This is a genomic window from Convivina praedatoris (assembly GCF_933208495.1).
GTDB lineage: Bacteria > Bacillota > Bacilli > Lactobacillales > Lactobacillaceae > Convivina > Convivina praedatoris.
This window is the reverse complement of the sequence record NZ_CAKOET010000001.1, coordinates 57672-115342: the sequence shown is the minus strand read 5'-3', so window position 1 is coordinate 115342 and position 57671 is coordinate 57672. Positions and strand designations below refer to the sequence as shown.

Here is a 57671-nt window from a genome sequence, read left to right as displayed (position 1 = left end):
TAAAACAAAGCGTCCAAAACCAAATCAAAATATTTTGTACTAGGGCTAATAAGAAAGTCGTCCAAAAAGAGCCATTGGTAATAATTTGAAACACCCGCTTAAATTTAACCGGTTCTTTAGGATGTTGGAATTGATCAACAATCGTCCACAGCGTCGACCAAGAAACTAACAAAATCAAACTGTGCTGAAGGATCATTGTCAGGTAATTGGGCTGCACATTATTCACCAAAGTCTGACTAGAATGAGTACTTAAATAAAACGCTAAAATAGTGCCCAGAATAATGGCCCAAACATTTATCATCATTTGAATAATCATAAAAATATTGATTTTAAAGACGGTGAAAAAATTATCGCTCAACTGCTTACGAGCAGTTAATTTAACGCGACGAATACTGATTTGTTCTTCTGTCATGCGTTCCTTTCTGTGTATCAATTATTGTTTTATCTGACATACTGGGCAAATTGTAGTGCCTCTTTGAGCAACTTTAAATTTAATCATTGGCGTACCACAACGATGACAAGGTTCGCCAACCCGACCATAGGCTTCTAGTTTATTTTGAAACTCACCAACTTTGCCGAAAACATTACTAAAGCTATGCACCGTGGTGCCATGCTCGGCAATCGCTCGTTTAATTTCAGCAATAATATTAGTCCGCAATTCAGCGATTTGTTCCTGGCTTAAATGATCGGTTAAACTTTCGGGATGAATCTTACTCTGCCACAAGACCTCATCAGTGTAGATATTGCCTAGTCCAGCAATTTTACTTTGATCTAACAAAAATGGCTTCACCATTCGATGTGATTTTTGGAAGATTTTAACCATATAATCCAACTTCAAGTATGCTGCCGTTGGCTCCGGTCCTAGCTTACCAAGCCCATCCACTGCCTGGCCTTCCTGACCGGTTTCCACTAGCTGCAAACGACCAAACCGCCGAGTATCGTTATACATTAGCGCGCGGTCATCAGTTAGCTTAAAAATAATTTCAGTATGCTTGTGCGGTGTAGCCTCAATGGGCTCAACTGAATACTGCCCTTCCATACGCAAATGAGAAACAATTGTATGGTGATTAGACAGACGGAATAATAGGTATTTTCCACGGCGATCAAAGCGTTCAAAGGTGCACCCTAACACCTGAGCCTTAAATTGTTCAACATCCCCAGTAATCACTTTGGGATAGGGAACCGTAACTCCTTGGATAGTTGCGCCCTGGACCAAAGCACTCAACCCGGCCCGTACCGTCTCCACTTCTGGTAACTCTGGCATATGACCTCCTAAATAGCTTTTTATCATTATGTTATGAAATTTTTAGTTTAATTAGCTAACCTTTCAGCTAACTTGATCAAGGACTAAACCTCATTAATTATTAATCATTATATCATTTACATTTGGATAAAATAAAAAGAACCCAAGTAGATTCCTTTAATTAAAGCCTTATTGTTTAGCCCATTTAGGCTTCCCTTTATCTTTATTACGCTTAGTTCTTTTCTTCTTTTTCATTGGCTTAATAGGCTGCTCACTGACAGCCTTTGCGGCCTTAACTGTCCGTTCAGGCTGTCGCTCTTTTTTTACCGGCTGTGGTTTATCTGAAAACACGGTTTCAGTGACAGCATCTTGATCATCATTCTCTTTTCCTTTGATCAAAAGAGAGGCATCGTAAGGTTGTAAATCAAAATCCGATCCTAATTCTCGCTTAAGATTTCGAACATCATGATCATTGCCTAAGTTTAAAATCAACCCGGTCTTACCAGCTCGACCCGTTCGACCCGTTCGATGAATATAGGTCTTTTTCCGAGTTGGAATCTGAGCATTAACGACTAGGGGCAAATCAACAATATCCAGACCACGAGCCGCTACATCAGTAGCCAAGAGCAAATCAAGTTCACCTTTTTTAAATAAACGAATCGCATCCGCTCGACGAATCTGGCTTTTTTCATTATTACCAACACTCATTACCCGGACATTGGCATGCCGTAAGGCCGACTGGGCAGCTACCAAAGCATTAATACTGTTAAAAAATACCAGCGCATGCTGACGATGTCGCCCTAACTGAATTAACATTTTCACCTTAGCCCGTTCATCAACATATTGATAACGGTGTTGAATCGTTGCCGGTGCGGTTTGGCCAACTGAGACTGGCAGAACCGCTTGCCCAAACAGTTCCGTAACCCATTTTAAGTCCACTCCATCCGTGGCCGAGAAGAGAGCAACTTGTAAATTTTCCGGCAAATATCCGGCTAACTTTTCTAAATCATCAGTCCGCTCTGATATTAAAATTTCATCGGCCTCATCAACAATCAATCCTTTTAAGTTGGTAACTTTTAAGGCACCACTAGCTAACATCGTTAAGGTGCGCCCCAAGGTACCAACCACCACTTGAGGATGATCCTTTTTTAATTTATCCGCCTGGCGACGGCCATTAGCACCCCCAATAAGACTCATAACCTTCAAATCCAAGTTCTTGGCCCACTCTCGAATAACTTGGCTTAGTTGCACAGCTAATTCTTGACTTGGTGCTAAAATCAGATACTGAACCTGTTTGTTGCCCTCAATATTGGTGAGCATTGGTAAAGTAAACGCTAAAGTTTTACCACTACCAGTTGGAGCTAAACCAAAAATTGATTTACCAGTAATCATCTGATCCCAAACTGCACTTTGAATCGGCGTTGCTTGATCAAATTCTTGATTAAAACGTTCACTTAAAATTGGATTAATTATCATAAACTCTCTCATCTGCTGGGAATTCAATTTGGGCCGATTGACGTAAATCAAATAGGGTCTGATTAATCAATTGGCTCAGTTGCAAGGCTTGTTGGTATTGCTGATAATATGCTTGTGGATTAGCTAACCAATGGGCAAAATTTTGAACTTCAGCTACCATTGGGTTCTCAGCTTGCGGTTTGGCAATAGCTGTTTGGGATTGCCCATCTTTCATAATATGAATGTGATTTAAATCAGCAATATGGTCAATCGATACAGTCTGACGTCCGGCATAAATCTCACTAGGTCGGTAAGCGTTGTAAGTCTTACTAAATTGCAAATTGACTTGATAACCCGGATAAATCAAGGTTGCTTGACCACTCCCATCGGTTTGATTATCTAGTAAAACCGGTAAGTATTGCACTGCTTGCGGTTGACCAAACAAAGCCAAAGCAGCCGACAAGGGATAAACCCCTAAATCATACAAGGCACCTGCTGAAAAATTTTTATTAAAAACATTCGGATTCTCTCCAGCTAGATAAGCGTCATATTTAGACGAATACTGGGCCATCACAAAATTCGCCCCATCAATTTGTGGTAATTGTGCAACTGCCTTTTGTAAGGCGATAAAATTGGGTTGGTATAGATGCCGGTTGGCTTCCATCAACATCAAGTCTGGATGTTGTCCTAACAATTCTTGAATCTGGGCAAATTCACGGGGATTACTAAAAGCTGGTTTTTCAACAATAACATGACACCCCGCCTTCAAAGCCGCCTCTGCCTGCTCAAAGTGCAAGGAGTTCGGCGAAGCAATGTAGACTAAATCACTGGCTTCAAATAGTTCAGTCAAACTATCCAAAGCTAACACTGATGAATTAACTGGCGTCAACTCAGCTAAAAATTCTTCGGCCCGATTTATTCGCCGAGAATAGACAGCTCCTAAATCAAAAGCCCCAGCTAAATGAATAGCCTCAATAAATTGTTTGACAATCCAACTAGTGCCAATTGTACCTAATCGCAACATTGTTTATCCCTTTCATGTATCAAAACACTGTAATAAGACAAAAAACTTGGCCTAAGCCAAGTTTTTTAAACGACCTTATTCGCTAAACTCAAACACGAAGTCGGAATTATTGATACGGACATCATCACCGTTCTTGGCACCGGCCTCTTTCAGACGTTCATCGACTCCCATATGACGCAACTTACGAGCGAATCGCATAATCGTTGCTTCACGTTGCATGTTGGTCATCGCAAATAGCTTTTCGACAGCTTGACCAGAAATTAGCCAAGTATTTTCATCAGCCACCCACTCGACCTTAAATTCAGGCTTTTCTTCCTTGAATTTATAAATCTTTTCGGCAGTTGTTTCTGGTTCCAGGTGATAACTTTCTGGTACTGCTGCAGTTTCTAATGTATTGGCCGTCAAAATCATTAATTGATTAACACCATTTTGCTGAATAGCCGAAATCGGCACAATTTCAGGTACCTCTGGCAAACCAGAATCAGCCTGCACTTGCTTTTTAAAGGTTGCTAATAATTCAGCGGCATCAGGCATGTCCATCTTAGTGGCCACCACAATTTGTGGTCGCTCTAACAAGGTTGGGTCGTACTCTTTTAACTCATTTAGAATCTTACGATACTGTTCGTAAGGGTCATTGCCCTCAATACCAGACATATCGACTAGGTGCAAAATTAAACGGGTCCGTTCTACATGGCGAAGAAATTCAAAGCCTAATCCGACTCCTTGAGAAGCTCCTTCGATTAATCCAGGTAAATCAGCCATAACAAAGTCACGGCCGTCTGCCAAACGAACTAAACCAATATTAGGATCAATCGTAGTAAAGTGATAAGCGCCAATTTTAGGTTTAGCATTAGAAACCACTGATAGCAGAGTTGATTTTCCAGCTGATGGGAAACCAACTAAACCAACATCGGCCAAAACTCGTAATTCCATGCGAATATTACGCACTTGGCCTGGCTCGCCGTTTTCAGATATTTCTGGGGCTGGATTAGCTGGGGTGGCAAAACGAATGTTACCACGACCACCACGGCCACCTTTAGCAACCACTAGAGTTTCACCATTTTCCAACAAATCTCCTAGCAATTCACCTGTATCAGCATCATAAACCAAAGTTCCTTCTGGCACTTTAATAATCCGATCTTCGGCCGAAGCCCCAGTCATCCCCTTGGTACCACCATTCCCACCTGCTTGGGCTTTAAAATGACGATTATAACGGAAGTCCATCAAGGTCCGTAAACCTTCATCAACTTTAAGGATAATTGAGCCGCCATGGCCACCATCCCCACCAAAAGGACCACCCATAGCAACAAATTTCTCATGTCGGAAGGAGACGATTCCATCGCCACCCTTTCCTGCTTTTAGTTCAACTTGTGCTTGATCGACAAATGCCATATATTTTTACCTACTAAGGGAAACCCCTCTTCTATTCCTATTAACTCAAAAGTTTAGTTTATCATAGCTATCACTATTTAGCTATGGTTCTGGGACAGTGACCAATGAATGACCCGGGCGAGTTTCTCATTAATCCCTAATGATTGTAACTCTTCAATACTAGCTGCTTCAATTTTAGGTAAGGAACCAAAATTACGCAATAATTTTTGCCGGGTTTTTGGTCCCACGCCTTGAATACTATCCAAACGTGAGGTTAACGAGTTTTTAGAGCGCAACTGCCGATGAAAAGTGATGGCAAAACGGTGTACTTCATCTTGAATTCGCTGCAACAAGTAAAAACCTTGCGACTGCCGAGCCAAAAAGACAACATCTCCAGTACGACCATCAATTAAATCAGCTGTTCGGTGCTTATCATTTTTAACCATTCCCGCAATGGGAATTGATAACCCTAGTTCATCTTCTAGCACTTCCTTGGCTGCATGGACCTGAATTTCACCACCATCCATGAGAATCAAGTCCGGGAAATCACCTTTTTCTTTTAAAAGACGACTGTAGCGACGCCGAATGACCTCTTGGGTTTCCTTCCATTCATCAGCGTGATTAACACTTTTAATTTTATACTTACGATACAGCTTACGTTCTGGAATGCCATCTTCAAACACAACCATGGCCGAAACAATCTCAACACCTTGCGTATGAGAATGGTCAAAGGCTTCAATCCGGTGACCAGCTGAAAGATGCAAAGCATCGGTAATTTCTTGCATAGCACCAGTCGTTTTTTGTTCATTTAACTCTAACAAACGGAACTTTTCTTCCAATACAATTTGAGCGTTTTTTTGGGCTAATTCTAATAAATCACGTTTTTCACCCCGTACCGGAACGCGCACCGGTACATCCAAAATGTCGGATAGAATTTGGAGATTCATCCCCTTGGGCACCAAAACTTCCCGAGGCTTTTGGATATTACGCTGGCTATAAAACTGCTGGATAAAGTTACTCAACTCAGTTGAGGCATCTTCCACGACAGCAAAAGTACGCTTATACTGCCGAATCAAACGAGCCTGTCGCAAGAAAAAGACGGTTACCGTCATCCATCCTTTGTCTAAATAGTAATTAAAGAGATCCCGCGGAGTTGTATCCTTAGATAAAACTCGTTGGCTTTCAACGGTTTCATCAATGTATTTTAATTGATCGCGAAGGTCAGCTGCTCGTTCAAATTCTAAGTTTTCGGCTGCCTGATTCATTTGATCAGCAATATGTTGCTTAACGTTCTTCGTATTCCCGTCCAAAAAATGTTTAATTTTTTCAATCTGTGCTTGATACTCAGCTTCCGGTACCGCATGCCAACAAGGTCCCAAGCACTGACCCATACTGTAATATAGGCAAGGTCGGCCCTGATAGCCATTACAACGCCGTAAGGGATAATTCTTTTCTAAAAAATGCAGGGTTTCCTGGGCAGCATAAACATTCGGATAGGGGCCAAAGTAAAAGCCCCCATCCCTACGAACTTCGTTAACCAAGGCCATTTTGGGATTGCGTTCCTTGGTAATTTTAATATAAGGATAACCGGTGCCGTATTTCAAACGAATATTGTAGTAAGGCTTATACTTTTTAATTAATTCATTTTCTAGTAAGAACGCTTCCTTATCGGAATTGGTTACAATAAAATCAAAATCAACGATTTTACTAACTAATTCCGCCGTTTTACCAGTATGATCCTGTTTAAAATAGGAACGAACACGATTTTTAAGATTCTTGGCCTTCCCCACATAAATAATCTTACCGTTGTCATCTTTCATTTGGTAAGAGCCTGGTTCATTAGGTAAAAGGGTTAATTTATCTTCGATATGTTGTGATGGATGTGCAAGCATGTCCCTATTATAACCCCCTTTATAAGATAGAAAAAAGCGTACCAGCAAGTACGCTTTTAAAAATTATTGACCGCTATAATTAATCGCCGCCGTAATGAAAGCATTGTACAAACCTTCGGGACGATTTGGTCGTGACAAGAATTCAGGATGGTATTGAGCAGCGATAAAGAAATCATTCTTAGGATACTCAATCACTTCCATCAAACGATTGTCCGGTGAAGTAGCCGAAAAGACCATACCAGCATCTTCAAACTCCTGACGATAATCAGTATTAAATTCATAACGATGACGGTGACGCTCTTGTACTTCAGCTTGATCACCATAGGCATGGGCCGTCTTAGTACCAGCCAAAAGACAAGTTGGATAGAAACCAAGGCGTTGCGTACCACCCAAGTCTTCCACGTCAGCCTGATCAGCCATCAAACCAATCACAGGATCTGGCGTTTGCGGATTTAACTCGGTTGAGTTAGCATCTTTATGTCCTAACACATCGCGGGCAAATTCAACCGAAGCCAATTGCATACCCAAACATACACCCAAGAAAGGAATATTGTGTTCTCGGGCATGTCGAATAGCCTGAATTTTACCTTCAGTTCCACGCGAACCAAAGCCACCCGGAATCATAATTCCATCAACACCCATAACCAAATCAGCCACATTATCAGCCGTTACAGTTTCAGAATTAATGTGTTTGATGATGACATCGGTTGACTGTGAATAACCAGCATGCTTCAAGGCTTCATTAACTGAAATATAGGCATCTGGCAGATCAGTATACTTACCAACCAATGCGATTTGAATCTTCTTTTTCGGATGCTTAATTGATTCAACCATTTCCTTCCACTGACTCATATCAGCTTCTGGAGCTTGAATATTCAGCTTTTCCAAGACCACGTCGTCCATATGCTGTGCTTGTAAATTCAAAGGAATTTCATACAAGGTTTCTACATCACGTGATTCAATCACGGCCTGTGTATTCACATCGGTAAAGGTTGAAATTTTAGACTTCAAGCCATCATCCAAAGGCTTTTCAGTCCGCAAAACAATCATATCAGGTTGAATACCTAGCGAACGTAACTGACTAACTGAGTGTTGGGTTGGCTTAGTTTTAGCCTCTCCGGCAGCTCGCAAGTAAACAATCAAACTCGTGTGAATGTAGAAGACATTTTCACTACCAAGGTCGGATTTCATCTGACGCAAGGCTTCAATAAAGGGCAAACTTTCAATGTCACCAACTGTGCCACCTACTTCAACAATGACAACGTCAGCGTCTTTAGATTCACCAGCTTTAATAATTTTATCTTTAATCGCATTAGTAACATGCGGAATTACTTGAACCGTGGCACCATTATAATCGCCACGTCGCTCCTTACTCAAAACTTCAGAATAAATTCGACCGGTCGTCACATTGGAATACATATTTGTATCAATGTCCATGAAACGTTCATAGTGACCCATGTCTAAATCAGTTTCCAAGCCATCGCCAGTCACGAAAGTTTCGCCGTGCTGGTAAGGAGACATGGTACCGGGATCAATATTGATATATGGATCAAGCTTTTGAATCGCTAACTTCAGTCCCCGGTTTTTAAGTAAGCGTCCTAATGAAGCCGCTACGATTCCTTTTCCTAACGAAGAGACGACCCCTCCGGTAACAAAAATATACTTAACCTGCTTATCTGCCATAATGCCTCCTAATTCTTCCAATCAACGTCTTTTGGGAACTTATCCGGCTAAAATAAAAAATAGAAAAGCCCCCAAGCCTGTGCTTGAGAGCTTTAAACGTTTTTCACACTAATTGTGAGCCCTTATATATACTACAAAGTCGACCTTATCTTGTCAACTTATTTTTTAGCTTGCTGCAGAATCAATAATCAAACCGTCATCGCTTGATCCACTAAGCTGGTCATAATAAGCTGACATAGTCATCTGATAGTAAGGTACTACCCAAATAGCAGCAATTCCAAAGGTAACACCAATTAACAAGAACCAACCGATAAAGCTTAATTGTAAGACAAAATATTCCGCCTTGTGACCATCCATCAACTTACGACTCTGGGTAATTGCCTCAGTATAGCCTAGCTTTTCACCCTTATCCAAAGCATCCCGGTAAATAAAGCCAGCCTGTGAATAAGCCAGTGACTTAATAATACCTGGCACAATCAATAGCAGGGTCCACAACAAAATCCAAACATACTGTAAAATACCGATTACCAAAGAACCTAGAAATAGACCTTTTTGTTGGTAAACATAAATGAATTGTAGAAATGGATGGGGCTTTTTTTCTTGATTACGGTAAAAGTCCAACAAAGCAAGGGCAACCCCGATTTCGACAAAAAAGCCGACAATGCTGAATAGGTCACTTGTAAAATCCAAATGGAACATGTTGACATAATCAACAACAGTTGCCGTATTGTTGGTGATACTATCGTAGTTAGCAGAATGTGATCCAGACCATCCCCCAGACAAAAAAGACACAATTAGGGCAGGTAAAGTAACTAAAATTACATAACCATAATTACCACTCAAACGTTCTTTGACTGAATGCTTTAATTCACTTCGATTCATAATTTCCCCCATATGATTTAGATTGACATTACCCAGTTTCCTAAGTAAGTTACCATTCTATCATATCAGAATTTTGCTGCCATTCGCAAAATCATCCCCGCTTCCGATGAGTCATTAGATAAACAAGGGACATAATCACTAGAAAACCTAATCCGATAAAGAGTGGAATACGCGTATCTTGATTAATGACCATAAAGACCAAAGTAATCACGAGGGAGAAAATGGCAAAATAATTGGTCCAAGGCGATAGCCATAACTTGAAAGGATGGTCAACCAACAGCCCCGGATTGGCCCGTCGAAAACGAATTTGACTAATTAAAATCACAAACCAAGGAACCATTCCAGGCAAGGTACTGGCACTATATACCAAAACAAAGACACTGGAACTGCCATGCCAAAATAGTGGCAAAATCGCGTTAATGATAATGCCTAACAGAATGCCACCCGAAATAGCTAGTACGGAAATTTCAGGTACACGACGCTTAGATAATTTTAAAAATCTCGGTGAAATTTCCTTACTTAAGGCCAGCGTATAAAGCATCCGACTCGAAGAAAAGATACCGGAATTCAAGGCCGACATAGCCGCTGTTAGCATGACAAAGTTAATAATACCGGCCGCAGCGGTAATTCCCACTCGAGCAAAGGTTTCCACAAAGGGTGAGCCAACTTGATCAAGTTGATTCCAAGGATAAATCGTAATAATCACAAAAATTGACCCAATATAGAAAATCAAAATTCGAGCAACAATCGACTTAATCGATTTTACGATTGCTTCTTGCGGGTTAGCAGCTTCTCCAGCAGTAATCCCAATAATTTCAATTGCCTGATAAGAAGTCATGACAATTGACAGCGCAAACATAAAGCCTTTAAAACCACCAGCAAAAAACTGACCGTGCGTCCAGAGGTTTGAAAATCCGAGCGGATGACCGTGATTACCAATACCAAATAAAATCACTAAGAATCCCAAGATAATCATAAAGACAATCGTTACGACCTTGATCAAAGAGAACCAACTCTCCATCCGGCCGTAGGCTTTAACAGTAAATAAGTTAGCAGCCGTTAGGGTCGCCAGGACAACTATCGCACTAACCCAACTGGGAATGCCCGGCCACCAATAATCCAAATAGACCCCAACGGCAATCGTTTCACTAATACCAACCGTTAGCCACTGAAAAACGTTGGCCCAGACAGTCAAATAGCCTGCCAAAGGATGAATATAGCGACTAGCATAATTAGCAAAAGAACCAACTGCCGAATCAACATATAACATCTCTCCTAAGGCCCGCATGACAATATAAAGGACCAAACCAGCTAACATATACGCCAATAAAACTGATGGACCTGTCCATTTAATTGTTGCGGCTGAACCCATAAAGAGTCCAACCCCGATTGTTCCTCCCAGAGCAATCATTTCCATTTGAAAAGAGGATAAATCTCGACTCAATTCTTTTCCCTGTTTTGCCATCTGCAAACTCCTAACTTTTCTACGCATGACATAAAAAAGCGTCCCCAGAAATCTAGGGACGCTGTTGCGTGGTACCACCCAAGTTCCGCCACATAGGCGACACTTAATCGACCGGGATAACGGCTGGTTAAGCCGGTCATAGTTTCACGCTTAGCTACTAGTATGTCAAAAGTAAGGTAGTCTTCACATAAAATCCTCGCCATTCTCACCAACCATGACGTCGCTAAATAGGAACGTTAAGCTACTCATCCTCACTACGTTAGGACAATTATAGCCAATCCAAAAATGATTTGCAAGAAAATAAAAAGCAACTTTCTTCGGAAAGTTGCTTTTTTGGAATTTCCCAAGGTCTCCTGATTAACTCAGTGCTCCCGCTCGGATTCGAACCGAGGACCTTGGGATTAAAAATCCCCTACTCTAACCAACTGAGTTACAGGAGCATAATCTTGCGCCGTAGCACAGTTATATATATTACATTCTCAGTGGTAAAAAATCAACACTTTTTTTAAATTATTTTTCTTCGTCGCCGTCGCTCAAATCATCAAGATCATCACTTCCAGCTAGCTCAGTTAGATTATCATCAATTGACTCTTCAGCCACTGAATCATCATCGTCACTATCGGAACTATCATCGTCATTATCAGACTTATCATCTGCGGCAACATCGTCAAAGTCATCGTCTTCAGGATCATCATCGTTATAGTCAATGACATCGTCATCAGCGGCGTTATCAGCAAAGACATTAACCTTCTTCTTTGCTTTTTTACGCTTTGGCTTTTCTTCGTCATCATCAATTTCATGAATTGACTCATCAATGGCATCAACTGGATACCATGCACGCAAGGCCCACTCATTATTTCCAAGGGAAATGAAGGAACCATCTGTGTTTAAGTCCGTATAAAATTGTGATAGTCGAGGTCGAAAACTCTCGGCATCAACCCCTAAAAAGTCTTGAATTTCCTCTAATAGGCTACTAAAGGGCATTGAATCACCATGCTTTGACAAGATGGCGGTTGCAATCTCAACTAAGGCCATTTCCTCTTTAAGATTGCCATCTGCTTGTATCGACATATCATACGTCCTTTCACATTTCTAACTAATTAAATATACTCAATTATGGCTTGAATTGCAAATCAACTCGATAACGACCAACAACTTGCCCTTGACTGGATAAAACATATTCCAATAAAAGTTGACCAGTCCCCTTTTCTTGATTTAACTGCAAGTTTAAACCAGTTGTATAAGTATTGAGTACCATTGGACCAGCTGCGGTTTGATAAACCGTTTCTTGATCTTGTTGTGCTTTAAAACTTAAATACGTCGTATTTTCATTGCTACGGGTTAAACCAACTTGCTGTGGCTTTAGTTTAAAACGAACCTCCGTGTCACTTTGGTCAGGTAATGTTTCGGTGTAGCTAAGATATGCGGTTCCATTTCGTATAATCAATTGTCCCGGAAGATGGAAATCAAACTTCTCATCACCGCCGTCTTGCCAAATTTTAGTAGTTAAGTCCACCTGAACCATAAATGTTTGTGACAAAATATTCCTCCAGAAATGACAGTTGTAAGTCTTTACATTATAATATAAACAAGCAAAAAGGAAAAAGGTTAAACCGTGTCAGAACAACTAGTTCAAGAAAAAGTTTTAAGAGATCCGATTCATAATTTTATTCATGTCCAAGATCAGATTATTTTGGACCTCATCAACGCGCCAGAATTTCAGCGTTTGCGCCGAGTGCAGCAATTAGGAATTACCAGCAGTGTTTTCCATGGTGCTGAACATTCACGATTTGGGCATTCGGTAGGTGCTTACGAGTTGGCTCGGCGTGTAACTGAATATTTTAATCAGTACTATAGTAAAAATAATGGTCACAATGGCTGCTGGGATCCAGCTGAGAGTTTGCTGACCATGGTGGCGGCTTTACTCCACGATGTCGGCCACGGTGCCTTCTCACATACTTTTGAACATCTCTTTCAGACCGATCACGAAGCAATGACTCAAGCCATCATTACTGGCGATACCGAAATCAATCGCATTTTGCTGCAACAGGGACCTGATTTTCCCAATAGGGTTGCCAGTGTTATTGCTAAAACTTACCCTAATCAGCAGGTGGTTCAACTAATTTCTAGTCAATTAGATGTTGATCGAATGGATTATTTACTCCGTGATGCCTATTATACAGGTACCAAATACGGAGAATTCGATATTGACCGAATCATGCGAACTATGCGGCCCACTGCTCAGGGTATTGGTTTTGATATCCGAGGCATGCATGCAGTCGAAGATTACATTGTCAGTCGCTATCAGATGTATCAGCAAGTTTATTTCCATCCGGTTTCACGGGGGATGGAAGTTATTCTAGAACATCTATTGCATCGTGTTAAAGAATTAGAGCAAAACCAAAATGTTATCGAAGAAGACTTTGTTGGTCCATTATTGCGACCACTTTTTAACGACCAACCGCTCTCGGTTGATGATTATTTACGTTTAGATGACCATGTCTTTATGACCTATATTAATATTTGGCAGGATCATCCTGATCAAATCCTTTCTGATTTGGCCCAACGTTTCCTACAGCGCCGGCCCTTAAAATCCATTCAAATCAATGAAAAGACTGCGCCTTATTTAGATAACCTCGAAAAAATTGTCCAAAAGGCGGGCTACAATCCCGACTACTACACCGCCCGAAATGATGCCTATGACCTACCTTATGACGATTACAAGCCTAGTGATAAAAAGCCCCGCACTCAGATTGACTTCATTTTAGAGGATGGTACCCATCAGGAACTATCAGCTCTTTCCCCACTGGTCGCTGCCATTAAAGGACGAGCGTCAGTTGATCAACGTTTCTTCTTCCCTAAAGAGATGCTGAATACTGGACCAGATGAACTCTTTGCCCAAATTCATCACAATTTTAGAAGTTTTATAAAAAATGATACCTTGACCCCACCGGGGTTGGACAATAAAAATGACGTCAACTAAGATTGACGTCATTTTTTAATCAGTAATTTCACGCTCAGATAGATTCATCACCCGCCAAATGGTTAAAGCCAACGTCCATACCACTACGAAGATAACCACTAAAATAATGCCTAGTTGGTTAAAATCTAAGTTACTGGCCCAATTTGTCAAACCATTATTCCAACTAAAAATAGCTGAAAAGGATTGAGTAAAATCAACAAAACTGATAAAACCTGCGGCCAAAACCGAAATGCTAGTTAAAATCAAGTTATAGTAAACCTTCCGATAAGAGGATGAAATAATCCAATTATAGGTAGTACTCATGAAAAAACCATCCATGGTATCCATCAAGCACATCCCTGCTGTAAACAGTAAGGGAAAGGCTAAGGTTGTGTACCAGGCAATACCGGCACTAGTAGCAGTAGCCGAAGTTGCTAGTACCGCAATTTGCGTGGCTGTATCAAAACCTAAACCAAACAAGAAACCAACAATACCAACTTGCCAATTATGTTGAATCATCTGTAACATTTTGGTAAACCAGGTATAGATTTTCGAATCCGGTACAAATTCCTCAGCCGCTTGACCATTTTGAGCCTGCTGATTAATCTTCTTAAAATTACGCCAGATACTAAACAAAATGAAGGTATTAACAACGGTTAAAAAAAACAACATAATTCCAGCAATCATGGTACCAAAGGCCCCGCCAATATTTTCAAAAATTGGCATAGAATTCTTGGCCCATTCAACAAAAACCACCGTGGCAACCGCCATCAAAACCACAACCAGCGAGTGACCAAAGGAAAAGCTAAAACCGACTCCTCGGGTATTCTTGCCATCATTTAACATTTTACGGGTCATGTTATCGATGGCAGCAATATGATCAACATCAAAAGCATGTCGCAAGCCAAAGGTAAAGGATAATACCGCCATTCCAATAATTTCAGGATATTGACCAATACCAGAACCCAACAGAATAATTCCTGCTACGAGAATCAAAAGGATAAAAGTTCCGTATTTTATGACGTCATTTTTAAAAGTATTTGCTTTTGTCATCGCATTATCTCCTTTGTTTGCGAAGGTGGCTAGTTAACCAGCCAATTAGTAGTAGAAGCCGTGGCGATAATTCCACGAGTTAAAGATTTCACTCATATTTTTCATAATTTTATCGACATCAAGACCTTTACGAATAACGATTGGCGCCGGTTGCACCCCAACCTGTCCGTTTTGTTGAGGAATCAAATGTCCCTGTTCGTCTACCATGGATACCATTACTCCCTGTTCATAACGGGTTTCAACGGTTTCATTGGGTTGAATTGAGGCAACATAGTCATTTGCTTCAATAATTAAATCCGCAGCTTGTTCAATTTGATCACCAATACCCGTAACCAAACCACGGTTTCCCTGACCAGACGGATTAGCCGAACTTGCAAAGGAGAACTTGCCATATTCTTCCCACATATGCTTGGAAATATTTTCGCTAGGTCTACCAAATTTAATAACAAAACAACTAGTACCCCGGCCATCCATCATTAGTTCCTGACTGCCATCAGCTGGAATCATTTTCTTAGCCTCTTGCTTCCAAGGCAAAATACAACCTAACAAGATATCTTGATTCCAGTGGCGTTGATACATTTCTTCAATTTCAGGTGTCATTTGAGCCAATTCCTTGACCTGCTCTACCGAACCACACAAAACGACACCAGGCTTATTCCGCTTGCGATTTTTAGCGGTAAATTTTCGCTCTAAACCAGCCTTATCAGAAGTCATGATAATGTAACCAACCTTAGTCGGACTAACAATCATGCCGCCCTCTTCTTTTAAAATTTCAATTGCTTCGGGTTGAATAGCACCATTCCAGCTAATATGTTTATTTGACATTGTTATATTCTCCTTTAGTTAATTGTGCGTTGTTTAGTTTCTGGCCCCATCACTGCAACCACAATGGCAGCAATAATGGCAACCGTCGCCATGAAGTAAAAAATTAAGCTAGCGTTAACTCGGGTTAGGACCCAAGCAACTAAGTAGGGCGTTAAAACTGTTAAAATTTTAGCCACCGCATTGGCATAACCAGCTCCGCGGAAGCGGAAATAAGTTGGAAATAGTTCCGACATATAAACGCTGACGATTGAGGCCATCAAAATATAAATAGTCGTAACCAAACAAAAACCAACGATTAAGACCCAAGCAATTTGGCGCTGTTGGGCATATAGCAGCCCTAAAATGGCCGTCATGATAAAGGCCGGTACAATGACTGCCTTTCGGCCGATGTGATCGACTAAGATTGCACCAATTAAGGCTCCCAAAGGTGCTCCAGCCATCATTACTGCCGAAAATCCTAAGGAATGGACGACATTTAGACCCTGTTTTACTAACAAGGTAGGCATCCAGGAGGTGAAGGTATATTGCACCAAATTGACCGCTGAAATCGCCACAGTGGCAACGATCAAACCTCGCACGATGCTAATACGAACCGGCTTCTGCTCATTATCATCTTGTTGGGGCTGATAAGAGCCATTCACCTCTAATTTTTGAATGATTACTTCCGCTTCTTGATAACGACCTTTGCTGATCAACCACCGCGGCGATTCTGGAAAATTATGCCGAATAATCCATAAAATCATGGCCGCCACACCGATAATGATAAAAGTTGACCGCCAACTATAACGTGGAATAACCACAGCTGCCAAAACCAAGGTCAGGGGGGCAGCCATATTGGCAATCACTGAGACAGAAGCTGACCAACGACCCCGAGTAGCTACCGGGGCAAATTCATTAATTAGGGCAAATCCAGTGACAATTTCGGCTCCCAAGCCTATTGCTGCGATAAAACGAAGGATAATTAAAGCCCAAATGTTCGGGGCAAAGGCACCCATTACTGTGAAAAAGCCAAATAGCAATAAATTGATTTGATAAGCCTGCCGACGACCAAAATAATCCCCAATCAAGCCAGCCCAAAGTGATCCAAAGAACAAACCTAGAAAACCGGCTGATAAAAACATTGATCCCTGACTAATTGTGGCAAAATGATTGGCAATAATAGCACTATTAACTGCACTAGCCAGATAGACATCAGCTCCATCTAAAATCATCCCGGCTGCTACCATGGCAAAAACCTTATAAAAAAGTGGCGTTGCCCGACTAATATTCATTCGATTTTTTAATTCTATTGCTGGATCCATCCTGCCTCCTAGCCAAAGTTGGGACGTTTTTGTTCAAAAGCTGTAATTTGATTAGCAAATTGCAGCGTATGATCAATATCGTCCTCGCCTTTAATAAACTTTTCTTTCCATTGTGGGTTAATATCAAAGTGAAAAGCCTGGGTATTATAAATGACTTCTTGCTGTGGTAAATTAATCGTAATCAACTCATCGGCCTTCACCTGTCGTAAGATTGCCCGATCAGCTTCAGGTAGTACAATTGGCAAAAGGCCATTTTTAGTGGCATTCATATAAAAAATATCGGAAAAACCACCAGCAATTACAGCCTTAAACCCATAATCAGTCAAGGCCCAAACGGCATGCTCTCTTGAAGAACCAGAGCCAAAATCTGTTCCTGTAATTAAAATGGTGGCGCCTTTATGTTCTGGCTTATTTAACTCAAAATCAGGATTTAAAGAGCCATCTTCCAAGTAACGCCAATCAAAAAATAAATCTTTACCAAACCCAGTTTTTAAAATATTTTTCAAAAACTGCTTAGGCAAAATAATATCGGTATTGATACTGTCATTAGGAATCACAACGGCCCGTCCGATTTCTTCCGTAAAAGCTTTCATTTTGACTCCCCCTCTTCAGTATCTAATAGCGTGATATCAACAAAATGTCCGGCAATACCTGCTGCCGCTACCATGGCTGGTGAGGCCAAATGCGTCCGTGAACCAGCTCCTTGACGGCCAATAAAATTCCGATTGGATGTGGATGCAGCATGCATACCGGCCGGAATTTTATCCGGATTCATCGCCAAACAAGCCGAACATCCTGGTTCCCGCCACTCACAACCAGCATCCTCAAAAATTTTAGCAATACCAGTCTTAATCGCCTTATTTCGAATAGCCCGACTACCAGGAACAATCCAAGCCGTAATGTTGGGCGCTAAGTGCTTGCCTTTCATCATTTGCGCGGCAATTTCTAAATCCTCATATCGACTATTAGTACAAGAACCGATAAACAGGTAATCTAGTGGGATTTCCTCAGCCTTCATACCGGGATGCAAGCCAATATAGTCATAAGCTGCCTGATCATTAGCATCTTTAACGGCTGGTGTAAGCTGGTTTACCGCCATGGCCATCCCCGGATTAGTTCCCCAGGTAATCATCGGTTTCAAATCACTGACATCAAAGGTCAGATTTTCATCAAACGCACTTTCATCGTCCGTATAAAAACTTTCCCAATATTTTTGTGCCGCCGCAAAATCCTTAGGGGCAAATTCACGGCCTTTAATATAATCAAAAGTAGTTTGATCAGGTCGAACCATCCCGGTTTTTGAACCAGCTTCAATTGACATATTACACATGGTTAAACGGGCTTCCATTGATAAGTTTTCAACTGCTTCACCGTAAAATTCAATCGCATAACCAGTTCCAAAAGAAACTCCATACTGAGCAATTATGCCCATAATGATATCCTTGGCATATGTATTAGCTGGCAACTTCCCCGTAATTTTAATGCCCATTGTTTTTGGCTTTACCTGCCAAATTGTTTGTGTGGCCATCACGTGTTCAACTTCTGAGGTACCAATTCCAAAAGCAATCGTACCAAAGGCCCCGTGCGTTGCCGTATGCGAATCCCCACAAACGATGACTTTAGCTGGCTGAGTTAACCCCCGTTCTGGTCCTACCACGTGCACGATTCCCTGCTGGTCATCCCCGATGGAAGCTAAAGGTACATCAAATTCTTTACAATTACGTTCGAGCGTTTCCATCTGTAACCTTGACATTTCGTCTTGAACATTAAAAATGTCCTTGGTTGGCACATTGTGGTCCATAGTTGCAAAAGTTAAATCCGGTCGACGCAAACGGCGATGCATTGACCGTAACCCATCAAAAGGTTGTGGAGAAGTGACTTCATGAATCAAGTGAAGATCAACATAGAGTAATTGCGGTTCACCCACCTGTCCAGCAATCACATGGGTATCCCAAATTTTGTCAAATAATGTCTTACTCATCGACTTAATTCTCCTCTCTAATAAAGTCAACTAAAGCTTTAGTTACACTAGCCGTAGTCTGATCACCACCCATATCCGGTGTCACGATTTTATGAGCAATTACATAGTCAACAGCAGCTTGAATCTTGGTAGTAATCTGATTCTCATTAAAACTTTGCGTCATCATCATCGCCACGGTATTAACCATTGAAAGTGGATTAGCAATTCCTTTTCCGGCAATATCGGGCGCCGATCCGTGAATTGGTTCATATAAATTAGGACCATTCGCCCCGATTGACATCGATTGGATTTGCCCGATTGAGCCAGTAATTTGGGCAGCTTCATCGCTTAAAATATCACCAAACAAATTTGGCGTAATTACTACATCAAACTGAGCCGGTTGGGCAATGATAGCCATTGACATTGCATCAACATAACGATAGTCAACTTGAACATCAGGATAACGTTCACTAAATTCCTTCCCAATCTGTCGCCATAATTTAGAAGTAGCTAAAACGTTAGATTTATCCACCACGGTGACATGTTGCTTTCTTTTTTGTGCCATCTGAAAACCAACTGACATAACGCGCTCAATTTCAGTGCGACTATAATACATCGTATCAACAGCCTCATCGTGATCAAGTCGCCGAGGCTTCCCAAAGTAAGCCCCCGAAGTTAGTTCACGAACAATCACAAAATCGGTCCCAGTTATATTTTCAGCCTTTAAAGGCGAGCGCTCAATCTGAGCCGATGATACTTGCGTAGGGCGAATATTAGCAAACAAATTCAAAGCCGAACGAATGCTTAATAAACCGGCTTCTGGTCGAATCGGGGCCTGATCCCACTTAGGCCCGCCAATTGCACTCAGTAAAATTGCATCGGCCTGTTGAGCCGTTCGGATAGTTTCTTCTGGTAAAGGCTGCCCAACCTGGTCAATTCCAGCCCCACCAAAGCGACATTCAATTAGTTCATATTTAAAGTCGGTTCCCTGGGTAGCGGCTGCTAAAACAGCCAAACCGGCCGCCATAATTTCCGGTCCGATATAATCACCGGGTAGGACAACAATTTTTTTCTTGCTAGTCATTTAGCCATTCACCACCCTTTTTTCATATATACTCGCCATCATACTCTCCAATTGGCCTTCATCGACGATGTCAACTTCTTCAGCCACTGCTTTAAAGTGAGGAAAGATGATTTGCATATCCTCTTTACCAATTTCATAACCCATCTCGTTTAACTTTGACATTACCGCATGGGATCCCGATAACTTTCCTAACGGTAAACTAGCTTTAGCACCGACCATTGCCGGATTCAAAATTTCATAGGTCTCAGGATTCTTTAAGTAGCCATCTTGATGTATACCAGATTCATGGGCAAAGGCATTGCGGCCCATAATCGGCTTATTTGGTGCAATAGCAATCTTAGACATCCGAGCAACTTGATTAGAAATTTTTTTTGATTGGACTAAGTCGATATTGGTCGATACTTGGAATTTATTCTGTCGAACCTGCAACGCTACCGCTGTTTCGATCAAATCAACATTACCGGCCCGTTCGCCAATCCCGTTAATCGTTCCCTGTACTTCAGTAGCTCCATGCTCGATTCCCGCCAAGGCATTGGCATTGGCCAAACCCAAATCATTGTGAGTGTGGGTAGACCAACCAATTTCATTAAATTCTTTGATTTGATTGCTAAAGTTTTCAAAAATTTGTCCAAATTCATCCGGTGTGGCATACCCAACCGTATCTGGAATATTAATCATTTTGGCTCCGGCATCAATTGCCCTTTGCACCGCTTGAATCAAAAACTCTGGTTCCGTCCGAGTTGCATCCTCTGGTGAAAAAATAATGTCATCCATGTAGTTTTTAACATAGGTAATATCAGCGGTAATCTTGTCTAAAATTTCTTTCTTACTCATATGTAGCTTTGATTCTCGATGTACCGGCGACGTTGCAATGAAGATATGAATAGCTGGATGGACGGCTCCCCGGGTCGCCTCAATGACTGCATCAATATCCTTTCGAACCATCCGAGCTAAACCAACTACTTTACTATGTTGAATAGTTTTAGCAATGGCTTGCACTGCTCTAAAATCTTTCTCAGAGGCTGCAGGGAAACCGGTTTCAATTGCATCAACACCATAGGCCTCCAAAGCCTCGGCGATGCTTACCTTTTCTTGGTTGGAAAAATTAACCCCAATTGTTTGCTCACCATCACGTAAAGTTGTATCGTAAAATGTTATTTTTCTCATTTTCTTCTCTCCTTTAAACTAAAAAACGGACTAGTCTGATAGACTAGTCCGTTAAAAACACGAGTTGCACCCCTGCGACTAGTCATTGGTTTATACCTAACAACTAGCCTTAAAAGCCCAGCTTGCTAGGAATACCTGAGCAAGCTGAGGAGAGCTGATGATTGATTATTAATAATATTCATCTGAGCTGTTTGCATTTCGTGTTCCTCCTAATTATTTTATGAGCTAATTCTAATTTTATTATCATTTAATGTCAAGAAATATTTTATATATTTTTCACAATTCAACCTAATCCAAAACTATCATACGCACAAAAAGAGACATTTTTTGAATTAACCAACTTGGCTCCCAAACACATTCAATCTGTACTTCAACAACTTCTAGTAACGTGGCCAAGGCCTCTTTGACCATAGTCTCAACCGGTGCCAATAACCGGACACCCTATAGTGAATAAGGCCATTGCAACCACCAATAATCCAAGTTTATTAAAATTAATTTTATTAACTAAACACAAATTAACGACATCAATTCGTAATTTTGAATCTAGCACTGTCTTTAAAAATGGTTATTATATGTTGGTCTTCATCCATAGATTTACCCCACCGAACCAATCATTTCAAACTTCATTAATCGATTTAATTCTACCGCATATTCCATCGGTAGTTCCTTAGTAAATGGTTCAATAAAGCCCATAACAATCATCTCCGTTGCCTTTTCTGCAGAAATACCCCGGGTCATCAAATAATACAATTGCTCCTCAGAAACCCGCGAAACTTTGGCTTCGTGTTCCATCGAGACATTCCCATTTAAGATTGTGTTATAGGGAATCGTATCAGCTGAAGATTGGTCATCCACTAAAATCGTGTCACACTCAACGTGAGCAAATGAACCATCAGACTCTCTGCCAAATTTAACCGTGCCCCGATAGTCCGTAGCACCACCATCATGGGCAATTGATTTAGACACAATTGACGATGAGGTGTTGGGTGCATTATGAATCATCTTGGCACCCGAATCCAAATTCACGCCCTTGCCAGCCACCGCAATTGATAGCATCGTCCCTCGAGCCCCTTCACCTTCCAAGTAAACCGAAGGATACTTCATTGTGGTTTTAGAACCAAAATTACCATCAACCCACTCCATTGTGGCATTTTCATAAGCGGCTGCTCGCTTTGTCTCCAAAGAATAAACATTATTAGACCAATTCTGAATGGTGGTATAACGGCAATAAGCATCTCGCTTGACAATCACTTCTACCACGGCAGCGTGCAAGGCATCTCCGGAATACATTGGGGCTGAACACCCTTCCACATAATCAACATGAGCGCCTTCATCAACAATAATCAAGGTCCGCTCAAATTGTCCTTCATTTTCAGTATTAATCCGAAAATAAGATTGAATTGGGGTGGTCACATGAACCCCTTTTGGTACATAAATAAAAGTTCCACCCGACCAGGCCGCTGAATTCAAAGCGGCTAATTTGTTATTAGTCGGCTTAACTAGAGAACCAAAGTATTCTTTAACCAGTTCCGGATATTCCTGAACGGCTGCATCAGTATCTGTAAATACAATCCCAGTCTTCGCAAATTCTTCTTTCATCCGATGGTAAACGACTTCTGATTCATACTGAGCTGAAGAGCCGGCCAGCCATTTCCGCTCGGCTTCTGGAACCCCTAATCGTTCAAAAGTTTCTTTTAATTCGATTGGGACATCCTCCCAATCGCGATACTTTTCTTCAGTCGGCTTGTTGTAATAATAAATATCATCAAAATTAATGCCACTTAAATCCGGTCCCCATTCATGCATGGGCATGTCTAAATAGGTCTGGTAAGCCTGCAAACGGTAATCAAGCATCCACTTAGGCTCATTTTTTTTAGCAGAAATTTTACGAATAATATCTTCACTAATTCCTTTACCAGTTGAATAAACCGCTTGGTAATCATCCTGGAAACCCTGCTCGTATTCCTTGTCAGCCCCAATTGCTGCTCGTGTTTTCTCTAAGGCCTCACGCCGATCAATCTCCATGGTTTCTCCCATAAATACTCCTTTCAGGACTCAATTTTGAATTAATAGTTCATCTAAAGCATGCCAGGATAAAGTCGCACATTTAATTCGGGTTGGAAACTTACGAACCCCAATTAAACTACAAGCATCTCCTAAAGCTGCACTGGTTTGTCCATCGGTCATCATCGCTGAAAATTGTTGACTTAGTCTTTGAACTTCTTCAATTGATTTATGATTAATCAAATCAGTCATCATCGAAGCCGAAGCTTTAAAAATAGCACAGCCATCACCATCAAAACTCAGGTCCTGGACCCTACCGTTTTCAATTACTAAAGTTAACTTAATTAAATCCCCACAAGTTGGATTGTATTTAGTCACAGCTTGACCGGTATCAGCACTGAGGCTTTGAAAGTGATGCGGATGTTTGGCATAGGTCATAATGACCTGACGATATAATTGATCCAAATTATGTAAAGTCATCAACAAAATACTCCTTAATCGCTACTAAGGACGCCACTAATCGATCAATTTCAGCTGCTGTATTATACAAATACAAACTTACTCGTACAGTGGCCGTCACCCCCAAATAACGCATCAACGGTTGGGCACAGTGATGACCTGCTCGAACTTCAATTCCTTCTTGATCTAGGGCAGTGGCGACATCATGGGGATGAATATCTGCTAAATTAAAAGTAATCACCCCAGTTCGATTCTGTCCATTGGTTGGCCCATAAATTTGCAATCCCTCAATGGCTCCTAGTTTTTTTAAGGCATAGGTAGTTAATTGTGCCTCATTTGCTGCAATCTGTGCCATGCCAATTGACCTTAAGTATTCAATAGCTGCGCCTAACCCGATTGCACCAGCAATATTGGGGGTCCCAGCCTCAAAGCGCCAGGGTAACGGCTGAAAAGTAGCTTCATCCAAACCAACATATTCAATCATTTCACCACCATACTGAACTGGCGGAATTTCTTCTAACAACGCTTTTTTACCATATAACACCCCGATACCAGTTGGGCCCATCAATTTATGACCCGAAAAAGCATAAAAATCAGCGTCCAATGCTTGAACGTCAACTGGTAAATGCGGTGCTGCTTGGGCCCCATCAACCACTACAACAGCACCAACTTGATGGGCCCAGCTAGTAATTTGAGCAATTGGATTAATCACACCGGTTACATTGGAAACATGGGTCAAGGCAACAATTTTTGTGGATGGATTTAGTTTGTGGCGCAAATCGACTAAATCTAAGCGGCCGGCTTCATCCAATTCTACGTAACGTAATTTAGCACCAGTTTGCTGTGCCAGCACTTGCCAAGGAACTAAATTAGAGTGGTGTTCTAAATAGCTCACTAAAATTTCATCGCCAGCCTGTAAATGCTGCTGTCCATAAGCCGTCGAAACCCAATTAATCGACTCAGTAGTCCCACGAGTAAAGAGCACCTCAGTCCAATCAGCCGCATTAATAAAAGCTTGGACTTGATTGCGAGCCCCTTCATATAAATCGGTTGCTGCTTGCGAAAGCGTATAAACGCCCCGATGTACATTGGCATTTTGATGCTGATAGTAGTCTTGTACCTTGGCTAATACCTTGGCTGGTTTTTGGGCCGTCGCCGCACTATCAAGATAAATCAATGGTTGCCCATTAATTTTTTCATTTAAAATTGGAAAATCAGCTCTACACTCTTTCATACTGTAACTTTCTCTCGATTGCATCAATTAAGTCCTGCTGGGCTCGGTTCGTTGGCATTTGCGATAATATTTCCCCGATAAAACCTCGAATAACAAGTTTTCGCGCCACTTTTTCCGGTAAACCGCGACTCATTAAGTAATAAAGTTGTTGTTCGTCTACTCGACCAACCGAAGCCGCATGACCAGCTGTGACATCATTCTCATCAATCAATAGCAAGGGATTAGCTTCCCCCCGTCCACGGCGAGAAAGCATCAATACGCGTGATTCTTGTTGAGCATCAGAGCCCTTAGCACCTTTAATAATTCGCCCAATGCCGTTAAAAACTAAGGCTGAGGAATTTAAAATAACGCCCCGTTGGAAAATATGCCCGAGACTGTGTCGCCCAGTATTTTGAATTTCCGTAATGAAACCTTGTACTTGTTTTCGATTAGAAAAGGTTGCTACTTTGGCATGACTAACTGATCCTTCTCCGTCAACATGACTGGCAAGACGCGTAATCGTATTGCCATCATTAAAAGAAGCATTGATCCAATCCACCTTAGCATTAGCCAATATATCCGCTTGGCGGTTAATATAGGCACTAGTATGGGGCCCAAAGCCATCAATATTAGCATAAGTTAGCCGACTCCCACGCTGGGCTAAAACTTCGACAACGACTGAAGCTTTACTTGCATGATTTCCTACGGTTCGCATGCGCTGCAACAATTTAACCTGGCTATTTTCTCCGACATAAACCAAAACACGAGCGATGAAATCCCCCTGCCCATCGGCAATTTGATTTAAAGTTACTTGCATAACGGGTTCAATCTGAACATTAGCCGGAATATATAAAAAAAATCCGGTATTAAACTGATCATAATTATTGGCTGCCAAGCGTTCGGACTGTCGTTCAATCACTTTACCAACCAAATTTTTAACTAATTCTGGATAATCTTGGTACGCCTGTTTGATGTTCATTAACAAAACACCAGCTTCTACTAAATCGGCGCTAAGTTGATGATGAGTGGTCGTGGAACCGATTACTTTTAATCCTAAAAAGTTTTCTTGAAGATCCTTACTTTCATCAACTGATTGACTGGGACTCATGTTTTCTAACCGCCAGGGGCCATAACGAACCTTTTCAAAAACTGGCATGGGTAAATTTTCATTTGCTTGCTTAACCATCTTAATCTCCCATTACGTATTCATTGACATCTTCATCTGTCAGGCTAACATTCAAGCCCAATTCATCACGTAGACTAGCATAACCCTCAGCTTCTAGTTTTTTAGCCATTTCGGCGCCACCAGTTTTAACAATTTTACCGCCCATCATTACATGAACATAGTCTGGTACGATATAGTCTAATAAACGTTGATAATGAGTAATCATCAGCGTTCCAAATTCTGGAGAACGCATACTGTTTACCCCGCGTGATACCACCTTTAAGGCATCAATATCTAATCCTGAATCAATTTCATCTAAAATAGCAATTTTAGGTTTAACCATCATCATCTGTAAAATTTCATTTCGCTTCTTTTCCCCACCAGAAAATCCTTCATTTAGATAACGATCGGCCATTTCTTCACTCATCGAAAGAAATTCTCGTTTTTCATCCAACTGGGTAATAAAATCCATAATCCCAATTTGATCATCTTCAGGCCGTCGAGCATTAATGGCCGCCCGCATAAATTCAGCATTAGTAACACCCTGAATTTCAGATGGGTATTGCATGGCTAAAAATAAACCTGCTCGAGCTCGCTCATCAACGCCCTGTTCTAATAAATCTTCCCCATCCAAGTAAATGTGACCGGCAGTCACTTCATAGGCCGGATGCCCCATAATTGTCTGTGATAACGTCGACTTCCCAGTACCGTTGGGGCCCATAATGGCATGCATTTCGCCAGTATTAACTGCCAAGTTCACCCCTTTTAAAATTTCTTTTCCCGCGACATTAACGTGTAAGTTTTCAATTTTTAATGTTGTCATAGGTTTCGCCTTTCAAAAATAACAATATTCTAACGATATCCTAATGAAACTAATTTTAAAACCTTTATTTTACAAACAAAAAATGAATTGCTTAAATTATAGCAATTCATTTTCTAATAATTTTATTATTAACGAACCAAGGCCCGTAAAGTCATAACAACTTGATCAGCTTGTTGCTTTATTACAGCTGCTCGACTAGCAATAATATCAATGTCCATTTGAATTTCACGGCTCAAACCAGGCTGATTGATTTTAGGTGTAAAGAAGGTCTTAAATTCAGTTAAACGTTCCTGTGTATGGAAAATACGACTAATCACCGTAACATAGCTGGAGAATTCCATATCACCACCAAGGCGTTCTTCCAACCATGACCACTGGGTTTCCAACCAATTCCAAGCAGCGGACTGACCGGCTGAGTTAGCTAGAACACCAGCAAACCAACCACGCAAATCTTGTGGCTTAATCACTGCTGCATTTTGGAAATTATCAACCAAACTTTGTAATTCTGAACTATCCCGACTGCTAGTTAAAGCTGTCCGCAAATCAGCCTTCAAGCTTGCATTAGCACTCTTTTGGTAAAGAGCCAAGAAGTCAGCAAAATTGCTAGTTCCTTGATTATTTTTAATTTCACTGACCAAGACGGCACTGCGGCTATCGGCTGGTAATTGCGCTACTTGACGATTAACTGCCTCAAATTGTGCATGTGCCTGAGCCAAAACAGCAGCATCCTCGCCGTAAACACCAGCTGCCAAAACAGTTGGCCGAATTAGCAAATCTTCGTTGCTGTCGGTATCTTTTTGTTGCCAACCCAAACGGGCAATTTGATTAGCGCTTAATTGCGCCACAAACTCTTTCAAAAGCTGTTCTTCTTCGCTACCCGGCGTCACAAAGTCCTTAATTTGACTGACAATTCGATAAACCAAATCAATCACCAAACTCGAAGAACTGTCGGCTAGATTAGGCAATAGCCAAAGTAAGTCGGCATAGCCAGTCCGGCCACCCTCAGCGAGCAGTAAATTATCTTGCAAGAACTGCGCCTGAGTAATTGGGTCGAAATTCTCAAAGTCCTCTAGCAAATCGGCCAACAAACGCTCATCATATTGGATAACATAGTGGGCTGCATTGCCAACATTCAAACGGAAAACACCGTTCGTACGAGCCAAAATATCAGCATAACTACCCAAATCTAAATCAGCTGTATCCATCAACTTTGGTGCCTTAGGGTCAGTTGAATTAAGCGGAATTTGCCACAAACGGTCAGTATCAGCCTGTTTACCAATATTAAACTGCTCTTGATGCAAGACAACATGACCCTCAACCAATTTTGCTGAGACAACTGGGTATCCTGGTTGTTCCAACCAAGTCTTCATGACTTCCCCAATATTTTGACCAGAGGCTTGGCCTAAGGCTTCCCACAAATCAGCACCACTGGCGTTACCATAGGCCATCTTGGCAAAATAGGCTTTCAATCCTTGACGCAGGGCATCATCCCCAATCAAAGACCGCATCATTACCAACAAACGGGCACCCTTGGCATAAACAATAGCTGGGTCAAAGAGGGCATCAATTTCTGCAGGATGGTTTACGGCTACGTGTACCGGTTGGACCCCATCTGTAGCATCACGCTTTAGGGCTGCCTGGACATCATTGGCGTTAAAGCTTTCCCAAATGTGCCAATTTGGCTCCAAGGCATCAATGGCGACGAATTCCATCATATTGGCAAAACTTTCGTTTAACCACAACTCATCCCACCACTTCATTGTTACTAGGTCGCCAAACCACTGGTGGGCCAATTCGTGGGCAATCACCGTGGCAACGACCTGCTTAACTGACAAGGCAGTATTAGCTGAATCAACTAATAGATAGGCTTCACGATAGGTAACAATTCCCCAGTTTTCCATCGCTCCAGCTGAAAAATCAGGCAAAGCGACCTGCCAAGAATGAGGCAAAGGATAAGGTGTTTGGTAATAATCTTCATAAAATTCAATCGAACGCTTGGCAATATCTAGGGCGAAATCCAAGTCAGCAATTGGGTGGGCCTTAGTACTAAAGACACCCACTTCGACACCGCTTTTAGTCTGAGTTTTCTTACTTTGTAAATCACCCAAAACAAAGGCCACCAAATACGTTGACATTTTAACTGTCTTTTGGAAGTAGTGAACGCCATCGGTTTCATGGTCTTCGGGCATGTTGGCAATCACTGTTTCACCAGGTTGCTCATCAAAACGAATGGCCGTACTAAAGGTAGCCTTAGCTTCCGGCTCATCAATGCTAGGAAAAGCTTGACGGGCAAAGTAAGTTTCAAATTGGGTCCCAACCAGCTGTTTACTTTCGCCATTCACTTCATAATAAGAGGGATAAATCCCATTCATATTATCAGTTAATGGTGCTGAGTAAGTCACTTCGATGGTTACTTGACCGGCCTGAACAACATTAAAGAAAATAGCATCTTGATCATTATCAACCTGAAAATCAACCACCTGGCCATCGACCTTTAATTCTTGGATTGTTAAATCATGCTGATGTAGGGCGATATCAGATTGCACCGCTGTTCCAGTAATCTTAGTTTGTCCCTTAATAATCTTGTTGGCTCGACTAATATCAAAATACAAATCATAATGCTCGGGTTTAAAAGTTTCATAAAAACGCTGAATCGCTGTCATATTTTACCTACCTATCGTCTTAGTTACTTCAATTATAAACATATTCAGATTAAATTAAAATTATTTTCATAATTATGTACTAACTGCCTATTTGTCAGGAACATCCAATCCCTCTATAATAAGAGTTGCTAATTTCTTTAAAACAAATAAACAAATTGAGGAGCAATACTTTTCATGACCAATCTTTATTTGATTGCCTTTATTTTGGTCGGTGTCATTACCGCCAATATCGTCAAACCCTTTTTTCCAAAAATTCCAGAGTCCTTTGTCCTAATTGCCATTGGTGCGCTTTTTTCTTTTATCCCGATTTTTAATGAGTTCACTCTGGAACCTGAATTCTTTATGTTACTAATCATTGCCCCACTGATGTTTATGGATGGTAAGGAGCAATCAATTCGGACCATTCGGACTAACTTTCGTTTAATCATTGAGCTTTCAGTGACCTTAGCCATTTTCACGGCGCTAATTGTCGGCATTTTGACTGATCGACTCGAAGCTCACTGGTCCTTTCCCTTGTCAATTGCCTTAGCAGCCATCGTTGTCCCGACCGATGCCGTTGCCGTCAAATCAATTACGAGTGGCTTATCCATGCCTAAAGGCGTTAATCGCGCTTTGAACTTGGAATCCCTCTTCAATGATGCGACTGGTTTGGTTATGTTAAACCTTGCTCTTTCTGTTTTACAACAGGGGCATTTTTCCCTAGTACATGGGATTAACCAATTCTTAATTGTCGCTGGTGGTGGGGTCTTAGTTGGTATCTTAGCTTCATTCATCATCATTAAAATCCGAACCTACTTGACCACCCATGCCGTTAATGCAGCCGCCACCATCATCCCGATTAGCATCTTGACGCCTTTTGCTATTTACCTCTTAGCTGAGCACTGGGGGGTTTCTGGTATTTTAGCCGTAGTAGCCAGTGGAATTGTCCACAATTGGGACAGTAGCCGTTTACGTCTAAACTCGACCGAAGTACAACTAACAACAAGTACTATTTGGAAAACTTTAACCACGATTTTAAACGAAGTCGTCTTCTTACTGTTAGGCCTATCTTTACCTGCTGTCATTAATGAAATGATTCAAATTGGTTTTGACTACAGCTTTGAATTAATTGGCCTAAGTCTGGCCATCTACACAGTCATGTTTATCGGTCGTTTTGTTTGGGTCCGGGTTGAAAAAAGCCAACGACTCCAACCTTTCTTTGGCCATCAAGATCAACCGGATCGCTTTAAAAGTGCCCGCTTGTTTGGAATTAGTGGCGTACATGGCACGATTACCTTAGCGATGGCCTTCTCTCTACCAACTACGATTAATGGCCAGCCTTTCCCCTTTCGAACCGAATTAATCATCATTGCTACCTTACTAATTTTAATTAGTATGCTAGTTGCTTCTTTAATGCTTCCTCGCCTATTACCACGAGAACAAACCGACTATACACCAGAAGAAATCAATCAAATTCGGGACCAAATGATTGACTATGCCATGCTACGTAGTCAGGAACAAATTAGTGATCGTGATATACGCGAAGCTATTTCGGCCCAGCTTAACTCCCAAAAAACTAACCTTCGCAATTTCGATCAAGTCCGCTATTCAGAAGAATATCTAAACGAATTAAATGAGATTGCCGACTTCGTCAGTGCTTATACTCACGGGGATTATGTCAATGCCACTTATAGTGATGATGTCATTGATATGTACAACAAGATTTTACAAAAAACTTTGTTAAACCCCAATCGTCGTCGCCATCCAATTCGCTCTTTGGAACACCAATTCCGACGAGTTTTTCATGAAATGCGCTTTCATATTAGTACAGGAACAATCACAAAAAAACAACGCAAATCCTTTTATAAAAAGCGTTTAAATACCGACAAAAAATTTGCTGAAAAAGTTAAAACTTGGAAAGCAAATCAAGAAGTCCTCTTACAGTTAAACAACGATGTTATGCAGGCCGTCGATACTCATTTAGATGACATTCTAAGAGAAAATCTACAAAGTAAGACCAACAGTAATGAGCTTTATCTAGCTCGGAAAACCATGGATCGCTTCTTTACCATGATTCAGCACGATTTCCATCAAAAGCAAATCAACATCAACAGTGACACTTTTGTCCAAGTTTTCCGCTATGAATATGATTATGTACAAAAGGGCGTTCAGGATGAATCAATTAAACCAGCGATTGCTAATATTTTATTCAATGAAATCAACCAAGCCCAGGCTTTGCAATTAATGAAAAATAAGGAAGAAACTTTAGCCATTGAATAAAGTTAAAAGGCCATTCGACTTGATTGTCGAATGGCCTTTTAATTAACGTAATTTTTGATATAAGGGCAATAAGGTTTTTAAAGCTGCTAACAAATCAGCTTCTAACTGCGCGTTTCCCAAACGGACATCTCCCTGATTAATCTTAATGCCAATCAAGATTTCACTAGCCTTGACCTGCTGGTAACGCTCAACTAGCTTCTCATATGCTGCCAAGGGCTGGTTTTCATTGACCATGTGATTTTGACTTAAAACAAAATCATCAGAAAGTTGCGCCACTAAATCGGTAATTTCTCTTAACTTAGGCGCAATTGTAGCCAACTGATCAGGTTTCATGTTTTCTTCCACCGCTAAGTATAAGTACAAGTTATCAGCCCACATTCCCAGCTCAAAATGGGGCATCATTTTATACCCACGTTTATTAGGGGCAAAAGCCACCCAGGTATTATCTGGGGCATTGGTTTTACGCATCCGATGTTTTGCAACATGGGCATACCATTCTTGCCCATCAGCCTTTAAAATTGGCAAAGCCTTGGTGGCAAACGCTTCAAACTTTGGATCGATGATGGTCCGGATTTTTTCCATCCGCCCCTCTAAATCTGGTGCCAAGAATACATCAAAATCACTATTCGTAAACATTCTTACCCCTCTTCTATCTCTTTATTATCAAATGATGATAGCCACATGATCAGAACATAACCTAAGACTAAAATAGTAGCAATTAAATTCAGCCAAATCAAAAATACCACAATCGAACTAATCGATTCATAGAAACCATAGCGGCCAACTTGTAAATTAGCGTACCAAGAGAAAAATCGATTTGATAAATTCAAGAAAAATAGCTCTACTACCGAACCAAAGGCCACATACCGCCAACGAGGGCGGGCTTCTCTAGTCGGTAAAAAGAAATTCAACATTGTTAAAACAAACCAAATACCAAAGATTAAGGCCCAATGGGTTTGATGATTTAAAAAACCGGTCCAGGGACTAATCGGCAAACTATGGACAACAATTGTTAAAATATTAACCGCAAAAATTAAGGAGACAAACGATATTAAGGCCAAAAACAGCCAAATAAAGGACCAGGCTCGCGTTAAGATGTTACTTCCCTTATCTTCTACCCCAGCAATATTATTAAAAGTCCGGCGTAGAACGGCCACCACTTGGGAAACCGACCAAATAATAAATACAACTGAAAAAGACAAATAAGACTTACTCTTAGTAGTCATAACTGATTCCAAAACCGGATGAATAATCTGATCAATACTATCAGGGAGAATTCGGCTCAAAATGTGCATCACCGCTTCCGAATCAGCATTAATTAAAGATAAAATGACCACGAGCGCAATCATAATTGGAAAAATAGTCAAAAGTGAATAATAAGCAAAAGTTGGACCAACTAAGCCGACTTCGGAGCGTGAAAAATATTCCACCAACAAACCTAGGTTAAAGCGTTGATCCAGCTTTTTCCAAAAAAATACCAATTTTTTATTCATAATATCTCTATTATGCCAAAAAATCGGTATCCGCATTCATTTATTTATGTCCAATGGAAAAATCAAACACTAGGTGTCTCACCCAAAGCTACTTGAGCAGCTAAGTTGACCAATGACCATTGACGGTCAAATCCAGGTTGGAAGAAAAAGTCAGCTTCAGCTAAATCTTCCAAAGTCATGTGGGCTTTAATGGCCAAAGCAATGGTATTAGCGTGGGCCGTTACATCTGCTTCAGAAAGGAATTGACCGCCCATAATAATGTGGCTTTCAGGATTAAAAGTCAACTTTACCGTAACTGCAGGATTACCATCCTTAACAAACTTTGGACGTAGAGTTGCTTCATAAACGCTAGTAGCAACATTCAAATTAAGCATAGCCGCATTATGAGCATTAACACCAGTAGTAGCCAACTTGTACTCAAAGACAGTCAAGGCTGAAGATCCATTAACACCAGGAAATGCCCGGCTGGGCTGTTCCATAGTGATGTTTTCTACTAAGTAACGAGCCTCGCGACGAGCAGTTGAAGCCAAAGCGATTGGGGCGGGTTGACCGGCTGGCGTAAAGAGTGGCAAGATTGCATCTCCAATAGCAAAAACATCTTTAGCTGAAGTACGCAAGTAAGAATCAGTCTTGATGAAACCACGCTTATCCAAAGCTACCGTGTTTTCCAACCACTTGGTATTAGGCTTAACCCCAGCGGCAACGATTACTAAGTCAGCTGGAATTGCTTGTCCATCATCACTCTTGACTGATGATACTTGTCCTTGACCTTCAAAAGCTTGTACTGAGTGACCTAGCTTTAAGTCAACACCGTGCTTAATTAAAGTAGCAGTAACTTTATCTGCCAATTCATCATCAAGGTAGTTACCCAAAGGACGGTTAATCATATCGATAATCGTAACCTTCTTACCTGCCTTGTTAAAAACTTCAGCGGCTTCGACCCCGATGTAACCAGCACCGACAACAACAACGTTCTTTACTTGTTCATCATGAGCTTTGGCATAAATCTTTGTTGCCCAGTCACGACCACGCATCAAGTAAACATTGTTCAAATCTGATCCAGCAACTGGCAAAGTAGCTGGGGTTACTCCTGATGAAAGGATTAGCTTGTCATAGCAGTCTTCCTTAACCTCACCCGTTGTTGTATCTTTCACAGTTACTTTGTGAGCATTTACATCAATAGCAGTCACCTTATGATTAGTCAAAACCTTGCCGCCCAAGCTTTCTACTTGCTCAGGACTAAAGTTACGAACCTCATCACGATCAGTTACCTGATCCTCTAAGTATAACTGCATACCACAGGACATGAAGGAGATAAAATCACCTTCTTCATAAACCGTAACATCATTACCTTCATAACGGCTCAAGAGCTCAACTGCTGACTCATGACCCCCATGTGACGCACCAACGATGACAACTTTCATTGTAAATCCTCCATTCTTATTTATAAAGTTCACAAATTCAGTATAATTTATTCACTTGAGAATTGCACGCATTTTTATAAAATTTGAAATATACCAAATTAGAATAACTTACCAATCCCAAAATGAATTACGATTGTAATCAAACCAATAATGATATTTCGGACGATAGCTCGCACAACCATTCCATTGGAAAGTTTAGCACTCATCAATCCAGTAATCGCCACGGCAATCACCGTAGCTAAAATGGTAGCTGGGAATTGATAGGCTATTGGGGTAATAACTAGCGCTAAGAGAGGCAAACTCCCACCCAAAGCAGCACTAAACAATGATGCCCAAGCCGCCTGCCAAGGGTTCATGTAGTGACCCAAAGTCATATCATATTTAATACTCAAAATTGATTCCAAAGGTTTTTTGGTCATCAACTCCTTAGCAATCGCTTGTGAAGTACTGTGGGTAACCCCACGTTCAACATAGTGATTAACAATGACATCAAATTGTTTTTGAAAATCAGTCTTTAACAATTCTTGTTCTTTAACTACGACGACCTTTTCACTATCAGACTGGGCCGAGACCGAGGCATATTCCCCAGAAGCCATCGACAAGGCACAAGCTAATAAATCTGCCAAAGCCGCAATCATAATAGTAAAGCGGTTCGTGGTTGCAGCGGCCACCGAGAACACTACCCCAACCACAGTTAAAATACCATCATTAGAACCTAAGACACCTGCTCGAATCGCATTCAACCGCTCATCAATGCTCATAGGATCTTTATTTTTCTTATTCTTTTTAAACATTTTGTCCCTCCCTTAACGGAATAGCGAACCGATGGCAAAGGTTACAATCATGGTGAAGATTCCAGCCACAATATTACGGATAGCAGCATGCTTACGATTGGCACCATTTAGAGAAGCTGCCGAGTAACCTGTCAAAGCCAGAGCAAATAAAACGGCTAAAAAGGTCACAATCTCACGATAAGTGGTTGGTGTTAACCACATGGCTAGCATTGGCAAGGTCGCGCCCAAAGGAAAGGAAATAAAGGAAGCTAAAGCGGCACTTCCAGCATTCAATACACTGTTTGGTGAAAAACCATACCGCTCACGAACTGTTGTTACTAAGGCGTCCTTATCCATCATTTCCTTAGTTGCCTGTTGAGCTAATTCCTTAGAAATACCGATTTCTTGGTATTTCTTTTCCACAAAATCAAATTCTTTTTGATAATCAGTGGCCAAGGCTGCAGTTTGAATCTTTGTCACTTTGGCTTGCGCATCGTGCTGGGAACTGACCGAAACGTACTCTCCCATCGCCATGGAAACCATCCCCGCTAAGGTACCTGCAAAACCGGCCAGCAGGATAGTGCCCACATTGGTAGTGGCTCCAGCCACCCCTAAAATAATCCCTGAGATAGATAAAATTCCATCATTACCGCCCATAACGCCGGCACGAATGACATTATTTCGCTCCATCAAATTATTGTCTTTTGCCATATGCATCTCCTGTTAGAATGATTCTAAATAAGTTATACCAAGAATTAGAACTTTGGTCAAGTTGTTTGGAATAATTCTAATTAAATGCTATACTTCTATTACTTATATCATTAGGAGGATTTTACATGGCAATTGATATACCAGCATTACTCCAAAAACACAGCCTAAAGGTAACACAGCAACGACTCGCGCTATTGGGATATCTAGTAACACACGAAACTCATCCAACCGCAGAGATGATTCATGCCGAATTGCCTGAAATTTCCTTAGCCACAATTTACAATACCCTCGATAAGTTAGTGGAGGTTGGTTTAGTCGTGATTATCGAAGGGACTGCCGATGGCAAACGTCATTACGATTTCTACGGTGAACCGCACTATCACATCATTAATACTAAAACCCAGGAAATATTTGACGCGAATAATTTTGACGTCCAGCCCCTCTTACAAGCAGGACGGGAAGCCACCGGTCTTGATATTACCGACTATCATATTGAGCTTTATGGGGTTGACCCTGATGATGCTAAATAAAAGCAAGCCCTTGGAGTAAAATTCAAGGGCTTGTTTTTATTTAGAAAAGATGTAAATCACGCCCAGTATAACATTCAAATTCATAAATCTTTAGTCTCTTTATTTCGCTAACATGTTGTTAAAATGAAACCACCGTTAGGAAAAAAGGAGGAATTATCGATGTCATCAGCTGATAAATTGAAAACCAGTCCCTTCCACACAACTAAAACTGAGTATAAGTTCGTCTATACACTAGTTCTAGTTGGCTTAGCTAGTTTAGCCTTAGCAACTTTCTTTGATCCCCTGGTTAGTCAAACTGTTATGAATCAAAATTCGATTTTTGGCAATATTTTCCAAAATTACGCTGATCAAGGTGCCAACATTGTCTTAATTGTTGCTTTTGAGGTACTGGCCTGGTTAGCCTGGCAGCAGATGTCTGATACTTTTCCCCGCTATTTATCAACTGGTGCTTTACTAAGCATGGCTTTTAATCAAATTTTAGCCGCTCTCCAGGATATGCTCAGTTATACTTTTTCCATGATTCACAATCTTCAACATGGGATTCCCATGGGGGTTGCCAACAATACCGCAGCCGTTCAAAACTATCCCGAACCCCTACGATGGGGTCTGGCCGTAGTGATGCTAGTGATTTTATCCTTTGTATTTCAACGTTGGATTAGTCATCGTAGCTTCCAAAAAAAAAACTATTTAACCCTAGCCGCTTTGGTCGGCATTGCCACCGTGTTTGTTGCGACCTCAACGGTGGGCGAAATGAAACTGCTCTGGGGACGCTACCGCCCCTATGAAATGACCGATATTTTACATGGTTCTTTGGGCCATTTTACCCCTTGGTACCATCTAAATGGTAATACTCACCATAATTCTTTCCCTTCCGGACATACCATGTCAGGCTGGCTCTTCTTATATCTAACTTTTTTTGTACCGCGTAGCAACTACCCATGGCAAAAGCGACTGACCATTTTTGGCGTAACCATGGGCCTCTTAACTGCAATCAGTCGTGTCCGCATTGGTGCCCATTGGCTCAGTGATGTGACCGTCTCTAGTCTATTAGTTGGTCTAATGGTTTTTATTGCTAGTCGCATTCTACAAGCTCATTTTGTTGAAAATCAACCGATAAATAATCACTAAGCAAAAAAAGACCTTAACAGGTCTTTTTTAGATTTCATCCATCTCATCCATGTTCATCACTCGGCGATAAAAGATGGTATATGGTTCTTGAATTAAGGATTGCAAGCTTTCAAAAGTTTTACCAGTGACAAAGTCATTGACCGCTTTTTGGCTATCCCAGAAAGTCCAAATCACACCACTGGCCTTACCCTTAATATCACCGGCCATAACTGCATTATCCCCTAGCAATTTTTGAATCGTTTGGTCATTATCATGACTGTATTTAAAGTCAATTTGATAGACAAAGGTACCCGTTAAATCACTACCCAACTGTAAAGTCTGATATTGCAAGGGACTGCTAAAATTAGCGGTTGCTTGGGCGCCAGGTAATAGTAAAACATTCATACCGTCCGCTTTTTTCAGAAGGAAGAAGTGCTTTGGATCAGCAGCTTGCCAATCTAATAATTGCTTTACGGGTTCGCTGGGTGAAAGAACGTAATTAATGGTCATAGAAAGGGCTCCTTTAATTTTTGAATGAGTAGCTGTGGTAAATAGGACTGAAAATCGGTAATAAAATGCTGTAGTTTCGAAAAAGAATTCAATTCAAGGGTGACATATTGATCAGAATATTGACTAATTTTTTGGGCAAAATCAATGTCTGCAACTGTAATAAAATCACTTCCATGATCCTCTTCCACTAAAATCCGCGCCCAATCATGTTCTAAAATCGCTTGGGCGCGGCGATAACGCTGGTCGCGCTTACTAATACTACGTAAATCATTTGGATTCAACACATTTGGCATTCTTAGGCCTCCATTTGAATTACTTTTCCAATTACTGGATTAATACTGAGTTTTCCGCCCGCTGTTAAGACCCAGTATACGCGGTTAAAATGATAAGAATCAAGCTGCTTTTCACCGGCACCATCCGTAAAAATTACGACTACGGTCTCTTTTGGTTGACAGTGTTGCACTAGTAACCAGTCAAAAATCGCTTGAAAAGCAGTTCCTCCGCCAGCTTGTCGTTGCCAAGTTTTAATGTTGTCGATGGGCTGTACTTGGGCATCAAAGCGACAACAGTGAACCTGTCCATTCAATTGTTTTTGGATTTGCTGGGCATAAGCTAAAAATGAGGCCACCTCGGTACTTGATACTGAAGCAGAATTATCAATAAAAATCCAAAGTTGCGCACTTTGGCGGCTAATGTGACCAGGCAAGTCCATGCGATACGGTTGGCGTCGATTAAAGCGCGTATGAGTGTCCTTTAAAGTCAATGGTTCCTGGCTGAGGGCCAGAGACAGAATCCGGCGCCAAGAACGTCTTACCGGGCGTAATGATTGAACCTGCATTAAAACATCACTGGGAACCTCACCACGACCGGCACGTTTAGTATCTTCTTGAGCCTGACGTATAATATTGGTGAAATCTGTTTGCGCTTGAGCTAGCTGCCCATCCGCTTCCTGCCATCCTTGATGACTTTCGCCATGTTTTGAATCTGATTTGCTATCATTATCTAATAGATCGTTTAAAACTTGAATATAAACCTGCGAATCAGCCCGTGCTGGTAACATTTGTTTAAAGTTTTCAAAAACCGTTTGCAGGGTAATTGCACCAGGAAGTTCCCCTAAACTATTGGGCAAATACTGATTAACAGCAATATCGGTGCCCCAATCAACAGCAGTTTGGCTTTGGCTAGCATGGCTATAACGAATCGGATGCTGCCAAATCAAGTGCAAAGCCTGATGAGCCAAGGCTTGAGCCATTTGGTCAGGCGTTTGATATTGCTTAAAATATTTAGGATTATAATTCAAAATCCAGTGTTGCCCATTCCATCCCAGAGCAAAGGCCACTGTTAATTCAGGGCTAATTTGTCGGGGTAAGTGAATAATAATGCTGCCATATAAAGGCGCTACATCTAAGAGGTTTTTAATTGCTGTTATCAATAATTTATCAGTTGAACTTTTCATTAGCGAGTCGCAATATCCATAATTTGTTGGTATAAAACATTGGCATAATGATCAGCCGAATGGTACAAATCATCTAACACGGGATCATTAACCAATTGTTGCACCACGGCGTATTGACTGTCAGGTGCCAACAATTCTAATAAAGCGCCATAGCGACCAGCATGGTCGTTTGTCGTAAGATCAGCCGTAGCCAAGATGGACTTCATGGCAGTTATTTTTTGAATTTCAGTCATCTTTTGAAAACGCTGGCGAATTGCTTTGGGTAAACGTGGGCCCGCTGGCTGTCCACCAAAAACCTCTTGCGCAGTTAACAAGACCGCATTTTCCTGGAGAAAGCTAACCAACTGACTAGCAACTACTAAGCCAAGATCCCCAGCAAACAAATCAAAGGCCAAATCTTCCACCGTAGCAGATCCCAGCGCCTTTAGCTGTCCATAATTATCAGAAACTCGCTGCCAAGCCCTGGGCGTTGGATCTAAATCACCACTCCGATTTTTGGGGTAAAGTAACTCAGTATTCCCAGCAATAAAGCGACAAATCAGCGGATCAATATTGCCTTGCTGCGCCCACTGTAGCCAATCTTTAACGGAAACATCCATTACCAACCTCGTAGTTCGATCCTTTAAGGCCGCATCAGCTGCTTGGACTGTGTATTGATCATCTTCAAATCCTTCCATTGTGTCGTCAGGATTTTCTGCTAAAACCAAATGGGTATTTTTAGGTAATTTAATATCATTAATTCGTCGCTGTAGTACCAGGTTCATCAATTCTGCTTGAACAGCACTATTGCCCCGATTAAATTCATCTAAAAACCAGATAATCGATTGCTGAGGATGCCTTTCGGCTTGCTCAATAATTTGAATCAGGGTGTGTGTATAGCCGAATTTAACATCCGCCAATTGACCATAATGCTTAGTTTGAATCATATCTCCCTGATTCAAAGGTGGAATTGGCAAGGCTAAATCACCCTTTTCGGATAGTGAAACTACCGTGGTAAATAACTTAGCCTCCATTTTATGGGCTAAATCAGCTACTAATGCTGATTTCCCAATTCCGGCCTCACCAACGATGGTTGGCACGTGACCGGCCTTTAACACCACTGGCACAGCTGATAATAATTGTTGATAATTCAGGGACATAAACTCCTCCTCGCCTAATTTTACCGCTCTTTCATCCACAAAAAAATGACCCAATTAAAAATCTAATAATCGGGTCATTTTCTATTTTAAGATGGCTTTTGCATGACTGTGTCCCAGAAAGCATTGATAATTTCTGATGCAACACGGCCATTGGTTCCATCTAGGTAGCTATCCATGCCTGGAATTGCCATGGCCATGGCAAATGGCTGACCTGGTACATAGACGACAATCGACTCTGTAAAGGTTGAATTACCGTTGGTTGTCGTTTCCGCCGTTCCAGTCTTAGCATAAACCCGTGGCTGCAAATTATGCACCCCACCACCAGTGTTATTGGGGTCAGTTCCATTGGCAACGCGCTCCATCCCCTTATGAATGACATTCCACTGGTCGGCAGTTAACTGGACTTGACCTTGCAACTGGGGTGTTGCCGCCCAAACTTCTTTTTGGTGTTTGTTGCTAATATCATTTTGGAGGACTGATCCGACCAAGTGCGGCCGAACCAGATAACCACCATTAGCAATCGTGGAAACATAGCGAGCCAACTGGAGAGTTGTATAGGAATCATACTGTCCAAAGGACTCATATAGATACTTACCTTGAGCCTCGCCAGTGGTAGGTCCTCGATAACCGGCAGTTTCACCTTCGATATCAATACCAGTTTTTGTCCCCAAACCAAATTGAGCTAACCCATTTCGAAGGGTTTGGAAAGCATCACTATCCAATGCCAAATGCTCACCAGGCACGTAGGTTTGACCACCAATTTTCATTCCCAACTGAACAAAGTAAGTGTTAGAAGAACGCTCTAAGGCAGTCAAAGCATCAATGGCCGTTGGCGTACCAGCCTTGTTCCAGTAAGAAGTAATCACTGGGGTTCCGGCAATTTTAATCGCCTGATCATACATTGTATTATTGCTGGCAGTGATAATACCCTTTTGGAAGCCAGTGGCTAGGATAGCTGGCTTAACCACCGATCCCATAACAATCCCCTGATTAATATTTCCCAGCGGATTAGCCGTTTTCTTACCTGTCGACGAATCCCGATTAACCCCAGCCATGGCATAAATCCCACCAGTATATGGATTAATTACGGTTGTATAAATTCCTTGCACATTACCACCAGGGATATTACTATCTAAAATTTGCTGAACTTTCTTCTGGAATTCAGAATTAATCGTTAGCTTCAAGCTATCACCGGCCTGTCCTTCGTACTTAACTTTACTGGTCTTAAGGCCGTTGGCATTACTAGTAATTAAGGTTTGCGAAGGAGAACCCTTCAAAATACTTTCATACTGTTTTTCTAAGGCATTGCTACCAACCGGTTCATTTTGCGAATAACCTTGAGCTAGTAAGGTGTGTAAACGATCAGCCGGCAAACCAGTCGCTTCATCCGTCACCGTTCCTACCAAAGGCTGGAAATCATCACCTTGCGGGTAATCACGAGTCCAACTGGAACCAATCTTCACTCCTGGGAAATCTCCGAGATGTTCACCAATTTCAGCTTGAGACTGATCACTAACGCCTGATTCTTGAATGAAGGTTGTTGACAAAGCGTAGGCCCCACTCATACGCTGAAAAATCATGGCCTGGTTGGCATCAACCTCTTTATCTAAGCCTTGTTGCTGAACATATTTAGACATGGCAGTATTCAATTGAGTCGTTGTCCAACTCTTGGAGGCTTTGGGATATTCTTTTTCAATAATTGCTTGGATCTTAGTAGCCTGCTTAGGATGGATCGTTAGATAATAATCAGCTTTAGAACGATCACTCAAGCGCTTAGTATCAATAGTTAAATACTTAGAAAGACCTGCCGCAATTTTGGCAATTTGAGTCGACGTTGTTGCCTTTCCACGAGTGTAAGTCACAGCCGTTTGGGGTTTATTACCAGTAATCACACGGCCGGTTGTATCGTAAATAAGACCACGCGGGGAATTCCCCTTTTCAACAGTCTCATCACTACGCTTTACCTCGGCTTGAAAATCTGGCCCTTGTTTAATCGTTAAAAAAGCCAATTGCACCACTAAGAGTGCCATTAGCGCTAAAACAACCCCTAATAAGATTTTTAATCGGTTCGGTAAGTTAGCCCGTGCATCGTTTTTATTTCGGTTTTCTAAATAGGGATTAGGTTTCATGATTCCTCACCAAAAATTCGTGATAATAGTCCTATTTACTTTACCATAAATCCAATTTTTGTCGCTAAAAAAAGGTAGTTTTTGGTATCCTAAACTCATGCAAAAAATTAGTAAATTTACTCAAAAATACTTACTTTCCCCTTTAGCCATTTCTTTTTGGCTCCCAATCATTTTTATGACGGGCTATTTTGCCAATCGCGGAATGGCGCCCTTTGGCACTAGCACTATTTTAACCGTCGATCTCGGCCAGCAATATATTGATCAATTTGCTGCTTTCAAAGCCGCCTTAGTAAATCATCCCAGTAGTTTTCTCTACTCCTTTAGTAGTGCCCTAGGTGGGGATATGTTGGGTGAATGGGCCTATTACCTAATGAGTCCATTTAATATTATCTTCTTGTTTGTTAGCGATTTACAGTTACCTAGTGCAATTTTATGGGTAACCGTTTTTAAATTTGGTTTCGCCGGATTGAGCATGGCCTATCTCATTCAGCGACTAAAACTCCAACATAGCTACTATATTAGTCTTTTTGCCATCTCCTACCCCCTTAGCGGTTGGTTTATTGCCAATGATCTAAATTTACTATGGTTGGATACTGCAATCTTACTACCATTGTTAATTTTAGCCTTAGAGGCTCTCTTACGGGGTAAAAAGAGCTGGCCTTACAGTCTCCTCTTATTCCTAACCATCACTAGCAACTACTACATCGCCTTTATGGTGGTGATTTTCATCGTCTTATATACCCTCTGGCGCTTTCCTCAATTAGCCTACAAAAAAATAAAAATTCCTTTACTTTTCATTGGTCAAAGCGCCTTGGGTGGAGCCCTGTCAGCTTGGCTAATTTTACCAGCTTACTTTCAGCTCCAACAGGGAAAAATTGGTCATAATTCCGCTTGGAGCTTGGCTTTTGAAAATAATCCCTTACATCTACTGACTAAACTAATTCCCGGCAGCTTTGATTTTGAGCAAATGCAAAATGGACAGGCTAATATTTTTATCTCCGCCTTTGTTTTGGTAGCCTTGGGGGCTTTTGTTACCAATCGAACCATTTCTTATGTAAGCAAACTAACTGCACTACTCTTGTTAGCAATTCTTATCTTAGCAACCTGTTGGGCTCCACTAACTCTTGCCTTTCACGGTGGTCAGTATCCAGTCTGGTATCCTTACCGTTTTAGTTTCCTAATTAGTTTTTTCTTAATCTTCTTAGCTGCTTGGGGCTTTCGTCCCAATTGGCAACCGAGAATTCTCACCTGCTCCATCTTATTTGCCATCGTTACCGCCATAACTCTATACGCCCTAAGCCAACTCAAACAGCTCAATTTTCTAACGAACAATAATATCTTAATTTTTTGGCTATTGAGCTCAATTTGTATACTAGTCATTACCGCACCCATGCCCCATTACCTTCGTCTAGGATTACTGGCCTTCATTACTTGTGTCAGTCTGACTACTAATATCTCCACCACTCTAAATAATTTTTCCTATATCAGTTTAAGTGATTACCAAACTACAATTACCGCCCTAAAAGCTGATAAAAATAAAATCCAGAGTGATCAGAGCTGGTATCGAGTTGGGCAAACCTATCAACGTACCCGCGGCGATAGTATGATGGAAGACTTTTATGGTGGCGGCCACTTCAGCTCCTTAATGCCCAATAAAACGGTTCAGTTCTATCAGGCCATGGGCCAACCAGAAGGTGATAATTTTGTTAATTATAGTAACGGTACTGTGTTAACCGACAATCTTTTGGGCTTTAAATATTATTTCAGCCCTAGTCAGCAAATTAATAAAACGGAAGGGAGCCCTCAGAGTCGTAAAACAGGCTATCGGTCTGATTTCAGGCAATACCAACGATATGCCCAGACTAGTACGACAACAATCTTCAAAAATCAGCAGGCTCTGCCCCTTGCTTTTGCAGCCAACCAACAAGTCTTACAAACTGATATCAACAGTGCCCTCCCAATTCAAAACCAAGTGCGTTTATGGCAATCCTTAACTGGCCGAAAAGATCAGCTAGTCAGGAAAGATGATTTTGATTTTGCCCAAGCTGATAATGTCAATCTACCAACCACCATCACCAATAGCCAATTAGAGAAACAAGATGCTAGTAAGCCTGGCTCACTAACATTAACGTTTACCCCTAAAACTAATGACCCCTATTACTTAACTCTAGGTGGTAATTTAAAAATAGAAAACTTTGATCTATTAATCAATGATCAAGTTATCACCCAATTTAGTTCATATCGAAATACCGTCATTGTCAACTTAACTAATCAAGCAGCTGGTCAGGAACAAAAATTAACGATTCGACTTCGTAATGCTGCCAGTTTAACTCTCAGCAATGTTGCTCTATATCACTTAAATCAGGAAGCAATTAACCAAGACGTCGCGCAATTAAAACAACATCCCCTAACCATTACCCAACGGACAGAAAATCGGATTATCGGTCACATCACCACCACTACTGCTAAGCCAGTCATTATGACTTCTATTCCAGCAGCACCAGGTTGGCAGGTTAAAATTGATGGCCAAAAAGTTGCCACCAGCCAGGTTGGTAATTTCCTATTAGCCATTAAAACTAAACCCGGTCGCCATCAAGTCCAATTTAGCTATACACCACCTTACCTATACTGGGGTTTAACCATTACTTTGTTTGGGTTCATCATTTTGGGTAGTCAAATTATAATCAGCCGACCATTCCCCCCGCTTGCAAGAATAGACTGGCCGTGATATATTCTTCTTGCTGTATCTAAGCGCACCTGCGCATTGAAAGGACAATCTCATGTCAGAAGAAAAGACATTTCCAATGACTGCCGAGGGCCGCGATAAGCTGCAGGCAGAACTGGATGATTTAATTACTAACCAACGTCCAGAAATTACAAAACGAATTCAAATCGCCCGTTCGTATGGTGATTTGTCAGAAAACTCAGAATATCAATCAGCTAAGGATGAACAAGCCTTTGTCGAAGGCCGAATCATCACTTTGCGTAAAATGATTGAAAATGCTGAAATCATTAATGCAAATGCCACTGCTAAGGATGAAGTATCACTTGGTAAAGAAGTTACTTTCCAAGAATTACCAGATGAAGACCCTGAAACCTACGCCATTGTTGGTTCAGTCGAAGCTGATCCATTGGCCGGTAAGATTTCTAACGAATCACCAATGGCTGCTGCTCTAATCGGTAAGAAGACGGGCGATACAGTTAATGTTCCGCTTCCTAACGGAGAGAGCATTAAGGTTAAGATTCTAAAAGTTATCACCAAATAAAAAACGCCGTTAGGCGTTTTTTATTTTAAGCAAAACTATGAATATTTCCAATAATTAGGGCCCCGATGATAACTAAGGCAGTCCCAATTAAGATATTACGCATCTGTCCACTCGACTTCTTTTCATGCAAAATGTAGATTCCACCAAATGTTCCCACGATAATACCTAACTGTGAGAAAGTAGTTGCAATTGTTTGACCGATTGATGGAGCAGCAGTTGAGATAAACATGAAAATATTACCCAAAGCCCATGTCAAACCAGTCAAGATGTTGCGCCAAGTTGGCGCTGCAAACATTACCTTTTGTTCCCGGAAAATCAAAATCGCAATCAACAAGGCACCGACCACCTGCCCAATGGCCTGTGGTCCCACAATGGCGGTCATATAATCAATTCCATTGTTAGCAGCCTTGATTGATGGCTTAATGTATTCAATTTTACTCAAGAAATTAGGCAAAACAAAGTACAACATGAAGCCCAAAGTTGAAATAACTAGGTAGAGCAATCCCTTACCATTCAAAGCACTTTCAGCTTTCTTTTCTGACTTTTTGTCAGGCAAAGAAATCAACGTAGCACCAAACACAACTAAGGCAATCGAAATGATACCGACCAACCACATCTTGATGTTGATCCATTCACCCAAGACAGTAGCAGCCATCACAGCGTTCATGATAATCTGAGCAGCCGTTGACAATGGCATTCCAATTGAAACGCCCATCTGCTTAAACATCAAGAACTGGAAAGCCATTCCGACAGCCCAAACTAATCCAGATAGAATTCCAACGACCCAGATTTCTTTACCAAGGTAAATCCCTCGTGGCATAACGAAGAAAAACATGGTTCCTAATCCAAAGAGTAAAGCACCAAAGGTCATACCCAACGTCTGTTGAGCAGCGCTTCCACCCATTTTTGTACTGATAAGACCAACGGATCCCCAGAACAAAGCTGGCAATAAAGCCAGTAAAATTGCAGCATTCATACTAAATACCACTCCTTTTCAAATTAATTACAAGTGATATTGTACACTTGTGAAAACGTTTACACAAGCATTTTATTCATTCCTTAAACAAAAATAAATAGACCCTTATGGGTCTATTTATTTTTACTTATCATATTGTTCTAGATTCCAAGATTCAATTAGCTTAATCAAAAGCTGAGTATAATTAGTATCGGTCGCATAAGAATCGTCCTGCAAAGCCTTGGCAGCTTGCTTATAATTCTTAGCAGCTAAGACATCCTTAAACTGATCCGGATTCCAAGTATTTCCCTTAGCTAACGTTTCCGCATGTTGCTTCATGCTATCCTTCCAGGACTTATAAACTGCGAATCGAGCTTTTTGCGTTTGAGTCTCACCATCAACAACTTCGCTAGTCTCCAAGACAACCGACTTACCAGCCCGTTCGTCCTGAGTTTTTACACCATAGTAGTTGTTGTACTTAGATGACAAAATGGAATTATCCCAGTTCGACTCGTGGGCAGCTTGAGCAATTGAAATAGAAGCTAAGATGCCATATTCCTTACTTAATTCTTGGGCATATGGTGCAATTTTTTTAATAAATTTCAACCGTCGTTCAAACTCAGATTTACCAGAAACAGAAGTTAAGGAAATAACCGTTGGTGCTGGAATGCCATTAGCCTTCATTTCTGAGTAATAAGGCTTCAAATCATCATTGGCAATCCCTAACAATTTTTCAACTACCGCATCAGCATTACCAGACCCCTTCAAGTTATAGACACCGGGATAAACGTAATCATACAACTTATAGGTTGTTTTACCGGAAGGGTTTACTCCCTTCATAAGCTGTGGATACTTGGCTTCCATCTTCTTAATCAGATTTTTATCATCGTAAGCTTGAAGAATTTTAGCACTCGGTACATTAGTTGCCGTGGCAATCGACTGAGCCGTTTGCTCTGGCGTTTGCGTATTACCAATATAAGCATACCCCTCAGGTAGCTGCGGTGCCGCCGTTGGACCAATCGTCATTTGCTTATAAATCGATTCCACATCTTGGGCCGCTGAAAGCAAATAAGTTCCAGCAATCAACTTCTCAGAACCATATTGTTTAGCATACTTAGCAAAGGCGTGAGAACTGCGAATAATCTTTTCTTTTTGCAGCGTATCGCCCATTTCTTGCGGTGTTGATCCCGATTTAATTGTTACCGCTTTAAACTTTGTATCATTGGGATTTAAGGCCTGATAACCCGTATCCGAAATAATTTTAAAAGAAAAATAGGCAATAATAATAACCGCCATTGCTGCCATTAATTTCACGAAGAAACTTCGTTTCTTACGCCTTCTTTTTTGAACCCGCATAATTATTCACCTTATGAAAACTGGATTTTAAATTAAAACAACCAGCCTATAGCCGGTGGTTTTAGTCACTTAATTGGTATTATACACTAAATCATTTTTCGCCCATTAAAGTTTGTACATCACGAGCAATCATTAACTCTTCATTGGTAGGTACAACCAAAACCTTAATCTTAGAATCATCGGTTGACACAATAGCTTCATCACGCATACCGGTATTCTTAGCATCATCAATCGTAACACCAAAGTAGCTAAGCTTTTCAATAATTTCCTTACGGACTTCATAGCCATTTTCACCAATACCTGCGGTAAAGATAATGGCGTCAACTCCGTTCATTTCAGCAATGTACTGACCAACATAACGAACAACTCGGTTAACAAACATATCAATGGCCAAATTAGCATGCTCATTGGTATCGCGAACTGCCTCCAAATCACGCATATCACTTGAGATAGTTGAAATACCCAAAAGGCCAGACTTCTTGTTCAACACATCCATCATTTCTTCGTTTGAAAGATGTTCATGTTCTTGGATGTAGTTAATTAATGACGCATCAACATCTCCAACTCGAGTGGCCATAGTCAACCCAGCCATTGGCGTGAAGCCCATCGAGGTATCATATGACTTACCGTTTTGAACGGCTGTAGCTGAAGCTCCAGCACCCAAGTGCAAAGTAATCAACTTAAGATCGTTAATATCACGATCTAACATTTCAGCAGCACGGTGGGCTACATAACGGTGAGAAGTACCATGGGCTCCATACTTACGAGCTCCATAACGAGTATAGTACTGGTAAGGTAAGGAATAAAGGTAATTAACCTTAGGCATTGTTTGATGGAAAGAAGTGTCAAAGACCGCCACTGATACAGCGTGTGGCAAAATCTTTTGAAAAGCTCGAATACCCATCGCATTGGCTGGGTTATGCAAAGGTGCATAAGCCGCCAAACGCTCAATTTTATGCAAAACTTCTTCGTCAACAACAACTGAACTGTTAAACCATTCCCCACCTGAAACAACACGGTGTCCAACACCAACGATTTCATCAAGGTTTTCAATAATTCCTAGTTCACTCAAATGCTTAAGCATTACATTGATTGCAACTTGGTGATCTTTAACTGGAGCAACAACTTTAAACTTAGCCTTTTTCCCATCGTCAGACAAAGTAATATCCTCAGTTGCGACCACGGAACCATCATTTTGATATTTAATCGTAATAATGGCATCATCCATACCAATTCGTTCGATTAAACCTTGTGCAATAACCTCTTCAGCTGGCATTTCCAATAGTTGAAACTTTAAGGAAGAACTACCCGCATTCACCGCCATTATTTTAGCCATTATTAACCTCTAACTCACATTTTTAAAATTTTACATTATCTGCTACGGTTCAGTTTAACCCAGCTTTTAATATCTTGCAAAAAATCTTCAAAAGCCGTTGGCTCTTTTAAAGGAGGATACGTTCCTACCAAGACCTCTCCCTTAGGATTAGCCTCTCTAGGACGCAAAACCAAGATAGCTTTAGATGCAGCCTCATTTAAAAAATAATTTTTTGGTAACTTAAGAAAAGCCTTCAATTGAGCCTTAGTAGCTAAAAACTTGAGCAACTTTTCATGCTCTGGACCTTCTAAAATATTGGCTGGCACAAGAAAGTAAAGCCATCCAGTGGAAGAAACTAAATTCATCGCCTCTTCAATTAGCAAAAAATGGGCAAAAGATTTCCCTTCAGCTGCACGCAATTCATATTTGTCAGGCACTGTTTGCGGATAATAGCCAACTGGTAAGTCACTAATAACTAGCTGAGCTTTAATTTTTTCATCTGCTGATACTGACAAAACATCGGCTTGATAAAGGTCGGTCTCATCATCGTGCAAAAGTCGATCACTCACATGGGCTAATGCTAACTGAACCTGATCATTATCAAAACCAATCCGCTTTAAATGCACTTGATGGTGCTCAAACACCTCATCAACTGTCCATAACAAATTACCACTGCCAACTGTCATATCTAAAATGGTATCCCCACTTTGGACACCAGCAGTTTGATAGGCTAAGTCGCCTAATAAATAGCCAATTCCATCAGGGGTTAATTGACTATTCATATCGGCATAATCAGTCCGTTTCACCTTTAAAAGTAACAACTGCAAGACATTACGTTTTTCAGTTAAATCTAAACTGACCCAGTCAATCTGCCCCATCTTATTACTTAGAGTTCGACCCTGATTGTCTTGAAAAAGTGGGTTATCCTGGGGTTGCCCATCAACTACGTATTCTAAAACAGCCACTAAAGCGGCTGTTAGACTAACTTTGTAAGTAGTTTGATAGTGTTCTACAACAGAAAAAATGCTGTCAAAATACGCTGGAATTTTACTATTTATCATGTCTTTATTTTAGCGGTTTCCATCCTGATGAGCAACTAAAAGCGAGCGCTGGTAGCTATTATGCCCCTTAAAGTGGATCAATAACTGGTGATCTTTTACCTCAATATGATGCCCCTCCACATCAAAACTAGAATGAGCTTGCTGCCCATAAATAATACTAGCTAAAATTTGGATACGATCAATTTCAGTATTACGATTTAACTCCTGCTGTGCCACCAACTGTTCTTTAAAAATACCATTTTGCAAAACTAAGGCCGCACTCAAACAACCTAACACTAGTAAAGTAGTCACTAAAATATACGCTGGTTGTTTATTTATCATAATGATAATTATCCTTTATTAATTGGTGTGGCAAGAATAGAGAGCCTTCAATTGTGCAACCATTATTTAACTTAAGACGTAAAATCTGATAGCCCGACTGAGCTAAACAAGTAACGAAATCAACATCATGCATTAAAATAACTTGTCCCGCCTGGGGACTGACCACAACTAGTCAATGCTTCATCACTTTTAAGCTGGCGGATTCTCCAGTACTATTTTTTACTAAAATTTCACCTTTGTTAACCCGCTCTAATTGATAGTGCTGTAAATTCAACTGGTTTAGAGCCACTTGTAAATTAATTTGCGGATTTCTTTGACTGCTGTGCTGTAGTTGTTGGCCGACCATTTGAAGACTCATCAACACTAAAACGGTCACGGCCAGAGCGATTAGGGCTTCGATCATCGTGAAGGCTGGTGACTGGTTCCTCAGTCCACTGCTGCCAGGACGCCATCGCTGCTCGTTTTTTTGTTTCTGTTTGACTGCCAATTTTTTCTAACCGCCTTTTTTGCTTTTGAAAATTTACCACTTGTTCATGTTCAAAAGCCACCATCGCTGTAGCGACAATCAAAGCCAATATCCCCTCAGCCAAAACAAAAGCAGGTTTAGCCTTAATGATTGATTTGAAAACGATAGTCGCCCCCTCCTAAACTAAAAATAATTGCTATTTTTTGTTGCAAACCATTTTCTAAAACAATCGTTGTTGGTGCAACATAGCCTGTTGGTAAAATTTTTACTAATTGGCTTTGATGGCAACGGTAATTTTTAGGATAAGTTAAATTTGTATGGTTAAAACTTACTGCTTCCAACCCAAAATTAACATTGACGGGTTGTCCACGTCCCTGGGCTAAGTTCCGTGCGTGTTGCCAGTGACTGTCAAAGCTTGTCTGCCACTGATCTACTTTGACGCCGGGCTGACTACTAAAATGATGCCCCCCAATTAAAATTAATAGGGCAACTACTGCTAAAGTAACAAGGGCTTCTACTAGAGTAAAAGCCTTATTGATGGACTTCATTTTGACTAATACCAATCTTCAAATCCTTAATTTTATCAACCTGTTTCCCATTCAAATAGTGCTCCCTGGCCAAGTCGTCTAAAGTAACATTACTGGCCTCAGGATGTTCATTTTGATATAAATCAACTTGAGTTTGCACCATTGCAACCATCGCTTTAGCATGAGTTTGACTGGCATTTTTTCGTTGTACATTTAAATTTGGTAAGATTAATAGCATTAATAAGCCGATAATAAATAGCACTACTGCTGCTTCAATCAAGGTAAAAGCCTTCGTTTTTTTCATTATTTTCATCAATTCATTCCTCCGATATTTTGATACATGGGTAATAACATCGCTAAGTAAAGACCAACAATGGCCAGACCAACCACGGCAAAAAAGATTGGTTGAAGGCTAGCAATTAAGCGATCTGTCTGTCTTACCAAGGTATTAAACTGTAATTTGGCGTAATAAGCTAAGTAAGCTGATAATTTATCGGCCGTATGCCCTCTGGTAAAATAACCGGCCACTGAAGCATTAAAATAAGGCTGTTGCCAAATGAACGTTTCCAGTGTCCCTCCCTGTGAAAGTCTAGCTTGGGCAAACCGCGCTAGATCAACAACTAAATTATCAGCCGGCTGTTGAACCAATTCTTCAATTATTTCCGGGATAGTTAAACCGCTCGATAAAAGCATAGACAACTGCTGACTAAGCTGGTAAGTTAGGGCTGTTTTTACCAATCCACCAATAATTGGTAAATGTACTAGTAAATTAAGCTGTGATAAGGATGTTTTTTTAGTCCACCAGTACCAAATCATCAAGCTAGCAACTAATGCGGCTAATCCAAACCCTACTAATAGCCAATCAAATCGACTATCAACCACATTAGCTGATGACCATTGACTCATAATTGGATATAAAAAATAACGTAGAGCTATTAACATAAGTGCTAATAACACCAATAAAATTACTGGATAGCGCATTACTTGTTTTAATTTTTCTTCTTGCTGGCTAATTCTAGATAGATTTCTCCCTAAAATAATTAATGTTTGGGCTAAGTCTCCATGTTTCTTAGCCAAAGAGAGTTGTAATGCAATTGCCGTACTGATAAAAGGTTGCAGAGCTTCTACCAAACTACTACCCTGAGCCAATTTCTTTTGTACATAAATCAATTTTTGCTGCCACTGGGGATGACTTTTTTCTAAAACATCCAAACTACGTACAATACTATAACCAGAATCCAATAGCTCCCCCAACTCTTGGAAAAAAAGGACTTGATCATGTCGTTTGAATTTTTTTAAATTGCTGGTAGGTTGCCGATGTAATTTTTTGAGCTTGTAAAGCAGCATTCATTCCCTCCTCCCAGGTATTACTTAGTTGTTGATCTTGTTTAAACCAGAATTCAGCCAAGGCAGCTACTTTCTCACCTATAGCTGGTAACAAACGTTGATAAATTGTGCCTTGTAGCGCCACATCCAATTGCCCAGCATCCACGCCCAACTCCAGTAACCGGAGCCGAACATCATGGGCTGAGAGCGCATGAATAGTTGATAAAACTAAATGTCCACTTAAAGCTGCCTGAAGCGCTGCCTTAGCTGTAGCTTGGTCACGAATCTCACCCACTAATAGGATTTCTGGTCGATGCCTTAAAGCAACCTTGATTAATTCTTGATATCCAATGCCAGCTGCTTCATTAACTTGTAACTGCACAAAATTCGGTTCATAAATTTCAACGGGATCTTCAATCGTTAAAATTAAACGTTCTTTTTGAAATTTCCGTAATAATTCATACAACGTGGTTGTTTTTCCTGAGCCAGTTGGACCGGCAATCACAAATAAACCAGCATCCGGTAAGCCATCTTTCAAAGTTTCAAATTGATCGGAAAACAGCCAATTTAATCCACTTTGCTGATCGTAAATAAAGCGTAGTACTACGGTTTCTCTATCTAGAAAATCACCAACAGTCGAAACTCGTATCCATATATTTTCAAAAGTAAATCGCCCCAATTGAGGACGACGACTTTCAGAAATATTCATCTCGCTACGATATTTAATCGTAGCGATAAATTGCTGGGCATCCTCTAGTGATAGTTTTCGCAATAGATGAGACTGGCCCTGGCTATGATACTTTAGCTGATATTCCGACTGGTAGGGTAATAGGTATAGATCACTAGCCCGCAGTTGCATTACTTCTTTTAACACACTATCAATTGACATATCTTCTCCTTTGCCTCACAGCTATAATACGGAGCCAGACTAAAAAAATAACAAAAAAAAATCCCTAAGGATTCTTCAGTAACATTATTAATTATTTTGTTGTGCAGCCTTAACGGTATTTTCTAATAAAGTGGCAATTGTCATTGGCCCAACACCACCAGGTACTGGGGTAATATAGTCAGCCACCTGACTGGCCGAGGAATAATCAACATCACCCGTTGCCTTACCATCAACGACATTCATCCCCACATCAATCACGACACAGCCTGGTTTCAAATCTTCCCCTAACAAGAAATCTGGTTGTCCAACACCAACTACCACTAAATCAGCTTGTTTCAAAAAAGACTTTAATTTTTCCGCTGGTGTATAACGATGGCTTAAAATCACGGTTGCGTCAGCGTTATTTAATAGTGCTGCCATTGGACGTCCAAATAATTGGGAACGTCCAATAACCAAGGCCGTTTTCCCAACTAGATCAATCTGATAGTGCTTGAGTAAGGTCATCACACCTTGCGGGGTAGCCGCGACCGTGTATGGTAAGGGTGAATCTTCAAATAACAGTCCCTGATTGACTGCCCCCAGACCATCTACATCTTTATTTGGTTCAACAGTTGAAAAAATAATTTGTTCATTAACTGCTTCAGGTAAAGGACTTTGAATTAAAATACCAGTAATTGTGTGGTCTTGATTTAAATTTCGTACAATTTCTTGAACTGATTCAGTAGTTGCATCGGCCGGAACAGGAATATCTTTGGTTTCAATGCCAACCTTAGCAGCCTGGCGAGCTTTCATTCCCACATATAAGTCACTTCCTGCATTTTCGGGATCGTAAACAACTGCCAAACATACTGGCTTAGCCAACTGCTTAACGGCCTGAGAAGTTTGCTCATTAATAATTTGAGCTAAAGCCTTACCATCTAAAATTTTACTCATAATATTATTCTCCCAGATTTGCATGATAAACTAGATATTGAATCAATTTTAACATTGGGGGAGGCACTATGTCCGATAATCGTATTAACTGGGATCAATATTTTATTGCCCAAGCTGCAATTTTATCTACTCGTTCAACATGCAATCGACTACATGTTGGTGCTATTCTAGTTTATGAAAATCGTATTATTGCCAGCGGCTATAATGGTGCCGTTTCCGGTACACCCCATTGTACTGAAGTCGGTGACTATATGGTTGACGGCCATTGCGTGCGCGCTGTTCATGCTGAACAAAACGCCCTAATTCAAGCAGCCAAAATGGGTATTGCTGTTAACGGTGCTCACTTATATGTAACGGATGCTCCCTGCTTACAATGCACTAAATTATTACTCCAAGCTGGGATTACCTCTATCAAATTCATGCGAAATTATCGCAATGACGAATTTGCCCAATCCCTCTTAGCTGAAAAACAGGTGCCCTTGATTCACGTCCCCTTTGAGACTAAAACTGCTAATCAAATTAATTTAGAACAATTCATTAACATCACGGAATAAAAAGAGGTAAAAACATGAGTCAAAACGAAACTGTCTACTTAGATTTAGCCCAGACAATCCTAACTGAAGGGACCTTTAAAGAAGACCGTACTGGGACTGGTACCTATTCAATTTTTGGTACACAGATGCGCTTTAATTTAGCTGAAGGTTTTCCAATTTTAACCACCAAAAAAGTTTTCTTTGGATTAATCAAAAGTGAATTACTATGGTTTTTACGAGGCGATAACAACATCCGCTTTTTACTCGAACACAATAATCACATTTGGGATGAATGGGCCTTTAAAAAATGGATTGAATCCGATCAATATCAAGGACCAGATATGACCGATTTTGGTCGCCGAGCACCCCTTGATGCTGATTTTAATGCCCACTATCAAGAACAAAAACAAATCTTTATCGATCGTATTTTAAACGATGATGCCTTCATGGAAGAATTTGGATACATTGGCGAAGTTTACGGTAAACTCTGGCGTAATTGGGCCAGTGTCCTCCCAGATGGCGACAGTACAGATCAGGTTAGCCGCCTAATTAATGAAATTAAAACCAACCCTAATTCCCGTCGCCTGATTTTATCGGCCTGGAATGCGGAAACCACACCTCAAGCACCCTTACCATCTTGTCATGTATTGAGTCAATATTATGTGGCTGATGGCAAATTAAGCGCTCAGTTATACCAACGATCTGGTGATTTCTTCCTCGGTGTACCTTTTAATATTGCCAGCTACTCCCTCTTGATTCATATGATTGCAGCTCAAACAGGTTATCAAGTTGGCGACTTTGTTCACACAATTGGCGATACCCACATCTACAAAAACCATGTAAATCAGGTCCAGGAACAATTACAGCGCCCTCAGCATCCTCTCCCCCAACTTTGGTTAAATCCAGCTGTTAAATCAATCTTTGATTACACCATGGATGATATTAAATTAATTGACTATACTAGCGAACCGGCGATTAAAGCGCCTGTCGCTGTCTAAACCAAAAAGGACGACCTAGCGGTCGTCCTTTTTATTGATTAACTTTGCTGCTCAGTTCGCTGGCGGTCACGATCCATAATCGTTTTTAAATATTTTCCAGTATAAGAATGCTGATCTTTAGCTACTTTTTCCGGTGTACCAGCCACCAAAATTTTACCACCGCCAGCCCCCCCTTCAGGGCCTAAATCAATCAACCAATCAGCTGATTTAATGACATCCAAATTGTGTTCAATCACGATCACGGTATTGCCAGCATCAACCAATCGGTTTAATACTTCAAGCAGACGAGCAATATCATCGGTATGCAAACCAGTCGTTGGTTCATCCAAAATATAGACTGTTTTACCATTCGTCCGACGATGTAGTTCTGAAGCCAATTTCATCCGTTGGGCTTCTCCACCAGACAAAGTTGTCGCCGACTGACCTAATTTCACGTAGCCTAAGCCAACATCGTTAATGGTTTGTAAGCGACGAGCAATTTTAGGAATCGGAGCAAAGAA

Annotated in this window: 54 protein-coding genes and 1 tRNA gene (2 of these 55 cut by a window edge); 8 read left to right on the top strand and 47 right to left on the bottom strand. The window is 41.0% G+C overall.

Going from position 1 to position 57671, the window contains the following annotated elements:
* From M4974_RS00580 to M4974_RS00525, 12 genes are all read right to left on the bottom strand, one after another.
* On the bottom strand, window positions 1–412 hold the 5' portion of the coding sequence (locus M4974_RS00580) for a DUF975 family protein (RefSeq protein WP_248705671.1). 299 nt of this gene lie to the left of the window's left edge; only the first 412 of its 711 coding nucleotides appear in the window; the start codon lies at window positions 410–412; its stop codon lies beyond the left edge, outside the window.
* A 21-nt stretch (window positions 413–433) separates the two neighbouring features.
* Window positions 434–1264, bottom strand: coding sequence for a DNA-formamidopyrimidine glycosylase (mutM, locus tag M4974_RS00575; protein ID WP_248705672.1), 831 nt, complete (start codon window positions 1262–1264; stop codon window positions 434–436).
* 168 nt (window positions 1265–1432) lie between these two features.
* Entirely contained in the window at window positions 1433–2719 is a 1287-nt protein-coding gene (locus M4974_RS00570) for a DEAD/DEAH box helicase (RefSeq protein WP_248705673.1), read from the bottom strand.
* Window positions 2709–3722 carry a Gfo/Idh/MocA family protein gene (locus M4974_RS00565; RefSeq protein ID WP_248705674.1) on the bottom strand — a complete coding sequence of 338 codons (1014 nt, stop codon included), beginning with the start codon at window positions 3720–3722 and terminating at the stop codon, window positions 2709–2711. The genes M4974_RS00570 and M4974_RS00565 overlap by 11 nt, the downstream gene beginning before the upstream one ends.
* A 75-nt stretch (window positions 3723–3797) precedes the next feature.
* On the bottom strand, window positions 3798–5114 hold the full coding sequence (obgE, locus tag M4974_RS00560; RefSeq protein WP_248705675.1) for a GTPase ObgE: 1317 nt from the start codon (window positions 5112–5114) through the stop codon (window positions 3798–3800).
* Between the two features lie 77 nt (window positions 5115–5191).
* Window positions 5192–6985, bottom strand: a complete 1794-nt coding sequence (gene uvrC, locus M4974_RS00555; protein WP_248705676.1) for an excinuclease ABC subunit UvrC — start codon at window positions 6983–6985, stop codon at window positions 5192–5194.
* 63 nt (window positions 6986–7048) lie between these two features.
* Window positions 7049–8668, bottom strand: a complete 1620-nt coding sequence (locus M4974_RS00550) for a CTP synthase (protein ID WP_248705677.1) — start codon at window positions 8666–8668, stop codon at window positions 7049–7051.
* A gap of 165 nt (window positions 8669–8833) precedes the next feature.
* Entirely contained in the window at window positions 8834–9550 is a 717-nt protein-coding gene (locus M4974_RS00545) for a DUF975 family protein (RefSeq protein ID WP_248705678.1), read from the bottom strand.
* Window positions 9551–9641: 91 nt separating this feature from the next.
* The gene (locus tag M4974_RS00540) at window positions 9642–11015 is read right to left on the bottom strand and encodes an amino acid permease (RefSeq protein WP_248715705.1); all 1374 of its coding nucleotides are present in this window, start codon (window positions 11013–11015) and stop codon (window positions 9642–9644) included.
* A gap of 366 nt (window positions 11016–11381) precedes the next feature.
* Window positions 11382–11455: transfer RNA gene (locus tag M4974_RS00535), tRNA-Lys, on the bottom strand.
* A 70-nt stretch (window positions 11456–11525) separates the two neighbouring features.
* On the bottom strand, window positions 11526–12086 hold the full coding sequence (rpoE, locus tag M4974_RS00530; RefSeq protein ID WP_248705680.1) for a DNA-directed RNA polymerase subunit delta: 561 nt from the start codon (window positions 12084–12086) through the stop codon (window positions 11526–11528).
* Window positions 12087–12129: 43 nt separating this feature from the next.
* The gene (locus tag M4974_RS00525; RefSeq protein ID WP_248705681.1) at window positions 12130–12555 is read right to left on the bottom strand and encodes a DUF1934 domain-containing protein; all 426 of its coding nucleotides are present in this window, start codon (window positions 12553–12555) and stop codon (window positions 12130–12132) included.
* 75 nt (window positions 12556–12630) lie between these two features.
* Between M4974_RS00525 and M4974_RS00520 the strand changes: the two genes are divergently transcribed.
* The gene (locus M4974_RS00520) at window positions 12631–13998 is read left to right on the top strand and encodes an HD domain-containing protein (RefSeq protein WP_248705682.1); all 1368 of its coding nucleotides are present in this window, start codon (window positions 12631–12633) and stop codon (window positions 13996–13998) included.
* Between the two features lie 15 nt (window positions 13999–14013).
* Here the strand turns inward: M4974_RS00520 and M4974_RS00515 are convergent, their stop codons facing one another.
* From M4974_RS00515 to M4974_RS00455, 13 genes are all read right to left on the bottom strand, one after another.
* Window positions 14014–15030, bottom strand: coding sequence for a HoxN/HupN/NixA family nickel/cobalt transporter (locus M4974_RS00515; protein ID WP_248705683.1), 1017 nt, complete (start codon window positions 15028–15030; stop codon window positions 14014–14016).
* Window positions 15031–15075: 45 nt separating this feature from the next.
* A complete protein-coding gene (locus M4974_RS00510) occupies window positions 15076–15855 on the bottom strand; it encodes an L-threonylcarbamoyladenylate synthase (RefSeq protein ID WP_248715704.1) in 780 nt (259 codons plus the stop codon).
* A 14-nt stretch (window positions 15856–15869) separates the two neighbouring features.
* On the bottom strand, window positions 15870–17156 hold the full coding sequence (locus M4974_RS00505) for an MFS transporter (protein ID WP_248705685.1): 1287 nt from the start codon (window positions 17154–17156) through the stop codon (window positions 15870–15872).
* A gap of 8 nt (window positions 17157–17164) precedes the next feature.
* Window positions 17165–17749, bottom strand: a complete 585-nt coding sequence (gene leuD, locus M4974_RS00500) for a 3-isopropylmalate dehydratase small subunit (RefSeq protein ID WP_248705686.1) — start codon at window positions 17747–17749, stop codon at window positions 17165–17167.
* Window positions 17746–19137 (bottom strand): 3-isopropylmalate dehydratase large subunit, encoded by a 1392-nt coding sequence (gene leuC / locus M4974_RS00495; protein WP_248705687.1) that lies wholly within the window; start codon window positions 19135–19137, stop codon window positions 17746–17748. The genes leuD and leuC overlap by 4 nt, the downstream gene beginning before the upstream one ends.
* A gap of 4 nt (window positions 19138–19141) precedes the next feature.
* Entirely contained in the window at window positions 19142–20200 is a 1059-nt protein-coding gene (gene leuB, locus M4974_RS00490; RefSeq protein WP_248705688.1) for a 3-isopropylmalate dehydrogenase, read from the bottom strand.
* The gene (locus tag M4974_RS00485) at window positions 20201–21367 is read right to left on the bottom strand and encodes a 2-isopropylmalate synthase (protein ID WP_248705689.1); all 1167 of its coding nucleotides are present in this window, start codon (window positions 21365–21367) and stop codon (window positions 20201–20203) included. It lies immediately after the preceding gene.
* 594 nt (window positions 21368–21961) lie between these two features.
* A complete protein-coding gene (gene sufB / locus M4974_RS00480; RefSeq protein ID WP_248705780.1) occupies window positions 21962–23392 on the bottom strand; it encodes a Fe-S cluster assembly protein SufB in 1431 nt (476 codons plus the stop codon).
* Between the two features lie 30 nt (window positions 23393–23422).
* A complete protein-coding gene (sufU, locus tag M4974_RS00475) occupies window positions 23423–23851 on the bottom strand; it encodes a Fe-S cluster assembly sulfur transfer protein SufU (protein WP_248705690.1) in 429 nt (142 codons plus the stop codon).
* Window positions 23838–25064 carry a cysteine desulfurase gene (locus M4974_RS00470; protein WP_248705691.1) on the bottom strand — a complete coding sequence of 409 codons (1227 nt, stop codon included), beginning with the start codon at window positions 25062–25064 and terminating at the stop codon, window positions 23838–23840. Before M4974_RS00470 ends, sufU begins: the two co-directional genes overlap by 14 nt.
* The gene (gene sufD / locus M4974_RS00465; RefSeq protein ID WP_248715703.1) at window positions 25051–26229 is read right to left on the bottom strand and encodes a Fe-S cluster assembly protein SufD; all 1179 of its coding nucleotides are present in this window, start codon (window positions 26227–26229) and stop codon (window positions 25051–25053) included. The genes M4974_RS00470 and sufD overlap by 14 nt, the downstream gene beginning before the upstream one ends.
* A 1-nt stretch (window position 26230) precedes the next feature.
* On the bottom strand, window positions 26231–27031 hold the full coding sequence (gene sufC, locus M4974_RS00460; protein WP_248705693.1) for a Fe-S cluster assembly ATPase SufC: 801 nt from the start codon (window positions 27029–27031) through the stop codon (window positions 26231–26233).
* Between the two features lie 128 nt (window positions 27032–27159).
* A complete protein-coding gene (locus M4974_RS00455) occupies window positions 27160–29694 on the bottom strand; it encodes a M1 family metallopeptidase (RefSeq protein ID WP_248705694.1) in 2535 nt (844 codons plus the stop codon).
* Window positions 29695–29868: 174 nt separating this feature from the next.
* On the opposite strand from M4974_RS00455, the gene M4974_RS00450 reads away from it, so the two are divergent.
* Complete coding sequence (locus M4974_RS00450) at window positions 29869–31953, top strand: cation:proton antiporter (protein WP_248715702.1); 2085 nt, start codon at window positions 29869–29871, stop codon at window positions 31951–31953.
* Window positions 31954–31995: 42 nt separating this feature from the next.
* On the opposite strand, the gene M4974_RS00445 is transcribed toward M4974_RS00450, so the two are convergent.
* The 5 genes from M4974_RS00445 to M4974_RS00425 form a co-directional block, all read right to left on the bottom strand.
* On the bottom strand, window positions 31996–32589 hold the full coding sequence (locus tag M4974_RS00445; RefSeq protein WP_248705696.1) for a DUF1054 family protein: 594 nt from the start codon (window positions 32587–32589) through the stop codon (window positions 31996–31998).
* A 2-nt stretch (window positions 32590–32591) separates the two neighbouring features.
* Window positions 32592–33446, bottom strand: coding sequence for a YihY/virulence factor BrkB family protein (locus tag M4974_RS00440; RefSeq protein ID WP_248705697.1), 855 nt, complete (start codon window positions 33444–33446; stop codon window positions 32592–32594).
* 62 nt (window positions 33447–33508) lie between these two features.
* Window positions 33509–34870, bottom strand: coding sequence for an FAD-dependent oxidoreductase (locus M4974_RS00435; RefSeq protein ID WP_248705698.1), 1362 nt, complete (start codon window positions 34868–34870; stop codon window positions 33509–33511).
* A 98-nt stretch (window positions 34871–34968) separates the two neighbouring features.
* Window positions 34969–35664 (bottom strand): VIT1/CCC1 transporter family protein, encoded by a 696-nt coding sequence (locus M4974_RS00430; protein ID WP_248705699.1) that lies wholly within the window; start codon window positions 35662–35664, stop codon window positions 34969–34971.
* A 12-nt stretch (window positions 35665–35676) separates the two neighbouring features.
* Window positions 35677–36354, bottom strand: a complete 678-nt coding sequence (locus tag M4974_RS00425) for a VIT1/CCC1 transporter family protein (protein ID WP_248705700.1) — start codon at window positions 36352–36354, stop codon at window positions 35677–35679.
* A 125-nt stretch (window positions 36355–36479) separates the two neighbouring features.
* Between M4974_RS00425 and M4974_RS00420 the strand changes: the two genes are divergently transcribed.
* Both M4974_RS00420 and M4974_RS00415 read left to right on the top strand, forming a co-directional pair.
* Window positions 36480–36884, top strand: a complete 405-nt coding sequence (locus M4974_RS00420) for a Fur family transcriptional regulator (RefSeq protein WP_248705701.1) — start codon at window positions 36480–36482, stop codon at window positions 36882–36884.
* A 159-nt stretch (window positions 36885–37043) separates the two neighbouring features.
* On the top strand, window positions 37044–38012 hold the full coding sequence (locus M4974_RS00415) for a phosphatase PAP2 family protein (RefSeq protein ID WP_248705702.1): 969 nt from the start codon (window positions 37044–37046) through the stop codon (window positions 38010–38012).
* 27 nt (window positions 38013–38039) lie between these two features.
* On the opposite strand, the gene M4974_RS00410 is transcribed toward M4974_RS00415, so the two are convergent.
* The 5 genes from M4974_RS00410 to M4974_RS00390 all read right to left on the bottom strand — a co-directional run bounded on the left by M4974_RS00410 (window position 38040) and on the right by M4974_RS00390 (window position 43225).
* The gene (locus M4974_RS00410) at window positions 38040–38501 is read right to left on the bottom strand and encodes a hypothetical protein (protein ID WP_248705703.1); all 462 of its coding nucleotides are present in this window, start codon (window positions 38499–38501) and stop codon (window positions 38040–38042) included.
* The gene (locus M4974_RS00405; protein ID WP_248705704.1) at window positions 38498–38794 is read right to left on the bottom strand and encodes a hypothetical protein; all 297 of its coding nucleotides are present in this window, start codon (window positions 38792–38794) and stop codon (window positions 38498–38500) included. The genes M4974_RS00410 and M4974_RS00405 overlap by 4 nt, the downstream gene beginning before the upstream one ends.
* Before the next feature lie 2 nt (window positions 38795–38796).
* Window positions 38797–39957, bottom strand: coding sequence for a vWA domain-containing protein (locus tag M4974_RS00400; protein ID WP_248705705.1), 1161 nt, complete (start codon window positions 39955–39957; stop codon window positions 38797–38799).
* Window positions 39957–41096, bottom strand: coding sequence for an ATP-binding protein (locus M4974_RS00395; protein ID WP_248705706.1), 1140 nt, complete (start codon window positions 41094–41096; stop codon window positions 39957–39959). The genes M4974_RS00400 and M4974_RS00395 overlap by 1 nt, the downstream gene beginning before the upstream one ends.
* 86 nt (window positions 41097–41182) lie before the next feature.
* Complete coding sequence (locus M4974_RS00390) at window positions 41183–43225, bottom strand: peptidoglycan D,D-transpeptidase FtsI family protein (protein WP_248705707.1); 2043 nt, start codon at window positions 43223–43225, stop codon at window positions 41183–41185.
* Between the two features lie 97 nt (window positions 43226–43322).
* On the opposite strand from M4974_RS00390, the gene M4974_RS00385 reads away from it, so the two are divergent.
* Together M4974_RS00385 and greA are read left to right on the top strand one after the other, a co-directional pair.
* Window positions 43323–45953 carry a YfhO family protein gene (locus M4974_RS00385; protein ID WP_248705708.1) on the top strand — a complete coding sequence of 877 codons (2631 nt, stop codon included), beginning with the start codon at window positions 43323–43325 and terminating at the stop codon, window positions 45951–45953.
* A 52-nt stretch (window positions 45954–46005) separates the two neighbouring features.
* Complete coding sequence (gene greA / locus M4974_RS00380; RefSeq protein WP_248705709.1) at window positions 46006–46491, top strand: transcription elongation factor GreA; 486 nt, start codon at window positions 46006–46008, stop codon at window positions 46489–46491.
* Between the two features lie 25 nt (window positions 46492–46516).
* Here the strand turns inward: greA and M4974_RS00375 are convergent, their stop codons facing one another.
* From M4974_RS00375 to M4974_RS00325, 11 genes are all read right to left on the bottom strand, one after another.
* Window positions 46517–47467, bottom strand: coding sequence for a GRP family sugar transporter (locus M4974_RS00375; RefSeq protein ID WP_248705710.1), 951 nt, complete (start codon window positions 47465–47467; stop codon window positions 46517–46519).
* A 123-nt stretch (window positions 47468–47590) separates the two neighbouring features.
* On the bottom strand, window positions 47591–48802 hold the full coding sequence (locus tag M4974_RS00370; RefSeq protein ID WP_248705711.1) for an endolytic transglycosylase MltG: 1212 nt from the start codon (window positions 48800–48802) through the stop codon (window positions 47591–47593).
* A 91-nt stretch (window positions 48803–48893) separates the two neighbouring features.
* Complete coding sequence (locus M4974_RS00365; protein WP_248705712.1) at window positions 48894–50138, bottom strand: acetate/propionate family kinase; 1245 nt, start codon at window positions 50136–50138, stop codon at window positions 48894–48896.
* A gap of 35 nt (window positions 50139–50173) precedes the next feature.
* On the bottom strand, window positions 50174–51178 hold the full coding sequence (locus tag M4974_RS00360; protein ID WP_248705713.1) for a class I SAM-dependent methyltransferase: 1005 nt from the start codon (window positions 51176–51178) through the stop codon (window positions 50174–50176).
* A gap of 9 nt (window positions 51179–51187) precedes the next feature.
* A complete protein-coding gene (locus tag M4974_RS00355; RefSeq protein ID WP_248705714.1) occupies window positions 51188–51499 on the bottom strand; it encodes a hypothetical protein in 312 nt (103 codons plus the stop codon).
* 296 nt (window positions 51500–51795) lie between these two features.
* A complete protein-coding gene (locus tag M4974_RS00350; RefSeq protein WP_248705715.1) occupies window positions 51796–52068 on the bottom strand; it encodes a hypothetical protein in 273 nt (90 codons plus the stop codon).
* A 40-nt stretch (window positions 52069–52108) separates the two neighbouring features.
* On the bottom strand, window positions 52109–52513 hold the full coding sequence (locus M4974_RS00345) for a prepilin-type N-terminal cleavage/methylation domain-containing protein (protein WP_248715701.1): 405 nt from the start codon (window positions 52511–52513) through the stop codon (window positions 52109–52111).
* Window positions 52497–52805: a competence type IV pilus major pilin ComGC gene (gene comGC / locus M4974_RS00340; protein WP_248705717.1), complete on the bottom strand. Its 309-nt coding sequence runs from the start codon at window positions 52803–52805 to the stop codon at window positions 52497–52499. The genes M4974_RS00345 and comGC overlap by 17 nt, the downstream gene beginning before the upstream one ends.
* Window positions 52805–53839 (bottom strand): competence type IV pilus assembly protein ComGB, encoded by a 1035-nt coding sequence (gene comGB / locus M4974_RS00335; RefSeq protein WP_248715700.1) that lies wholly within the window; start codon window positions 53837–53839, stop codon window positions 52805–52807. Before comGB ends, comGC begins: the two co-directional genes overlap by 1 nt.
* The gene (gene comGA, locus M4974_RS00330; protein WP_455423673.1) at window positions 53769–54701 is read right to left on the bottom strand and encodes a competence type IV pilus ATPase ComGA; all 933 of its coding nucleotides are present in this window, start codon (window positions 54699–54701) and stop codon (window positions 53769–53771) included. Before comGA ends, comGB begins: the two co-directional genes overlap by 71 nt.
* 93 nt (window positions 54702–54794) lie before the next feature.
* Window positions 54795–55640, bottom strand: coding sequence for a bifunctional 5,10-methylenetetrahydrofolate dehydrogenase/5,10-methenyltetrahydrofolate cyclohydrolase (locus M4974_RS00325; protein ID WP_248705720.1), 846 nt, complete (start codon window positions 55638–55640; stop codon window positions 54795–54797).
* A 68-nt stretch (window positions 55641–55708) separates the two neighbouring features.
* Here M4974_RS00325 and M4974_RS00320 point away from each other — a divergent pair, with 68 nt between their 5' ends.
* Window positions 55709–56194, top strand: a complete 486-nt coding sequence (locus M4974_RS00320; protein ID WP_248705721.1) for a deoxycytidylate deaminase — start codon at window positions 55709–55711, stop codon at window positions 56192–56194.
* A 14-nt stretch (window positions 56195–56208) separates the two neighbouring features.
* Window positions 56209–57171, top strand: a complete 963-nt coding sequence (locus M4974_RS00315; protein ID WP_248705722.1) for a thymidylate synthase — start codon at window positions 56209–56211, stop codon at window positions 57169–57171.
* Between the two features lie 38 nt (window positions 57172–57209).
* Here the strand turns inward: M4974_RS00315 and uvrA are convergent, their stop codons facing one another.
* Window positions 57210–57671 carry the 3' end of an excinuclease ABC subunit UvrA gene (gene uvrA, locus M4974_RS00310; RefSeq protein WP_248705723.1) on the bottom strand. The gene runs 2412 nt beyond the window's last position, so only the last 462 of its 2874 coding nucleotides appear in the window; the start codon falls outside the window, past its right edge; its stop codon occupies window positions 57210–57212.

Excerpts from the sequence above, each read along its gene's own strand:
- M4974_RS00400 (WP_248705705.1), bottom strand. The coding sequence starts at position 39,957 with ATGAAAAGTTCAACTGATAAATTATTGATAACAGCAATTAAAAACCTC.
- M4974_RS00405 (WP_248705704.1), bottom strand. The coding sequence starts at position 38,794 with ATGCCAAATGTGTTGAATCCAAATGATTTACGTAGTATTAGTAAGCGC.
- M4974_RS00435 (WP_248705698.1), bottom strand. The coding sequence starts at position 34,870 with ATGAAAGTTGTCATCGTTGGTGCGTCACATGGGGGTCATGAGTCAGCA.
- M4974_RS00365 (WP_248705712.1), bottom strand. The coding sequence starts at position 50,138 with ATGGCTAAAATAATGGCGGTGAATGCGGGTAGTTCTTCCTTAAAGTTT.
- M4974_RS00510 (WP_248715704.1), bottom strand. The coding sequence starts at position 15,855 with ATGTCAAATAAACATATTAGCTGGAATGGTGCTATTCAACCCGAAGCA.
- M4974_RS00345 (WP_248715701.1), bottom strand. The coding sequence starts at position 52,513 with ATGAAGTCCATCAATAAGGCTTTTACTCTAGTAGAAGCCCTTGTTACT.
- M4974_RS00395 (WP_248705706.1), bottom strand. The coding sequence starts at position 41,096 with ATGTCCCTGAATTATCAACAATTATTATCAGCTGTGCCAGTGGTGTTA.
- M4974_RS00455 (WP_248705694.1), bottom strand. The coding sequence starts at position 29,694 with ATGACAGCGATTCAGCGTTTTTATGAAACTTTTAAACCCGAGCATTAT.
- M4974_RS00325 (WP_248705720.1), bottom strand. The coding sequence starts at position 55,640 with ATGAGTAAAATTTTAGATGGTAAGGCTTTAGCTCAAATTATTAATGAG.
- rpoE (WP_248705680.1), bottom strand. The coding sequence starts at position 12,086 with ATGTCGATACAAGCAGATGGCAATCTTAAAGAGGAAATGGCCTTAGTT.
- M4974_RS00425 (WP_248705700.1), bottom strand. The coding sequence starts at position 36,354 with ATGGCAAAAGACAATAATTTGATGGAGCGAAATAATGTCATTCGTGCC.
- M4974_RS00540 (WP_248715705.1), bottom strand. The coding sequence starts at position 11,015 with ATGGCAAAACAGGGAAAAGAATTGAGTCGAGATTTATCCTCTTTTCAA.
- obgE (WP_248705675.1), bottom strand. The coding sequence starts at position 5,114 with ATGGCATTTGTCGATCAAGCACAAGTTGAACTAAAAGCAGGAAAGGGT.
- sufC (WP_248705693.1), bottom strand. The coding sequence starts at position 27,031 with ATGACAACATTAAAAATTGAAAACTTACACGTTAATGTCGCGGGAAAA.
- M4974_RS00485 (WP_248705689.1), bottom strand. The coding sequence starts at position 21,367 with ATGAGAAAAATAACATTTTACGATACAACTTTACGTGATGGTGAGCAA.
- M4974_RS00440 (WP_248705697.1), bottom strand. The coding sequence starts at position 33,446 with ATGAATAAAAAATTGGTATTTTTTTGGAAAAAGCTGGATCAACGCTTT.
- mutM (WP_248705672.1), bottom strand. The coding sequence starts at position 1,264 with ATGCCAGAGTTACCAGAAGTGGAGACGGTACGGGCCGGGTTGAGTGCT.
- M4974_RS00370 (WP_248705711.1), bottom strand. The coding sequence starts at position 48,802 with ATGCGGGTTCAAAAAAGAAGGCGTAAGAAACGAAGTTTCTTCGTGAAA.
- M4974_RS00375 (WP_248705710.1), bottom strand. The coding sequence starts at position 47,467 with ATGAATGCTGCAATTTTACTGGCTTTATTGCCAGCTTTGTTCTGGGGA.
- M4974_RS00570 (WP_248705673.1), bottom strand. The coding sequence starts at position 2,719 with ATGATAATTAATCCAATTTTAAGTGAACGTTTTAATCAAGAATTTGAT.
- M4974_RS00515 (WP_248705683.1), bottom strand. The coding sequence starts at position 15,030 with ATGACAAAAGCAAATACTTTTAAAAATGACGTCATAAAATACGGAACT.
- M4974_RS00390 (WP_248705707.1), bottom strand. The coding sequence starts at position 43,225 with ATGAAACCTAATCCCTATTTAGAAAACCGAAATAAAAACGATGCACGG.
- uvrC (WP_248705676.1), bottom strand. The coding sequence starts at position 6,985 with ATGCTTGCACATCCATCACAACATATCGAAGATAAATTAACCCTTTTA.
- comGB (WP_248715700.1), bottom strand. The coding sequence starts at position 53,839 with ATGCTGCTTTACAAGCTCAAAAAATTACATCGGCAACCTACCAGCAAT.
- M4974_RS00470 (WP_248705691.1), bottom strand. The coding sequence starts at position 25,064 with ATGAAAGAGTGTAGAGCTGATTTTCCAATTTTAAATGAAAAAATTAAT.
- comGC (WP_248705717.1), bottom strand. The coding sequence starts at position 52,805 with ATGAAAATAATGAAAAAAACGAAGGCTTTTACCTTGATTGAAGCAGCA.
- M4974_RS00320 (WP_248705721.1), top strand. The coding sequence starts at position 55,709 with ATGTCCGATAATCGTATTAACTGGGATCAATATTTTATTGCCCAAGCT.
- leuB (WP_248705688.1), bottom strand. The coding sequence starts at position 20,200 with ATGACTAGCAAGAAAAAAATTGTTGTCCTACCCGGTGATTATATCGGA.
- M4974_RS00415 (WP_248705702.1), top strand. The coding sequence starts at position 37,044 with ATGTCATCAGCTGATAAATTGAAAACCAGTCCCTTCCACACAACTAAA.
- M4974_RS00355 (WP_248705714.1), bottom strand. The coding sequence starts at position 51,499 with ATGATAAATAAACAACCAGCGTATATTTTAGTGACTACTTTACTAGTG.
- leuC (WP_248705687.1), bottom strand. The coding sequence starts at position 19,137 with ATGAGTAAGACATTATTTGACAAAATTTGGGATACCCATGTGATTGCT.
- leuD (WP_248705686.1), bottom strand. The coding sequence starts at position 17,749 with ATGAAAGCTTTTACGGAAGAAATCGGACGGGCCGTTGTGATTCCTAAT.
- sufB (WP_248705780.1), bottom strand. The coding sequence starts at position 23,392 with ATGGAGATTGATCGGCGTGAGGCCTTAGAGAAAACACGAGCAGCAATT.
- sufU (WP_248705690.1), bottom strand. The coding sequence starts at position 23,851 with ATGACTTTACATAATTTGGATCAATTATATCGTCAGGTCATTATGACC.
- M4974_RS00505 (WP_248705685.1), bottom strand. The coding sequence starts at position 17,156 with ATGGATCCAGCAATAGAATTAAAAAATCGAATGAATATTAGTCGGGCA.
- greA (WP_248705709.1), top strand. The coding sequence starts at position 46,006 with ATGTCAGAAGAAAAGACATTTCCAATGACTGCCGAGGGCCGCGATAAG.
- M4974_RS00550 (WP_248705677.1), bottom strand. The coding sequence starts at position 8,668 with ATGGCAGATAAGCAGGTTAAGTATATTTTTGTTACCGGAGGGGTCGTC.
- M4974_RS00445 (WP_248705696.1), bottom strand. The coding sequence starts at position 32,589 with ATGTTTACGAATAGTGATTTTGATGTATTCTTGGCACCAGATTTAGAG.
- sufD (WP_248715703.1), bottom strand. The coding sequence starts at position 26,229 with ATGGTTAAGCAAGCAAATGAAAATTTACCCATGCCAGTTTTTGAAAAG.
- M4974_RS00450 (WP_248715702.1), top strand. The coding sequence starts at position 29,869 with ATGACCAATCTTTATTTGATTGCCTTTATTTTGGTCGGTGTCATTACC.
- M4974_RS00385 (WP_248705708.1), top strand. The coding sequence starts at position 43,323 with ATGCAAAAAATTAGTAAATTTACTCAAAAATACTTACTTTCCCCTTTA.
- M4974_RS00430 (WP_248705699.1), bottom strand. The coding sequence starts at position 35,664 with ATGTTTAAAAAGAATAAGAAAAATAAAGATCCTATGAGCATTGATGAG.
- M4974_RS00545 (WP_248705678.1), bottom strand. The coding sequence starts at position 9,550 with ATGAATCGAAGTGAATTAAAGCATTCAGTCAAAGAACGTTTGAGTGGT.
- M4974_RS00420 (WP_248705701.1), top strand. The coding sequence starts at position 36,480 with ATGGCAATTGATATACCAGCATTACTCCAAAAACACAGCCTAAAGGTA.
- M4974_RS00410 (WP_248705703.1), bottom strand. The coding sequence starts at position 38,501 with ATGACCATTAATTACGTTCTTTCACCCAGCGAACCCGTAAAGCAATTA.
- M4974_RS00565 (WP_248705674.1), bottom strand. The coding sequence starts at position 3,722 with ATGTTGCGATTAGGTACAATTGGCACTAGTTGGATTGTCAAACAATTT.
- M4974_RS00360 (WP_248705713.1), bottom strand. The coding sequence starts at position 51,178 with ATGATAAATAGTAAAATTCCAGCGTATTTTGACAGCATTTTTTCTGTT.
- M4974_RS00315 (WP_248705722.1), top strand. The coding sequence starts at position 56,209 with ATGAGTCAAAACGAAACTGTCTACTTAGATTTAGCCCAGACAATCCTA.